Consider the following 55,618-nt stretch of genomic DNA (forward strand, 5'->3'; position numbering starts at 1 on the left):
AGCTTCATGAAGAGCTGCCGTATGACACTGCGGTTCGGCCCGAGCAGTACAAGACGAGGCCCGATGGCTCCTTGGAAATTCATCAGCAGATCGTGATTGCACGCGAAAGCCAGCGCCCGATTGTGCTCGGCAAAGGAGGTCAGCGGATCAAGGCCATCGGTGAGGCTGCGCGGAAGGAACTTGCAGATATCCTAGGCGTGAAGGTTCACCTGTTTCTGCATGTGAAAGTGCTGGAAAACTGGTCTGAAGATAAGGAAGTTTTCGAGGAAATGGGCCTCGATTGGGTGAAATAGGTCAGGCTCAACCCCTACCGAGTTTCTCCAACTTCGCTTTCAGCGTGCTCTCGTCGAAAGGTTTGACGATGTAATCGTCAGCGCCCGCGCCGATGCCTTCGTGAATGTCCTTTGCCTCGCCGTTCGACGTGCAGAAGATGACGATAGGCTCTTTCGGCGTGGGAATGGCGCGGAGTTTCGAGACAAACTCGATCCCGTCCATCTCCGGCATGTTCCAATCGGTTAGAACCACCGCAGGCATCGCTTTCTTGCAGCGGGCCAATGCTTCTTCGCCGTTCTCCGCCTCTACTGGGACATAACCAAGACTCTTGGCGATCTTCGACGAAACCTTGCGGATGACGCGGCTGTCATCGACGATAAGGCAAACTTCGGCCGCGCTCTGATCGGGCACGTCATCACCGAAACGGTCACGCATCGCTTTGGCCGCTTCGACAATAGCCTGCGTGTCGCCAGCGTCGGGTGCGGGAGCCGGCGCGCTACCGATGGCATCTTTGACGTCGTCGGGTGCATCGACGGGCTGCGCATCGCCGCGCGCTTCGGTCAGCCGCTCGGCGAGGCTTTTACCGTCGGTCTCGCGGCGATTGCGGCCAGCCCCGGTGGTGCGTTTGATCAGATTTTGAATGGCTCGTGCTCCCCTCCGAGCGTGGCGAATTCCGCTTCGCCGCTCAGATCATGCGCTTCGTCCTCGTCGACAAGGTCGTTCGTTTCACCCTCTCCGGGCGTGATACGGACATGCAAGTAAGGCATCCAGACGTCGCCGAACTCGGCTTTCTGGTACCAGACGTCAATCACGTCATAGCTCGCCCACATCCCATCGGGCGCGCGCAAGCGAATGCCTTCACCGATGCGCGGAACGGCAGCGAAACGGATTCGCTCCTGGCTCTGATGGGTCTCGTTTTGGACTTCGATTTCGATCACGTGGCGGTGTCCCTGGTCTGAGACACCCGTGATACTCCGCAAAGCTTGACGAAATCCCAACGCCGCAAGGTCAAAATTCACCCTATGATGTTGGTTACTAGGAGGTTTCGCTCTTCTTCGCCGGAGCCTTCTTCTTTGCCGTGGCCGCTTTCTTCTTCGCAGGCGCTTTCTTCTTGGCTGGTGCCTTCTTGCGTTTCTTTTTGGCCGGTCCCTTGGCGGCGCGAGCGTCGATCAACTCGATCGCCTGCGCAGCTTCGATATCTTCCGGCTTCACGTCCTTGGGGATCGTCGCGTTGACGTTGCCATCGGTCACATAGGGGCCGTAGCGGCCCGGCATCACTTTGATCTCGCCGCCGCTGGTCGGATGTTCGCCCAGAGTTTTGATCGGCTCTGCCTTGCCTCTTGATCCGCCTTTGCGGTTTGCAGCCTCGGCCAGCATTGTCACGGCGGCGTTCATTCCCGTGTCGAAAACGTCTCGCGTGCTTTGCAGTTTGGCGTATTTGCCGTCGTGCCGCAGATAGGGACCGTAACGCCCGATGGCTGCTTCGATCTCCTTGCCCGTTTCGGGGTGAGCGCCGACGATGCGCGGCAGATCTAGCAGCTTGATCGCCCATTCGAGGTCGAACTCGTCGAGGTCCTTGGGGATGGAGGCGCGTTGCTTCTTTTCCTCGACTTCCATCTCGACATAGGGGCCGAAGCGGCCCGATTTGCGATGGATTTCCGCACCGGTTTCCGGATGGTTACCCATCAACCCGTCGTCAGCCGGATCTTCGCCGTCTGCGCCCGGCTGGGCAAAGCGGCGCGTGTATTTGCATTCGGGATAGTTCTGGCAGGCGATGAACGCGCCAAAACGGCCGCCGCGAAGATTGAGCTTGCCACCTTCGCGCCCCTCCTGCTCGCACAGCGGGCAGAAACGTGCATCCTTGCCATCTTCGCGCGGTGGAAAGAGGTAGTCGGAGAGATATTCGTCAAGCACCTCGGTGACTTCGCTCGGAAGCTTCTCCATGACCTCTTCGGTCTTTGGCTTGAAATCCTTCCAGAACTTGGCGAGCAGGGTCTTGTACTCCTCGCGCCCGTCGGAGACGACATCGAGCTCCTCTTCCATGCCGGCAGTGAAATCGTAGGCGACATAGGTCGGGAAAAACCGTTCGAGAAAGGCCGTCAACAATCGGCCGCTTTCCTCTGCGTGGAAGCGGCTTTTCTCCATCCGTACGTACTCGCGGTCGCGCAGGGTCTGGATGGTCGATGCATAGGTAGAAGGACGACCGATGCCGAGCTCTTCGAGCCGCTTCACAAGGCTCGCTTCCGAAAAGCGCGGCGGTGGCTGCGTGAAGTGCTGGTTCGCCTCAACCGCCGTTTTCGCAGGCGTATCGCCCTTGTTCATTGCGGGCAGCAGGCCGTCTTCATCTTCGTCCGATTTGTCGTCGAACCCTTCCTGATAGACTGCAAAGAAGCCGGGGAATTTTACAACCTGACCATTGGCGCGCAATTCGTGCTGGCCGGTCGCATCGCGCAGAGTGACTGTCGTTCGTTCAAGCTGCGCGGCGGACATCTGACTGGCCATGGCGCGTTTAAAGATCAGCGAATACAGCTTCGCCTCATCCCCTGACCCAACCTTATCTCTGCTGAAATTAGTCGGACGGATCGCTTCGTGCGCTTCCTGCGCGTTCTTGGCCTTGGTCGAATAGAAGCGCGGCTTTTCAGGTCGGTAATCGTCGCTGAACCGCTCTGCAATGGCGTCGCGCGCAGCCATGATCGCGCTCATGTCCATCTGCACGCCGTCGGTCCGAATGTAGGTGATGGCGCCCGCTTCGTAGAGCGACTGTGCAAGCCGCATTGTATGGCTCGCGGAAAAACCGAGCTTGCGCGCAGCTTCCTGCTGCATCGTCGAAGTCGTGAATGGAGGCGCAGGATTGCGTTTAAGCGGCTTGGTCTCGACTTCCTCGACGGTGAAACGCCCACCTTCGACGGCGGCTTTGGCCTCCATGGCCGCGCCCTCGTTGCCGAGGGACAGCTTTTCCAGCTTCTCCCCTTTGTATCGCACCAGCCGCGCGTCGAACGCCGTCCCGTCATGCTGAAGCTTGGCCAGCACCGACCAGTACTCGTCCGCCCGGAAAGCCTCGATTTCTCGTTCGCGATCGACGATCAGCCGCAGCGCCACCGACTGCACGCGGCCAGCCGATTTGGCACCCGGCAATTTGCGCCAAAGAACCGGGGACAGAGTAAAGCCGAAAAGATAATCGAGCGCACGCCGCGCGAGATACGCATCGATCAACGGCTGATCCAGTTCACGCGGCGATTTCATCGCCTCGGTCACAGCGGCTTTCGTGATGGCGTTAAATGTGACGCGATCGACCTTTGCGGGGAGGTTTTTGCGCTTCTTCAACAGCTCCTGAACGTGCCAGCTGATCGCCTCGCCTTCGCGGTCGGGGTCGGTTGCAAGAACCAAGCGGTCCGCGTTCTTCGCGGCGTCGCTGATCTCCTTAAAGCGCTTTTGTTTGTCACGGTAGAGTTCCCAGTCCATCGCAAAGTCTTCATCCGGGCGCACGCTGCCATCTTTCGGCGGCAGATCGCGCACGTGGCCGTAGCTTGCGAGAACCTTGAAGTCCTTGCCCAGATATTTCTCGATAGTCTTCGCCTTGGCGGGCGATTCAACAATGACAAGCTGCATGATGGTCTGGTCTGTGTCCCTACACGTGTACGTACGCGCGAGAGTGCGGTCGGCGCTCGCGGTGCGTCAAGTGATCATTCCTAAGCGCCGAAGAAATCTCCGAGGCCGCAATCAGGCGTCGCCGTATAAGGCCTTGCCGCACAATGTCAGCTAAGTTCTTTCATTCGAAGACTTCGGCAAGCTCATCAGTATTGCTGTTCAACAGCCTGTAGATCGCCACGGAGAGTGCGACGAAGATGGCAGTGTAGATCCCCTCCGATGCGGCCATAATGATCAGCTCGGGGATCGAAGATGAGCCGCCGATCAGCTCAGTCAGGCCGTCGAGAATCAGCCCAACGATCAACAAGCCAATGAACAGGACGACGAACGCGCCGAAGATCGGCCAGCCATGCCCGCGGGTTTTCTCCCAGCTTTCGCCGAAAGAAGCCATCGCCGGGCCTTTAGCACCGATGACGAGCGGCAGGACCATAGCCCAGCGGACACAAAGAATAATGCCCGGGACGATCAGCATCGCAAAACCGAACAAAATGCCGAGAGATGAAAGGATATATACCCCGAGCCACGGCCAGAACCGTTCGAATCCCGGTGCAGCCGTCCGCCCGACCATGCCAGCGTATAACCAATAAGTGACCACCACTCCTGCGATCGCCGTACCAAAAACCATTGCCACGGCCAGAAATCCTTGCGCCAACAGCGACTGCGTGAGCTGAAATCCGAAACCGAAACCAAGTCCGTAATCCGATGCACCACCTTGGAAGAACGCGGAGACTGCGCTTATGGGAATTAGGATCGACAGGAAGATCGCAACCGTTCTGCGATTTTCGCTGAGCTCCAGAAAAGTTCGGTCTAGGATGGCAGAGACGGTTGTTTGGGAGTTCATATATCGTTGACGCTCTTTACTGGTCGAGGCCTAGTCATGCGCACTGCTCAAGCTGATCAGTCCGCCGGGATGCCGTTCCAATTGTCCGGCAATCTCCATTTCGAGCAGCGCCATGTGCACCGCTGACGCATTCGCCCCAGATTGGCGAATGAGTTCATCGACCGCGATGGGGGCAGTGGACAGCAGGCCGTCGATCGCATCGGCCCCCTCCAGCGGATCGGCGACGGCGATTTCGCTGTGATCGAACTCGGCGTCCTGCGGATCCACTCTGAAAGTCGAACGCGGTGCACCGGTAAAGCTCTGCAGCAATTCGATAACCTCGTCCGGCGTCTGGACCAGCACCGCGCCATCGCGGATGAGCTGATTACACCCCAGCGAACGCGTGTCGAGCGGCGAACCGGGGATGGCCATGACTTCCCGACCGGACTCCCCCGCCAGCCGGGCAGTGATCAGAGTGCCGGACTTTGGCGCTGCCTCAACCACCAGCGTCCCGCTCGCGAGACCGGCGATTATCCTGTTGCGGCTTGGAAAGTGCCGGCCGCGCGGCTCGGTTCCGGGTGGCTGCTCTGCGATCAGCAGGCCTTCGTTCGCGATGCGCTCCTGCAGAGCGATGTGCTGCGGCGGGTAGGTGATGTCGATCCCGCTTGCGATGACTCCGATGGTTTGCGGAAAGGCGCCTTCATGGCTGGCCCCATCGATCCCGCGGGCAAGACCGGAAACAACGGTGAACCCGGCCTTCGAAAGCTCGGACGCGAACTCCCGCGCCAGTTTCATCGCCGCGGCGCTCGCGTTGCGCGCACCGACCATCGCCACGCACGGCTGGGAAGCGAGCGGCAAGTTGCCTCGGCAGGTAACGATCGGCGGCGCGCTTTCCAGCTGGGCGAGAAGCGCAGGATAGTCCGGTTGGTCGTGGAACAGGTAACGCGCGCCGGCTTTGCGAACCGCATTTACCTCAGCCTCGATCCGGTCAGTCGGCACTGGCCGGTAGCGCGATTTTCCACGAGCCGCCAGATCGGGCAATGCTTCAATAGCCGCCGCTGCAGTACCGAACCGAGCGAGCAGTTTCGCGTAACTGATCGGCCCGATATTGGGCGAGCGCAGCAACCGTATCCGCGCAAATGCCTCGTCCTGCGAAAGGGTCACTTCGTGCCGCCGACCTTGGGTTCCTCACCCTTGGCCAGGCGCGCGATGTTCTCGCGGTGGAGATAGATGATCAGGCCTGCAATTGCAGCGAGTACGGGGAAGAATTGTGGAAAGCCGAAAAGCGGCGCTGCTGCGGCGGCAGCCACCACAGCGCTCATTCCGGCGAGCGAAGAAATGCGGAAAATCGCGAGCATCGAAATCCAGATTAGCGCATAAGCAAGCCCGATCGGCCAAGCCAATCCGAAGGCGACGCCAGCGTTGGTGGCAACGCCCTTCCCACCTTTGAATTTCAGCCAGATCGGGAAACAATGGCCCAGCACGGCTCCTCCCGCGGCAAACGCTTTTGCCACGTCTCCGCTGTCCCCGGCCCAGATCATTCCGGCGGCGAACACCGGCGCAAATCCTTTGAGCAGGTCCAACAGCAGCGTGCCTGCCGCAAGCCCCTTGTTCCCGGTGCGCAGCACATTCGTCGCGCCGATGTTCCCGCTTCCGATGCTTCGCACATCTCCAAGGCCCGCCGCCTTCGTCAGCAGGAGGCCGAACGGTATCGATCCGGCGAGATAGCCCATTATTGCGGCGAATATCGGTTCCATCGTGACCCCTGCACAAACGCGGACCATCGAAGCGCGCGCTTTTCTTTTGTCGCTGCCTAAGTAATAGACCGCCCCGCGACAAGTTCACAGCGGACAATTACGACCATTACCGATCCATCCTCCCCGATTTTGCTGTTCGATTCCGGAATGGGCGGGCTCACCGTGCTAGGCGAATTACGTAAGGTGTTGCCGGAATCTCCCGTCATCTACGCGGCCGATCTCGCCGGTCTGCCTTATGGGACCAAAACCGAAGCGGAGGTTGCAGCCCGCGTGTGCGGGTTGCTGGGGCGAATGGCTGAAAGATACCGCCCGCGCCTCATTTGCATTGCTTGCAACACCGCCAGCACGATCGCGCTCGGCATGGTCCGCGATGTCCTCGAAATCCCGATCGTCGGCACCGTTCCGGCCATCAAGCCTGCGGCCGCGCTGACGCGCACGGGCGTCATCGGGCTGTTGGGAACTGCTGCAACCGTGCGGCAGCCTTACGTCGACCGTCTCGAAGCACAATTCGCTGCTAACAAGCACCTGATACGCGCCGCTGCGCCGGGACTTGTCGATCTGGCCGAGGCGAAATCAGCGGGCGAGATTATCGATATCGCCGCGGTTGAGCACGAAATCGCGGGATTGCTGGCAGATGCACGGGGCAAAGACATCGACACTATAGTTCTGGCGTGCACACACTTCCCGCTGCTCGAACCGGAATTGGCGCGCGTCTTCGGCGCCAACGTCCGCTTTGTCCACGGGGCAGAAGGCATCGCCAAGAGGATCGCCGCTCTTACCAAAGGTCAGCCATTCGAGCGCGAGGGCCATGACTTTGCCGTTGTTACGGCAACCACCAAAACGGGGCGGCTCGGCAAGCTGTCAGATATCTTCGCAGGTTATGGCTTGCACGAAGTCCGCCGGTTCTAGCTGCGATCCATTCGCAAAGATCGCGGTGGCAAACCGGGAACCGATTGCCTATTTCCCTCGCTGTTGAGCGCGGCAGGATTGGCCGCAAGCATGATGAAACCGCTCCGAGACCACACGTGAATTACGAACACATCTTCGACCAGGCCATCGATCGTCTCCACGAGGAAGGCCGCTACCGCGTCTTCATCGACATCATGCGGAACAAGGGTGCCTATCCCAACGCGCGGTGTTTTCACGGACACAACGGGCCGAAACCAATCACGGTTTGGTGTTCGAACGATTACCTCTGCATGGGCCAGCATGAAAAAGTCATCGGCGCGATGGAAGATGCGCTGCACGATGTCGGCGCAGGTTCGGGCGGCACCCGCAACATCGGCGGCAACACGCACCTTCATGTCGAGCTGGAAAAAGAGCTGGCAGAACTGCACGGCAAGGAAGGCGCGCTGACTTTCACCAGCGGTTATGTTTCCAACGACGCCACGCTTTCGACGCTTGGCAAGCTCTTGCCCGGATGTGTCATTTTCTCCGATCAGCTCAACCACGCCAGCATGATTGCAGGCATCCGCAATTCGGGCTGCGAAAAACGCGTATTCCGGCACAACGATATGGCTCATCTCGAAGAGCTTCTGGCAGCCGCTGACGCCGAAACGCCCAAAGTCATCGCTTTCGAAAGCGTCTATTCGATGGACGGCGATGTCGCCCCGATCCACGCAATTTGCGATCTCGCCGAAAAATACAACGCCCTCACCTATATCGACGAGGTTCACGCAGTCGGCATGTACGGCGAGCGCGGTGGCGGTATCTCCGAGCGCGACAGTGCTGCGCACCGGATCGACATTATCGAAGGCACGCTGGGCAAGGCGTTCGGCGTGATGGGGGGCTATATCGCTGCCGATACCCGCGTGATCGATTGCATCCGTTCTTACGCGCCCGGGTTCATCTTCACGACATCGCTGAGCCCGGTATTGGTCGCGGGTGTGCTCGCTTCGGTAAAGCACCTGAAATCGTCGACCGTGGAACGCAACGCTCAGCAGCAGGCCGCCGCGATGCTCAAGCTCAAATTCGCCGAAGCGGGCCTGCCGGTGATGGACAGCACCACACACATCGTCCCCCTGATGGTCGGCGATCCGGTGCGCGCCAAGAAAATCAGCGACATCCTTCTCGCCGAATACGGCGTCTACGTTCAGCCGATCAATTTCCCGACAGTACCGCGCGGAACCGAACGCCTGCGCTTCACACCCGGCCCGATGCACTCTGAAGAGATGATGGACGAGCTGACCGATGCCTTGGTGGAAATCTGGGACCGGCTCGAAATGGAATTGGCTGAGGCTGCATGAGCGATATGAACTACGACGAAGTTGTCCTCGGACGGCGTTCGATCAGGGGCTATCTGGAAAAGCCGGTTCCGCGTGAGCTTATCGAGGAAGTGCTCTCGCTTGCGGTGCGTTCCCCAACGAGCATGAACACGCAGCCATGGCATTTTCATGTAATAACCGGCGAACCGCTCGACCGCATCCGCAAGGGCAATACCGAGCGCATTCTGGCAGGCGAACCTGACAGTCGGGAATTCCGGCGCGGCGAACCCTTCGCCGGCGTGCACCGGGACCGGCAGATCGGCGTTGCCAAGCAGCTGTTCAGCGCAATGGGGATCGAGCGCGATGACAAGGATGCGCGCCAGGATTGGGTGCTGCGCGGGTTTCGCCAATTCGACGCGCCGGTCTGCGTCATCGTCGCCTACGACCGTGAACTATCGACCAGCGACGATACCGCCTTCGATTGCGGCGCTGTCACCACGGCTCTCGTCAACGCCGCATGGTCACGCGGACTGGGATGCGTCATCAATTCGCAGGGCATCATGCAAAGCCCGGTCGTTCGCGAACATGCGGGCATTCCAGACGACCAAGTCATCATGAAGGCGGTCGCCATGGGCTGGCCCGATCCCGATTTTCCCGCGAACGCAGTGGTCAGCGAGCGCAAGAGCGTGGATGAAGCCGCGCGCTTCGTAGGCTTTGACTAATCGCCCTGCCGGTCTGAGCCTTCGGTTGCCTGAGTCCCAAAATGCACCCCTGCCCGCGCGGTCTCATCGACGTTGAGCTGAAATACATCCGGCCGCGAATAGTGGCCGACCACGTCGAAATCATAGCGCGCCTTGGCAAGTTCGGCTGTGTCGATTTCGCTCGTCACCAATCCCTCACCCGGATCCATCGGCCCTGCAATGACATCGCCGAGCGGTCCCGCGATCATGCTGCCTCCAGCGATAAGGTCCCGATCATCGTCCCATCCGTCAGCCTTCGTGCCGAGCGCAGCGGGGCTCGGCTGATACTGGCATGCGCTGACGAGAAAACAGCGCCCCTCATGCGCTATATGCCGCATGGAGCTGCGCCAGACATCGCGGTGATCGACTGTGGGCGCGCACCAGATATCGACGCCCTTTGCGTACATTGCGGTTCGAAACAGCGGCATGTGGTTTTCCCAACAAATCGCTGCACCCACGCGCCCGAACGGAGTTTCGAGAACGGGCATTGTCGAACCATCTCCAAGACCCCAGACGAGCCGTTCAGTGCCTGTCGGCATCAGTTTGCGGTGCTTTGCAACCAAACCGTCGTCAGGGGTGAGAAAGACAGCCGTGCAGTAGAGCGAATTGCCACCACGCTCGATCACTCCTGCGACGATCATGCTGCCGCATCGGCGGGCGAGACCCGCCAGTGCCGCGATTTCCGGACCATCGAGATCGACCGCGTTGTCGTAATATCGGGAAAAATGCTCGCGGCCTTCGGGTAGGCGATATCCAAGCCGCGTGCCGAAATCGCTCCCTTTAGGATACCCGCCCAGCAGCGCTTCGGGCAAGACCAGCAGGTCCAATTCGGCACCCGCAATATCGCTCTCGTGCGACAGTAGCTTTTCAAGACTTGCCGATTTCCCTGCCGGGTCAGAACCGATCTGTAGTGCTGCGATTGTGGCTTTTGTCATGTCTCGGAAGGTAGCGCGCAGCATAACCGATCGGCAAAGCAAAAATGCATTACTGCTCTGTTAGGCTTTTACGAAATTGTTGGCCCGACTTGCGGTTCGCAGAGACTACCGGCCGATCCGACAACATTCCGATGGCGACAAACGCCTCGTGCGGTCTCTGAGCGCACCATTTGTTTGACCCTTGCCGTGCGCAATTACCGGATTTGCGGTCAGACCTCGGCGTCTCGCGTATTGACGACGAGCGTGTCCGCGTCGATCGCGCGCAGCAGGTCGCTCGTCACGCTGCCGATGGCCGCCTGCCTGAATCCGCTGGACCCGTGGCTGCCTACGACGACCAGCGCAGACGGATCGAGCTGCAATCCCTTACGGATCGCCTCGCTCGCATTGTTCCTGATCAAATCGCTGGTGGCATCCGCCAGACGCCCCTCCCGTTCTGCAATCTGCGCCATGAACCGGTCCATATCGGCCCGCGCACCGCCTTCGACCTCGTCCGCGACATAGCTGTCCTGCTGCCAAGCCTGAAAGGGAACATGCCACGCGTGGACAATGTGGATCGCCGCGTCCGGGAACATTCGCGCAGCCGTTATGATTGCGTGCGCCGATCCAATCGAAAAATCGGTCCCGGCGATGATCTGACGATACGGCGCATTGGCCCGCATTTTCGCAACGAGAACCGGTTTCGTCATGTTGCGCAGCACGTAGTCGACTGCGGTACCAAGGAAGAAATCGCCCAAGGTGTTGTAGCGCGCCGGTCCTATGACCAACATGGAGACGTCATCACGTGCGCACGCGTTTGCGATTGCGGCAGGCGGTGACCCGGCGGGGAAAACAAATTCAACGCCGTCTTCCTTGTTATCCAGGCCGGTGACCAGACGCATTTTTGTGGTCAATGCCCCTTCGTCGGCTGGATCATCCTCGGGAAGGGAGGTTGCGTGGATGAAACGGAGCTTGGCACCGGCGCTCTGCCGCAATTGCTTGCCCCGGTCGATTGCACGGTCAGCACGGGAGCTGAAATCGGTCGCAACGGCAACGGTGTCTATCGTCATGAGGTCCTCCTGGCTTTCGCCAGAAGTACACGACCTCTCGATTTAAAGCAAATGGTTCGCAATAGCGATATTGCGTCTACTTTATCGCAGACTCACCACGTTGTCGCTCGGCTCGCGCACTCGTGTACCGTTGAACATGCTCAGCATGGGCTCATCGGTCACAACGACGCATTCGGCGTCCCCGAACCCATTGAAGCCGGTTTTCATCGCCGCGCCGTAGGCGCCGAGCATCCCGATCTCGATATAGTCACCCGCCTGGATATCTCCGGGCAAGGCAAACGGACCAGCCATGTAATCGGCATCATCGCAGGTCGGTCCGTAGAACGAGAAATCTTCGAGACCATCGCGCAGATCGTCTTCTAGGGCGTTCACTGGGAAGCGCCAACCAACATGGGCTGCATCGTAAAGCGCACCGTAGGCACCGTCATTGATATAGAGCTCATTGCCGCGCCGCCGTTCGACCTTCACAATCATGCTCGAATATTCCGCGCACAATGCCCTGCCCGGCTCGCACCACAGCTCCGCGTTATAAGCGATCGGAAGCGCGTAAAAGTGCTGGTGGATAATCGAGAAATAATCTTCGAGCGGTGGTGGCTCCATATCCGGGTAAATGCTTGGAAAACCTCCACCCACGTCGATCATATCGATAACGACCGACGCTTCTGCGATCGCTGCGCGGGTGCGGTCGAGTGCCTGCACGAAAGCAAACGGCGTCATCGCCTGGCTGCCGACATGAAAACACACGCCCAGCCAATCGCAGTGCTGGCGAGCTTGCTGAAGAAGCTCCGGCGCTTCGAGCAAGTCGCAGCCGAATTTGCTGGCGAGCGACAATTCGGAATATTCCGACGAAACACGAAGCCGTAGACACAGGCGCAAATCGCTTGCGGCTTGGCCCGTTTGGGGATCGCGGCAGGCCTCTACGATTTTTTCAAGCTCTTCCACCGTGTCGAGGCTGAAGGTTTTCACGCCGTGCTCGAAATAGGCCTCGCGAATAGCTCCGCGCGTCTTGATCGGGTGCATGAAGCACAATGTCGCATCGGGCAGGACGCCGCGCACCAATCGTACCTCGGCAATCGACGCAACATCGTAATGCGTAACACCGGCATCCCAAAGGATTTCGATCAGATCGGGCGCAGGGTTGGCCTTGACCGCGTACAGCACCTTACCCGGAAAATTGCCGACAAAGAACTCGGCGGCGCGCTTGGCTGCGTGCGGACGGTTCAGGATGACCGGCTCGTCAGGCTGAAGAGCCTCGGCTACAGTCTTGGCATCAGGAAAGAAGTGCAATTCAAGGGACCCCCAGAAGGTTCAGCTGGATAACCAAACGGTTTTGAGGCTGCCTTGCGGTGAAGTATGTCCCTTGGGGCAGCGGAAGCGCGCATATAATCCTTGTACGCGCTCTCGCAAGCTCAAATCACGCGGCGGAGAAAAGTTCCACCCTTCGCGTTCCATGGGGATCATGCTCCCGGCAACGCCGCGCGTCTGCAGCGCCCATGCTTGCTAGAGCTCCGCTGTCGCTGGCGTCTCAGCTCAAGCGGTTTCGGAAATCTTCGTAGTCAAAGCGCCTGACGCATTCGAGCGCGTCGGTTTCGCTGTCCCACAGCCAGATGCTCGGAAGCTGCACACCATTGAAAGTGTTCGTCTTCACCATCGAATAATGCGCTTGGTCGAGGAAGGCGAAACGCGCGCCCGCCTCTGCTGGAACCGGCAGGCGATAATCACCGATCACATCGCCCGCAAGGCATGATGGCCCGCCCAGTCGGATAGGAATGCTGTCATCCGTCAACTCGCCGAGCATTGCGGGACGATAAGGCGCCTCCAGCACGTCGGGCATATGGCAGGTCGCAGAGATGTCGGTAATGCCGATCGGCACTTCGTTGAAACCAGTGTCGAGCAGCGTCCCAACCAGAATACCTGCGTCGAGCGCGATTGCCTCACCTGGCTCAATAATAATCTCTGCACCGGTGTCGGCGGCGGCATCTTTGAGCAGCTCAATCAGCTCATCGCGTTCATAATCAGCGCGGGTTATATGGTGACCCCCTCCCATATTGATCCATTTGAGCTGTCCGAACCACGGCTCGATCGCGTCGAAGACACGGTCCCAGGTCCGCTGAAGCGGTTCGAAGGTCTGCTCGCACAGATTATGGAAGTGGATGCCCTCGACCCCTTCCATGTGCTCTTCGGCAAGCTGGTCGAGCGGAAAGCCGAGGCGGGAGCCGGGTGCTGAAGGATCGTACTTGGCGACCTCGCCGGTCGCGACCATCGGATTGATTCTGAGACCTACCGAAACATCGCCGCCCGTCACTGCCGCCTGATCGAGGATCAGCGCCGCGCGCTTCATCTGACTTGGCGAATTGAAGATCACATGGTCGGACAGGCGGCATATTTCGTCCAGATCTTCCGGCTTGAATGCAGCCGAATAGGTGGCAATTTCGCCGTCGTAGCATTCGGACGCGAGCCGCGCTTCCCAAAGACCGCTGGTGGAGACCCCGTCGAGGTATTCGCCGATGATGTGCGCGGTGGACCACATACTGAACGCCTTGAGCGCGGCGAACACCTTGATGCTCGCGCCGTCGCTCGCCGCCGCATCGCGGATATCGGCGAGCACCTGGCAATTGGCGCGCAGCTTCGCCGCATCAACGACGAATGCGGGGCTATCCACGCGTGAGAGGTCAAATTGGGCAAATGCGCCCGGATCGCCGGCTTTGGTTTCCATGCCGGTGCACTTAGTATCACCACAGGCAAAGCGAAAGGCCCGGCCCGCGCAGCAAGCGCACAAGCCGGACCCTCCGCAACGGGAAGCATGCCGCAGGGGCCAGGATCAAGCTTCCCTAATTGCTGCGCGCTTAGCCGATGCTTCGCCCGATCAGCAAATCGCCAATCCTATCTGAGCCGCCGTCGACGATGCCCGCCCTTTCCGGAGCTTTTCGCGGATTGCGATAGGTGCCAAACAGCATATCGAACCACGGCAGATCGGCATAATTGTAGCGGTGAACCCCGCGCTCGTGATGGACAGCGTGCATTTCCGGACGGGCAACAAACAGGCCCAGCCAATGCGGGGTGCTGATGTTCGAGTGTGTGAACATCGCCATGAAACTGCCCATCAGGTTGATGATGACTGCCGCTTCTGGAGAGATGCCGAATACGCCCACGAAAACCAGACTGCCCAATAGCGCCCATCCGGCCATATCGAGCGGATGGAACCAGTACGCGCTCCAGATGTCCACGCGCTCGGCAGAATGGTGCATCTGGTGGAGGTGGCGCCACAGGAAATCGTTTCCGTGCATCGTGCGGTGCCAAGTGTACATGAAGAGATTGAACAGAATGTGCCCGCCACCGACCTGCGCCCATAAGGGCAGCGCGGAACCATCGAGCAGCGTGTAGCGCGCAAGCAATCCGTCCCACAGGAACGGGGCGGTGAACGCGATGAGGTAGTAGAGCACAAACCCGATGACGCCGCGCGTGCGCCACAACTTTTTGTCAGGTTGCTTTCTGGCCGGTGTCACGGTGTCGAACACCGCAAAGAGGATGAACATGGCTGCTAGGGCCGCCAAAAATTCCAACATCGAACTTTTCCTTAATTGATTGCAGAATGGCGGCGCTTGTTGCCTGCAATGGGATGCGCAGATAGGCTGCGGGCCCGATGATTTGCCGATGAGAAACCGATGACGGTCGACCTCGCCAAAAGCCGCAGTTTCGAGTTGGGCGACCTGAGGGTCGAACCTACGCTTCGCTCTGTCACCGCAGGAGAGCGAACCGTGTCGATCGAGCCGCGGGTTATGCAGGTGCTCGTGCTGCTCGCCAGCCGCGCCGGGACGCCCGTGGACCGTGACACGATGGTCGAGGAGTGCTGGGACGGTGTAATCGTAGGTGATGACGCGATCCAGCGTTGCATCGGCCGCCTCCGCCGTCTTGCAGCCGAGATGGGCGGCTTCACGATCCAGACGATCCCCAAGATCGGTTACAGATTGCTCCATGACGGCGAGCAGGATCGCGTTCCCAAGGCAGCATCGGACAGTGCCCCGCCCTCCCCTCCGAAGCTGCGATTTGATCAATCGGTTTTCCGCGGAAACGCGGTGCGAGGAAACGAATTTGCAGAGCTGCTGTCGTCAGACACTGCGGCAGCGCTGAGTATCAATCGAGACATCGTTGTGATCGCATCGGACCGAGATTCCGATGCTAACGAAACCGCCGATTACCGGGCAAAATTAGAGGTGCGAGATAGCGGTAAGGAGGCCCGCGTTCATTGCTCCTTGATAGAGCAGCCATCGGGCCGCCTTGTGTGGTCGTCAATGGTGGATGTAGGCGATGCGGCGGCGCTCGAAAATGGTGTCCCGCCCGACGAATTGGTGCTCGACCTCGCGGGCCGGATCGGCGCAATTATTGTGAGAGAAGTCACGCAATCATCGCTCGCCGCGCCCGAGGCACAATCCGCGTGGCAGGCAGTCGTACGCGCCAACGCAGCCTACCAACGCATCGATCTCGATAATCTTGCCGTCGCCATTGGAGAGGGTCGCCGTGCTGTATCGCTGGATCCAGGCTATGGCGCGGCGCATGCCGCCCTTGCGAACGCGCTTGCAGCGCATTTCGAGCTTGGCGGTGGCTTGAACCAGAAGGAAGCTGAGGAAGCGCGCTCGGCTTGCGATATGGCGCTTGCGCACGCTCCCGAGGACCCGACTGTGCTGGCATGGACAGCGCATGCGCTGATGATGATCACGCGCCCCGCCGAAGGGCTGACGCTGGCGGAAAAGGCTGTCGCCCTCGCGCCCTCGCACTGGATCGCAAATCTCTACCTTGCGCGCCACTACTTGCACCACGGCCGCCCCGCGGACGCAGAGCGCGCGCTTGACGATCACGCGCGCGTCGCTCCGCTGTTTCCTTGGAAATACTTCCCCATCTTAACCCGCGGCCTGGCGCGGTTTATGCAGGGCGATGTCGAGGATGCAGAGACACTGATGCGCGAAGCGGCGCTGCTCAATCCGATTTATCCTTACACGTGGATGTCGCTGATGGTGCTTAGCGCACTCAAGTCGAACACCGACGCGATGCAGCACGCCGCATCGCGGCTGAAACAGATCGATGGAGAGGACTCGCTCGGCTTACAACTCGCGCGGATCGGTCGGAGCTATCCCGATCCGGCGCAAGCGGAAATGGTGAAAAATGCATTCGTCACCGCGTGGGAAGCTTAGCCGAATTCGACCCTTCTGTGCGAAGGTCAAGACCAACCCAGTTATCTCATCGGAGTCCTTCAGCTAGCTGGCTCCGTCGAAACCCATACCTTCGAATGGCCGGACGCGTCGCGTACCGAATAGCTAAACCCTGCGTCATCCCAGCCTGTCTGCGCACCGCCATGTTGGCCGTCGACACCGATTGCCGCGATGCCGCCGCCGAATCTGTATCCACGGTCGGTGATCCGTTTGAGCGCCGCCTGGCAGGCGAGATCGGGCGGCATGCCCTGGCGCATCAGCTCTACGACATGATAGCAGGGCAGGAAGCGCATCATGACATCGCCATTGCCGGTTGCGACTGCGCCGCCAATCTCCTGGTCACCATACGCTCCCGCACCGGGGATCGGGCTATCGCCGACGCGGCCCGGAATCTTGAATTCGCGGCCATTGGTGGAACACCCAACCGACAGATTGCCGTCCGCATCGACCGCAATCGAACCGACGGTGTCGTGCCCTCTCAGGTTGTCCTCTTGAAACGGCTCGGCAGCGAACGCGTCTGAAGGTTCGCCCTTCGCGGCCCATTCCTCCCAACGGGTCTGCGAGCGAACGTTCGTGAGCGAGGTCTCGGAAAAGCCCATGCGCGCAGCAAAGCGCGTAGCATCATCGCCGACTATAAGCGTGTGCTGGGTTTCCTCCATGACCTTGCGTGCAACCGAGATCGCGCGCTTCACACGCTTGAGGCAGCCTACCCCACCCCAATCATGTGTCGGGCCCCAAAGGATCGTAGCATCGAGTGTGGTCTCACCCACTTCATTGGGCACACCGCCATAGCCGACCCAATATTCGTCCGGGAGAAGTTCGACATGGTTGATGGCTTTCTCCACCGCATCAAGCGCTGAGCCACCGGTCGCAAGGATCGGCCAGCCTTTATCATTCGCGCCCGGGCCGAAGTTCCAAGTGGTCAGGATGAAGGGACCGGTCACCTTGCCACGCGTAGCGGTAACGGCTTGCGCAGCGAGCTGGCTCGTGGCCACGAGTCCGGCACCTGCACCAGCTGCGCCTATGAAGCCTCGGCGACTCAGGTTTGTCGTGCCGGACATCAGAAGCCGACAGGCCCATCCAACTCTTTCACCTGCCACGGCAGACCATGCTCATTGAGCATTTCCATGAACGGGTCGGGATCCATCTCCTCCATATTGAAAACGCCTTCGCCCGCCCATTTGCCTGTTACCATCATCGCGCTGCCGACCATGGCAGGGACGCCGGTTGTGTAGCTGACCGCCTGATTGCCGGTTTCGGCGTATGCGGCTTCGTGACTGCAAATATTGTTGATGTAGAAAGTCTTCTCCCCCGACCCGTCGAGAGCTTCGCCAGTTGCGATCACACCGATATTGGTTTTGCCCGTGGTGGTCTCGCCCAGCGTTTCAGGCTTCGGCAGGACGGAAGCGAGGAATTGCAGTGGGATGATTTCCTGCCCCTTGTACCGGACAGGCTCGATGCTCGTCATCCCGACATTCTGCAGCACGGTCAGATGCTTGATGTATTCGTCCCCAAACGTCATCCAGAAACGCGCGCGCTCAATCTCGGGATTGAACTTCGTCAGGCTCTCCAGCTCTTCATGATACATTAGGTATGCCTGACGTGTGCCGACCGCTTCGAAATCGAATGGGGTGGAAATCTGCATCGCGGGCGTCTCGACCCACTTGCCATTCTCCCAATGCCGCGCGGGCGCAGTGACTTCACGGATATTAATTTCCGGGTTGAAGTTCGTCGCGAAAGCCTGGCCGTGATCACCCCCATTGCAATCGAGAATGTCGAGCTCCCGGATCGACTTCAACTGGTGTTTCTTGAGCCACATCGTGAACACGCTCGTCACGCCTGGATCGAACCCACTGCCCAGCAATGCCATCAGGCCTGCAGCCTTAAACTTGTCGTGGTACGCCCACTGCCATCTATATTCGAACTTCGCCTCGTCCTTCGGCTCGTAATTGGCGGTATCGAGGTAATGCGCGCCCGCCTCGAGACAGGCGTCCATGATCGGCAGGTCCTGATACGGGAGCGCCAGATTGACGACCAGTTCGGCACCGATCTTCTTGATAAGATTGACCATTGCTGGGACTTCTTCGGCATCAATTTCGTAGGTCTCGATCGACATGCCGGTGCGCGCTTTTACGCTTTCGGCGATGGCATCGCATTTGGATTTGGTTCGGCTGGCGAGATGGATTTCAGGGAAAATCTCGGCATTCATCGCCATTTTGTGGACGCACACAGAGCTCACCCCACCTGCACCGATCACCAGAACCTTCGACATGTCTACACCTTTCAGGATTCGAATCTTGCGCGCTCCCTAATGGAATGCGCTAAAGCGGACAAATGATCCTGAACACTGATCGAAAGCCCACCGCGGAGGGTGTGCGAAACGCGCTTCGCAGTCTGGAAGACATACCGCTCCCTCAGACCCCGCTCCTCCCGGTCCAAATCAATCGGGTTAGCGCGTATGTGAAGTGCGAGAACCTGCAGCCCATCGGAGCATTCAAGATCAGGGGAGCATGGTGGCGACTGAACAATCTCGACGATGATCACGCCGTCGCCGTCTCCAGCGGAAATCACGCACAAGGCGTTGCCTGGGCTGCGAGGCGTCTTGGCATCAAAGCGACAATCGTCATGCCCCGCGATGCGCCAGAGGTGAAGCTCGCAAATACGCGTGCCCTCGGTGCAGAGGTCGTGCTGTACGATCGTCCAGGTGAAGACCGCGATGCGGTGGCTGCAAAACTGATCGAAGAACGCGGCGGAACACTTGTCCATGCCTTTGGTGATCCATGGGTAATGGAAGGACAAGGCACGGCCGGATTGGAAGCGACGCAGCAGCTCGGGCGTGAGCCAAGCCGAATAATCACCTGCTGCGGGGGCGGAGGTCTGGCCGTTGGTCTCAGTCTCGCCTGCCCGAGCAGCGCGGTCCATGTGGTCGAACCGTATGGCTGGGACATGGTCGGTCAGGCGCTGGAAGCGGGAGAAATCGTGCGGGTATCGAGCACCCCGCCCAAGACGATCTGCGATGCGTTGCAGCCAGATGCGACCAAGCCGCTCAATCTGGAAATGCTCATGGGCCGAGCTGAGCCCGGCACGACTGTGACCGATCAAGAAGTACGCGATGCGCAGCGCTGGGCCTTTGCCAACCTGCGTATGGTGCTTGAACCCGGCGGCGCAGCGGCGCTTGCGGCAGCGCTGGCGGGCAAGGTTCCGGTCGACGACGGCACGGTCATCATGCTGACCGGCGGCAATGCCGATCCGGGCGCTTTTGCAAAAACCATTGCATCAGGTTGAATTGACAATGACCGCGCGGTTTCGCAGGAAGCTGCACAAGGGAAGAGTTAGGGGATCGCTTTCTTATGCTTGCGCAGATGCTCGCACCCGCAGCCGTGCTGGTGCTCTGGACGTTGATCATGCTGTTCTGGACCGCTGGTACACGGTTCCCGGCGTTGGCAAAGCTTCAGGACAAGTCCGGCATCGGCAAGCCGGGTGGACGCGGACAAGACCTGGAGGGGGTGCTTCCCGACCGGGTCAATTGGAAATCGCACAATTATTCGCATCTCGTCGAGCAACCGACGGTCTTCTATCCTGCAGTCCTGATCCTTGTCCTGATGGGTCCGACCGAAATCGACGTACTGCTCGCTTGGATCTATGTCGGCCTGAGGATCATTCATTCGCTCTGGCAAGCTCTGGTGAACCGCATTCCAGTGCGTATCCTGATATTCACAGCTTACACCATTGTCCTTACCGTGCTGGCCATACGTGCGGTCCTGGCCACCGTGTTCGCCGACCCGAGTGCCGTCTCCTGAAAAGCATTGGAATTCGAAAATGATAGGAATGGATATTCTTCAACCCGCGGTCGCTCTGATGGTCTGGACCATGATCATGTGGGCATGGATGTATGCCAGCCGCATTCCCGCGATGAACAAGGCGAATGTCCAACCGGATGACGCGCAGGTCGTTGGCCTTCTCGATCAGAAGTTACCAAGCAAGGTGCAGTGGAAAGCGCACAATTACAATCACCTGCACGAACAACCTACCGTCTTCTATGCGGTCGCGATCGTGCTCGCGCTCTTAGGCGCTGGCGATGGAATGAATGCGTTTCTCGCATGGATTTACGTCGGACTGCGGATCGTACACAGCGTGGTACAGGCTACCGCTAACAGAGTGATGGTTCGCTTCGTACTGTTCGCCTTATCGAGCGTGATCCTGATCGCGCTGATCGTGAGCGCAGCCATGATCGTGTTCGGAGCAGGAGGTCAGCAAAGCCCGTTCGTGACCGCTTAGACGGCGAGCAGGAAACTCACTCTGCCGCTTCGGTTTCAGGCTCTGCCGTTGCCTGTTCCATAGTCGCTAGGAAACGCTCTCCATCGAGCGCCGCCATGCAGCCCATACCTGCGGCGGTGACGGCCTGACGGTAGACGTGATCGGTCACATCGCCAGCTGCGAACACACCAGGCAAGGCGGTCTTTGGCGTGCCGGGTTCGACGTCGAGATAGCCGCTGTCGTCCATCGCCAGCTTGCCCTTGAACAGCTCAGTCGCGGGTGCGTGGCCGATCGCCACAAATGCGCCATCGACTTCCAGCGTGGAGCTTTCGCCGGTGACGGTATCCTCGAGCACGAGATGATGCAGCGCACCGTCCTCACCTGCTTCAAAACGCTTCACGGTCTTGTTCCAGAGCGTCGAAATTTTCGGGTGCTTGAGTAGTCGGTCCTGCAAGATTTTTTCCGCCCGCAATTCGTCGCGGCGATGGATCAGGGTCACGTTGTCGGAATGGTTTGTGAGGTAGAGCGCCTCCTCGACCGCGGTATTGCCACCGCCGATCACCGCGACCTTTTTGCCGCGGTAGAAGAACCCGTCGCACGTCGCGCAAGCCGATACGCCCTTACCGCCCAGCTCCTGCTCGCCTGGAACTCCAAGCCATTTGGCCTGAGCACCGGTGCAAATGACCAGCGTGTCGCCGATATATTCGTCGCCGCTGTCACCGATGGCCTTGTAAGGGGGGCCGTTTTCCAGATCGACAGAAACGATCGTGTCCCACATCATGCGGGTGCCGACATGCTCTGCCTGCGCCTTCATTTCCTCCATGAGCCACGGCCCCTGGACCACGTCACGAAAACCCGGGTAGTTTTCGACATCGGTGGTGATAGTAAGCTGGCCGCCCGGCTGAAGTCCCTGAACCACGATAGGCTCCAGCATTGCGCGCGCGGCATAAATGGCGGCGGAGTAGCCCGCAGGGCCGGAGCCGATGATCAGCATCTTGGTGCGATGGGTAGCCATGTTTCGTATTCCTATTGACTTCAAATTCACGACTTAGGCGTTTGGCAGCGCCGCTTCAATTCGCACCAGCGAGGATTGTATTACGCATCCACAAGCTGTTCTTTTATCGCCGCACGCTTCGCCGCATCGACACCCAGGATCTGCTCCAGATACGCGTCGGCGGAACCGAAACCGTCGGTCATCGACTTGCGCGCCGCTTCGAGGAACTCGGCATCCACCGCCATCAGCACGCGCATGGTTGCTTCGTCCCTAGCGCCATACTTACCGCCCATGAGCGCCATCCCGTGGGCAATGCGCTCTTCATTGCGCGGTGAATGGTTGGTCAGCAGGTAATCGTGCATTGCATCGTCTGGATGCACGCCAAGAAGGTGGTGAAGCAAGTCCACCGCAATGCCGGTTCGATCCTTCCCAGCCGCGCAATGGACGAGACTTGCCCCTCGTCCCGAGGCCAATGCGGTGAAATAGTCCCGCAGGATCGAATTCAGGCCGGTCCGATCGGGGAGTGCGCCATAGAGCTCGACCATGGCGTTATGGGCAGTCTTCGCATCTATGTTCCCCTCTGCGGCCTCAAGATGCGGAGCGAGCCCCGCGGTCTCTCCCTCAAAGAAAAGCACTTCGGCGGCGAACCCTGCCGGCCGGCGACAGGTATGGCGTTCACGTTCACTGTCTCCACGCAGATCGACCACGTGCTGCAGATCAAGCTTGGATATGAGTGCAAGATCGCTCTCTGAGGCCTCTGCATGGTGGCCCGAACGAAAAAGCAGATCGGTTTTGACTCGCCCGCCGCCCGTGACAGGATAGCCCCCATAATCGCGCAGATTGTGGATTGCTTCAGTGGGAAGGAACGCGCTGGTATCTGTTTCTCGAATCATCGCCGACGAGAGTGGCAGCGCGCTTGGCCACGTACAACCGCGCGAACGCTCGAACGCGAAATAAGCAACAGGATCGCTACGTATCGATGCGTATCCTACCGAAAACACGGAAGTGGTAACCGTGCGGGTAACCACCACGCCATCGCTTCGAGTCCAACTTCAAACGGGCGAGTCCAACTTCAAACGGGAAGGCATCGCAATGGCATATGTACTCATCGCCGACGATGATGAATTGATCGCCGAGATGGCGTGCGATTTGCTCATCGATGCAGGACATGCGTGCGGCTGGGTCACCAGCGGTGAGGAAGCGTGGGAGCTGATGGCGAAAAGGCGGCCGGACGTCCTTCTATTGGATCAGGACATGCCCGGTATCTCGGGCGTCAGTTTGCTGCGAAAACTGCGAGGGTCTGCGATATTCTATGATCTGCCCGTAATCATGTTCACCGCGATGAGCGGAGAAGCTGATGAAAATCGAGCGATTTATGCCGGGGCGCAGGACTATCTTCGCAAACCTTTCAGCCCATCAGATCTGGTCGACCGCATTAATAAGGTTTTGGCCAAGCGAGGCGAATTCAGGCACCTCGACCTCAAGACCAGAGTCGCGCGAGAGGCCGGCTTTCTCGATGAAACGAGTCCGTTGGAGCGGCGCTGGGTCTAGTTCGCCGGTAACAGGTCGCCGGCTAAATCACCGCAGAACGTCTTCATCCAAGCCTGCACATTTTCATCCCGCACAGTTCCGATCATAGCTTCGTAACGGCTTTTGCGCTCGTGCAGCGGCATGTCTAGCGCCGCCTCGATCGCGCGGGCGAACGCATCCGGGCTATGCGGATTGACGATCAACGCACCCTTCCCATCACAATCAAGTTGATGCGCAGCTCCGGCGAAATCCGACAAGATCAGTACACCGGGATCGTCAGGATCCTGCGCGGCGACGTACTCCTTGGCCACTAGGTTCATGCCGTCGCGCAGCGGGGTGACCAGCCCAATTTTTGCGGCGCGAAAGAAACCATAAAGTTCGGCATGGCTATACCCCTGGTTCACATAGCGAATGGGGACCATGTCGACTTCGCTTCTTGCGCCGTTGATCTGTCCTGTTTTCTGTTCGAGCTCGGCGCGAATTTTCTGATAGCTTTCGACGTCTTCCCGGCTCGGCGGGGCGATCTGTATGAAGACGAGGTCCCGCACGCGCTCCGGGTTCTGGTCAAAGAAGCGCCCAATCCCGTCGATCCGTTCGGGAAGGCCTTTGGAATAATCCAGCCGATCGACACCAATCATCCCAGTGCGATGGCGAGTGGAGGCAAGCAGTCTTTGCGTCGCCTGGCGAGCCTCACCGGTATCACCCTGGGCTTGGAAATGATCCCAATCGATCCCAATAGGATAGGAACGCGCTGTCGTGGTGCGTCCCTCGTGGGTAATGCGACCGCTCGCCTTGTCGACATCCGCACCCAGTTCGGTTTCGCAATAATGCACGAAGCTGGAGAGCCATTCTTCTGTCTGGAAGCCGATGAGATCGTAGCTGAGCATGGTCAGAACCAATCGCTCGTGAAAAGGGAGCGATGTGAGCAACCGCGTCGGCGGCCATGGTGTGTGGAGGAAGAAACCGATCCGGTTTTTGGCCCCATGTTCGCGCAAACGGTGCCCAATCGGGATCAGGTGGTAGTCGTGCACCCAAACGATGTCGTCTTCTTCAATCAACGGCATTACGCTTTCCGCAAAGCGCTCATTCACCCTCTCATAACCGCGGCCGGTTTCGTTTTCGAATTCGGCCAGGTCGATCCGGTAATGGAACAGCGGCCACAGCGTCGAATTGGCGTATCCGTTGTAATACTCATCCACGTCACGCGTGCTCAGATCGATGGTCGCTGTCGTCACGCCTCCGTCCCGCTGGACGTTCATGTTCCCGGTGCGATCTTCGCTTTCCTGCCCGGACCAGCCGAACCACAGACCGCCGCGGTCTTTCAACGCCGCATTCAACGCCCCTGCAAGTCCGCCCTGCGCGCCGGCCGCCCCGCGCGCTTTGGGTACGGCGACGCGGTTCGAGATGACGACAAGGCGGCTCATGGATAGGTTATCGCACTTCACTCCAGGATTTGGACAGCAATCCGGCGCAGTTGATTACTCCTACCAGCGAGTAGGTCTGCGGGAAGTTCCCCCAAAGCTCGCCCGTTTCATAATCGAGATCTTCCGATAGCAGCCCCGACTGCGTGGTATGGCTCAGCATGGTTCGGAACAGCTTGCATGCCTCGGCATCGCGTCCGGCGAGATGGAGCGCTTCGATCAACCAGAACGTGCAGACATTAAATGCCGTCTCGGGCGCGCCGAAATCATCCTCGGCAGCATAGCGCAGCATATGGTCGCCGCGCCTCAGATGCTCTTCAACGGCGGCGAAGGTCTGCTTGAATCGCTCATTGTCAGGCGAAAGGAAGCGCAATTCGACCATTTGCAGCAAACTAGCGTCGAGGTAATCGCTTTCGAAACTGGCGCCGTAATGCCCGCCTTCGCCGTTCTCTTTCCACGCTTCGGCTTCGATTTTCTCGCGGATGGCGTCCGCGCGTTCACGCCATAGCTCGGCACGGTCGATCTTGCCGATATGCTCGGCGACATTCGCCAGCCGGTCGCAGGCGGCCCAGCTCATCACCGCCGAATAGGTGTGCACTTCCTGCCGAGTACGGAATTCCCACAGACCAGCGTCGGGCTGGTCGTGCATGGCCCAAGCCATCTTGCCAACCTGTTCCAGGTTCTCGAAATCGTGGCTGTCTGCCATTCGCAGCAAGCGTGTATCGAAGAACCCTTGCACACTTGGCAGCACGATCTGGCCATAGCAGTCGTGCTGAATCTGTTTGTAGGCCGCATTGCCGCGCCGAACCGGCCCCATCCCGCGATAGCCAGCCAGATAGCTTGCGGTGGTCTCGTCCAGCTCGCTCTCACCCATGACCGAATAGAGCGGCTGGATCTGTCCTCCACGAGCACCGTCAACAATGTTGCGCAGATAGGAGAGGTATTTCTCCATCACGTCGAGCGCGCCTAGACGGTTTAGCGCCTGAATGGTGTAATAGGAATCGCGGATCCAACAGTAACGGTAATCCCAGTTACGCTCCGAATCGGCAGCCTCGGGGATTGAGGTCGTAAGCGCTGCAACGATTGCGCCGGTTTCTTCGTGCTGACACAATTTGAGAGTGATCGCGCAGCGAATGACCTCTTCCTGCCATTCCAGCGGAATTGCCAACATTCGCACCCAGCGCTGCCAGTACTTGCGCGTCGCCTGCTCCATAGAGCGGACTTGCTCGCGAACATTGCCGACAAACGGTTCGTCCGGGCCAAGAAAGAAATGGGTGTCTTCCTCTATGCGGAAAGTGCGGCCCTCCATGATGTAGCCGACAGGTGCATCGGTCGAAAGGCGCAGTGCCTGCGGGCCGACGAGGTAGCGGATGTGATTGGTCCCGTGCGTGGTTTCCGCGACCTGTGCACCGTAATTCTTCACCGGCTTCAGCACCACACGCACACGCGGGTTCCCGGCGATGGGGCGGACGATACGAGAATAAGCGACCGGACGGTACATCCGGCCAGAGCGTTCATATCGCGGGCAGAAATCGAGGATTTCCACTACGCTGCCGTCTTTCCCCTCGAGCGTGGTTACGAGGTTGGGAGTGTTGCGAATATACTTCTGTTTTGCACTTACCTGCCCCTCCAACTCGAACCGCCAGATGCCGGCATCGCGTTGGTCACCATTGAGCAGGGCCGAAAACACCGGATCGCCATCGACGCGTGGCACGCAGCCCCACACCAGCGCGCCCGTCTGATCGATCAAGCCGGATACCTGGCAATTACCGATAGGCCAGAGTTCGAGATTAGGGAGACGCTGCTCGGTCATAATTCCAGCCATTCGTGTACGGATTGAACATCAGGGAGGAGGTATCGCGCGCTCGTGCTGCGCGGTGAGCCGACGAGAATGCCCGCCCCGCCCAATTCATAGCAAGCACCAAAGCCCGCCTCATCGGTGAGATCATCACCAATGAAGACCGGGTGCGATCCTGCGAAAGGGCTTTCCGCCATAAACGCGGTGACCGCTGCGCCCTTGTTCGCGGACTTTGCAACGATCTCAACGACAGCCTTGCCATGCTGTGCAGCCCAGCCATGCTGTGTGGCCAGTTCCTCGGCAAAGGAGCGTGCTGCTTTGCCTGCGCCGGGACGGGAGCGATAGTGGAGCGCTGCGCCGTGCGGCTTTTTTTCGTAATCGATCTGATTTTGGGCGGCAAAGTCGCGCATTTCGCGGTCGATCAGAGCAGGTACATCCAGAGCGCCCGGCCCCAACGCGGTTCCATCGCGCCGCCGCATATCCGATCCATGCGATCCCGCAGCCGCAACAGTCAGCGGGCCCAGATGTTTCTCGATATCCGTAATGCCGCGGCCGCTCACCAAAGCGCAGCGCCCCTCCAACCTGTCGGCAAGCGCCGAAAGGTATTGGGCCAGCCCCGCGCGCGGATTGATCGCATCTGGGCCAGGCGCCAGTTCTACCAGCGTCCCGTCGAAGTCGAGGAAAAGCGCAACTGGCTGGTCCGCGATCAGCGAAGTGAGCGATGGCGGCGGACCAAGAACGACGCTGGAATGCATGGAGCTTGGCATAAAGCGTCAGGGCCATGCGTCAATGAACACGCTGCACTGCAGCAGGTGCTAATCTCGCTATGCCGAAAGCAATCCCCGACCGATAACCTGCGCCTGTATCTCCGCAGCGCCCTCGAAGATGTTGAGAATACGCGCATCGCACAGCACCCGACTGATGGGGTATTCCAGCGCGTAGCCGTTCCCGCCATGAATCTGCACAGCGTTGTCGGCTGCGCTCCATGCGGTACGTGCGGCGAGCAGTTTCGCCATCCCGGCTTCGATATCACAGCGGTTGCCGCGATCCTTTTGCCGCGCCGCGAAATAGGTCAGCTCGCGGCTCATGACGATCTCGACGGCCATTAATGCCAGCTTGTCCGAGACCCGCGGGAACCGGGTCAGCGGCTCGCCAAATTGTTTGCGTCCCTCGGCATAATCGAGCGCAAGATCAAACGCGTTCCAAGCCACGCCAATCGCTCTCGCAGCGGTTTGAATCCGCGCACCCTCGAATGTCCGCATCAGTTGTTTGAAGCCCTGCCCCTCGGCATCGCCCAGCAGGGCATCGTCCGCCACGGCAAAGCCATCGAAACCGAGAGCATATTCCTTCATCCCGCGATAGCCGAGCACTTCGATCTCGCTGCCGTTGATGCCGTCATCGGGAAACGGGTCGGAATCGCTGCCGCGAATCTTTTCAGCGAGGAACATCGATAGTCCCCGGTAGCCCGGTTGATCCGGGTCGGTGCGCACCAGCAGCGTCATCAGATCGGCCCGGGCCGCGTGGGTAATCCACGTCTTCGCGCCATCGATGCGCCAATCACCGCCTTTCGTTCGCCGCCCCCGGGTGCGCACGCTGGCGAGATCGGAACCGGTGTCCGGTTCGGTAAAAACTGCTGTCGGCAGGATTGATCCGTCCGCAATACCCGGCAGAAACTTTGCCTTCTGCGCGACGGTGCCGTTTTCGCCGATCAACTCGCCCGCGATCTCGGAGCGTGTGCCCAGCGATCCAGCACAAATCCATCCGCGCGAAAGCTCTTCGGAAACGATCGACATGGCAAGCTTGCCAAGGCCCAGACCGCCATAGCTTTCATCGATACACACTCCGAAAACGCCAAGCTCGGCCATTTCGGCGATGACGCCTTCCGGGATGAGGTCATCTTCCATGTGCCATTGATGTGCACGCGGCGTTATCCTGTCAGCAGTGAAGGAACGAAATTGCTCACGAACCAAGTCCAGTGTTTCATCGCCAAGGCTTTCGTCGGGCCTCGCGCCGCTGCTCAGCAATCGTGCAAATTCGGCGCGCGTTGCCGCAGTGCTTCCTTCGACGAGGAAACGCCGTACCGCCGGATCGCCGCCAAATACGCTCGCAGCCCCTTCTGCGCCCAATGCCTCGGGACGCACTACTTCGCTGGCACTCATTTGCACACCGTGCACTAGCTGAGCGCAATACTCCCCAAATCCGATACGGAGGGTCAATTCCTCGATCTTCCCAATCCGTCCGGAAACTTCACCGCGTGCGCACCAGTCGGCCGTCGCCTCCATTGCAGCGACGCTTGCCGCAACCCAGGCAAAGCCGTGCACCGCATGCTGCTCTGCCGTCAAAAGCGCGGGGTCTGCCGCAACCCGCGCCTGCACAGCCTCTCGCACCTCATTGGAGTAAGTCTGAGCCGCCTGCGTTGCATCGCGCGCTAATGATATCCATTCGTTCATAGGGCGGCGTGCTAGCAGAGCTTTCGCATCAGCGGGACCGATTGAATTTGTGAGGCGCGGAAAACATTTTCAGAGAGCATGCGCCTTCAGCGCTTCGTAGTCGGCGCGGCAGGCCTCCGCCACCTTTGCATAATCTCCGTCCAAGTCGGGCAGATTCCCCGGCGCTGCGCCAAAACCGGTCGACGCGTTCACCTTGTCATACCAATGTGCGCCCCAGACACCGTCCTCCGCATGCGGTCCCTTCTCCCAAGACAGCATGGCCGGATCCCACGCAATTCCGAGCGCACCGCATAGACTGGACAAGGTACCCTGAGGATCGCGAAGGATGTCGTCTGAATCGAGCACCGGTGGGGACATTCCGGTTCGATCGCATTCGAACTGAAAATATTCTCGCAATTTCGCAAATCCCAGCATTTCGGCGCTGCGAAGCTCATTCTTGTTGCGATAGCTCGCGACCACACGCTCGGGCGCACGGATCAGGAAAGCGTGGCGATGGTTTGAGAAATCAGCAATCGAAACCGGACCGATCATGTGATGCGGCATATGCTTCTGATACCAAATTGTCTTCCCGCGCGGAGCGATCCCGGATTGAGCCTGGACGATGGAGTGCCAGTCGCAATCCATATCCGCGATAGTTTCCGCAGCCAACGGATGCGGCTCGCCGCTGTCTTTCAGGAAACCGCCATAAAACGGCTCATCGGATACCGCGCAATCGCTGCGCGCGCTAAAGCTTCGCATCATGGCGGTCGATATATTTCGTGGACCGCTCCACATCGCGATGCGAACGGTCATGCGACATCTCGCTCCATCAGCGCCTTGTACAGACCCTGTAATCGTTCGACCATCGGCCCTCGCCGGTCGGTCAGTTGCCGGCCGTCAACCTCTGTCACTGGAACGACGCCGGCAAAGGTCCCTGTGACAAAAGCCTCATCCGCGCCGTAGACATCCGTGAGCGAGAAGTTTTTCTCAAGCACAGAAATGCCCTCTTCGCAGCAAACCTGGATGACATTGCTGCGAGTAATCCCGCCGAGGCAATAATCCCCGCTCGAAGTCCAAACCTCGCCTTTTCGGACGATGAAGAAATGCGTCGAGTTGCACGTCGCCACGAAGCCATGCGGATCGAGCATCAGCGCTTCGTCAGCGCCCGCCTGCGTCGCCTGGATGCACGCCGTGATGCAGTTGAGCTTACTGTGCGAATTCAGCTTCTGATCCTGCACCGCGGGGTCGCCGCGCCGGACGTGAACGGTGAACAGTCTGATCCCCGATTCGATCGTCGATGGAAGCGGCGCCTTATATTCCGGGATGATCACGATGGTCGCTGGAGAAATTACAACGCGAGGGTCCTGATACGGTGTCGAGCGGACGCCTCGCGTCACCATCAGGCGCATATGCACACCCTCGGCGCCGCGCATTCCGTTGCTGTCTATGGTCGCGTAGAGGCGGTCTGAAAGGTCGCTGCGGCATAAGCCAATATCCATCGCGATCGCCTTCGCGCCCTCGTAGAGCCGATCCAGATGAGCATCCAGAAACGCAATTCTGCCGCGATGCAATCGCAGACCTTCCCATACCCCGTCGCCGAGCATGAAACCGCTGTCGAAAACCGAAACAGTCGCTTCCGCCCGGGGCACCAACGTGCCGTTCACATTGATGAGTACCGTCTCGTTGCGCGGATCGGGCGCGAAATCGTGTGTCCCCTGTGCCATCGAGCCTGTTTAGGCGGCTGAGAGCTTCTGACAATAGCCTGCCGTTTCAATATTTCATGCTCACCATGGCTTCATTCGAGCTCATTAAGGCCCGACGATATTCTTGAGTTCGTGGCACGGAAAACCGTAATTCGTCGAAGAATTCAAAGCCCACAGGTTCGTCGGGAGTCTGCAGATCGATAGCAACCTGCCCGAAGCTCTGTTCGATCTTCATGCCGCGTGAGCTAGCGCGCAAATCGTCCGCGACACTTAGTTTTAACAACAGCTTGTCGCTCCGCTTAGCGATCATCTCAATCGGCTGGACCACGAACAAGAACTGCTGCCCGATGGCGCCTCGATTGGCGGACCCGCAATGCTGTCACAGGCCCAACGCTGCTTCCTGCGGACCAAGACAATTCGATCGCGCCATCGGCACGGAATGGCAAGGACGCAGAACCGAACAGAAATTGGTGAGTTTCCGTTGGTAGCGGAGGAGGGAAATATAGAGAGCATATAACGTGCTGATTTACCTAATAAACTTTTTGAGTCGTCTTGCAAATACCCCCATCAATACCCCCAAAATCGGACAGATGAGATAAAGCGCCTTTGGCAAACGACGACTTGTTATTCGTAGTGACTGGTAAAACGAGCGTCGGCCGTTTTTGGGCCGATCAGAAGGCGAAACGCCAGGTCACGATCCATGCGCCTGATCGGACATCGAGGGCATGTCATGGTCGGGCATGGATGGCATATAGTGGCCCGCATGAGGATCGGGTGTGTTGCTAGGCTGGGCATTCACCGGCGGGGGAGTGGCCGCAGGGGACGACGCTACTACCGGAGTGCTCGCCGGTCGGTCTGGTTGCCTACCGGCAGTCGCAGCTTCACCCGACCGGTTCGTGTTGGCCTCTCCAGCGGGAAAGGCAGCGTTGTCTCTTTCGCCTTCGCCAGCACCTGTGCTCTCGGTCGGCGGGGCCGTATACAGTGGCAAGGCTTCAGCTTCTGATGAAGTGTCCTGCGTCTGATCACAGGCAGCGAGCCCTAGCCCCAATGCCGCCGCAGCAAGGGGGGCAACAAACGCGTTCCGATTTGATCTGCGCATCATTCTATCCTTCAAAGCCAGGAGATACCAAGATGATTGGCACCGTGCGCAAGCTCGCCGCCCAGAAATCCCTGCACCAGCACTAGAGCGGCCATGGCAAAGATTGCGGCGCGAAACGCGGTCCGGCTCGCGGAAGCACGGCTCGCCAGATAGGCCATCGCCAGACCGAGAACCGCGATCAGCATTCCGTTCCAGCGATGAACCTGCATCGCAGTATCTCCGCCGAACCAGAGACCGGTATGGATCCAACCGAATATGGCCGCCACGACCGCCCCGGCGGCACCGCCATAAACAAGTACGCGCACTGCCGACTCTAGGCCTGTGCCCTTCCGTGCGATGACGAATAGCTCGGTGAGAGCGGCCATAAAGAACAAGGCGATCGGAAAGTGTACGGTGGCGGGATGCAGCGACTTGAGCACACCGACCACGCCCTTGTCGCCTTCGTCTGCATCTTGTCCCTTCGCCCCGTCATGATCAGCAGCCGTGTCGCCGTGCCCCTGCGCAGCCTGGATATCTTTTGACGCCGCATCGGAGACGACAGCACTGGCCGCTTCGCCATGTTCCTCGTCGCCATGGGCCTGGGCCGGACTTATCCAGAGCAGACTGGCGGCCACAATAGCCATGAATTGTATTCGTTTCATTCTCTACGGGCTCCGGTCTTGGCGATGGTCGTGCAACCTATTGTGTCTGTAATGCTCTGCGAACCTTCATCTCTTGCGGTGATAGAGCGCGGCGATCGTCGACGCGTGAGGGTTCAAATTTTACTCACGAGATGGTCGGACCTCCTGCCTTGCACCGCGCCCTGGTAAGAGTGTGGCCAGGCTCAGGCACAAAGCGAGAGCCCGGCCACCGCCTCCTAATCGTCTTGCGCCATGTTCTCGTGAGCCGCCATCTGCTCCATCATGTCATGCATCATCATCATGTGCTGGTGACAGGCCGCCATCATATCGGCGTTGTCCCCCTGCATCATGCCCGCCATGTGTTCCTGCATTTTTGCACGATGTTCGGCCATAAGCCTTTGGCGTTCGGCAGGATCGCTCGCCGCGTGGGCCTGCTGCATCAGCGCGCGCATTTCAGCCATCTTCTCGCGGTGGGCCGTCATGGCCGCCGAATCCTGCATCATATGGCCAGCGTGTGACTGCTGCTGCGCCGCCGCTTGATCCCCGTGGTCATGCTGTTGCCGGGCCATTGCCGGGGTGGTTGCCAGGCCGGTGGCGAGCGCGAAAGCTAGAACTGTCAGTTTCATGGTCGATTTCCTTTCGTCGGTCTTGCGGTGGATGCTGTGTGCAGTCATCCTCTTTACGCAGCCGCCATCTCTTCCCCTCAAACAATCCGCAGCAGCGGTGGGGCTGGTGGGCCGAAGCACGGCCGGTTGCAGCGGTGCTGTTTTTCGGCCACCTTTTTGAGAGAAGCCGATAACGACGAATGGGGAGTATCATGGTGCCAGCAGAGCCGTCGGAGAAGCAGTCGTGAGCACGGTCAATGAGAACGGCAGCTGGGATATCCCGGAGCCCGATCATGCCGAACTGGTGCAAATGCGCATTCGCCTCATAACTCTCGAGAACATAGTTCTCGGCCTTTTGTCCGGGGCGAGCGATGAACAGATCGAACAGATCAGGAAACGAGCGGACATGATCGAACCGCGCCCTGAGGCGAGCCGACATCCGCTTACCGAACTGGCAGCAGGTGACATGCGGAAATTTCTCGAACGCGCTGCTCGCATGGCCAAGACCGAGAGCCGCGAAGACCGTGACTGATTCACGCTTCGGGGCGCCAAGGACTCTGTCCGGGACCTGGAAATCCGGACGATCGCTATTTGCTTGCGCAGATTTTTCGGGCGTACCTGCAGCATGACCAGAACCCATTGGCTGATCTTTTTTTGTGGAAGCCTGATCGCGTTCGTCTGGGAGATTTTCCAGATGCCGTTTTTCAAGCCGGGAAATCTCGAGCCTTATGAGCAGACCATTCGCTGCGGCATTGCAAGCCTGGGCGATGGCGTGATCCTGCTGACAGCGTATAGCCTTGCAGCATTGCGCGGCGGGCGCGCGTGGCCCTGGCAAGCCGCCAAAATGCCCTATGCGGTCTATTTCGGTTTCGGGCTTGTCGTCGCCATCGCCGTTGAAATGATCGCTACTTCGCTTCCGGCAGAAAGCTTCCTGAGCTGGCGCTACAGCGATTTGATGCCGCAGGAGCCAATCACGGGTCTGGCGCTGATTCCGATCGCGATGTGGACGATCGTGCCGGCGCTCACGATCCTTCTGGTCCGCTTTGCCCGAGCCGAACCTGATTAAACTGGGAGCGGCTTCAGGGGGCATTCGGCACATGTTTCGCCCGCCGCCTGATCCAAGGGAACCGGTTGGCAAGCAAGACAAAGCCCGAAACCGCGATGATTGTCCCGCCGATCCCGAACAACAGCAGCCACCAGCTGTTGATCCGGTCGCGCTGCGTCCAGTCCATAATATGCAGCCCCCAGACAAAGTCGAACAAGCGCCAGGTGTCGCTGCGGGCAGCGAGCACCGAGCCGCTGGATGCATCGATGTAGACGCGGGTATTATCCTCATCGCCGTAAGTGATCTGCCACGCCGGGAACGGACCCCGGAATTCGGTCCCGACAGCGTCTTCGATGAGGCGTGTGGTCGCTACGGTGGTCGGTGGCCCGGTCCAGGCACGTCGGGCGATGGCCCGTGCGCTCGCGGCGGGAAGGGGCGAGATGAGCATGCCGCTATCCGGGTCGCGGAGCGTGACGCTTCCATCGTCCCGGCGGACCTCGGTTACGGCCCTGCCGGCGACCGCGCGCGTCGCAAGGGAAACCACCCCCTCTCTGCTATCGAGCCATTCTGGCATGACAGCATCGGCGGGCAGAACCTCCGGCGCGCGCGAAACGACATGTTCGGACCGAACCTCTTCGATGTCGAGGAACGACATCAGCGCCCCGGTGATCATCCACAGTAGCACCTGGACGCCGACAAAGACTGCCAGCCATTTGTGAAGCTTGCTGCCCAGCACATGAAGACGCAGCTTGAAAGAGCGTGTCGCCAATCGGTGTTCCCCCGATCAGATCAGTTATTACGCGGTGCGCGTGACGATGAATGGTACTGAACGATCTTCCAGCCATCTGCATCATGGGCGAGGACCGAGGTCGCAACCCCTTCGCGGTCGATTACGCGACCGTCGGCCAGTTCGATCCGATAGGTGTACGTTTCGCGGCCATACGCCATATGTCCCATCCGGGTGACTGCGAGCGTCGGTTCGCCGAAGGTGAAGCTGGTTATTGCATCGAGTTCCGGTCCCAGGTGATGCTCCATGTAATGCGTGAAGCTGCCTTCCGCCTTGCCGTTTTCGTAAATGAAGGATTCCTGGGCAAACAGCGCAGCCATGGCCTCTGCATCGCGCGACGTCAGGGCATCGCGATATGATGTCAGAATTGCTTCTGCCCCAGCAACGTCATCGTTCATCGCAGCCATATGCTCGGCATGGTTCATGCCCTGCTCCGTATGATCCATCGGCGTTGATACCGAATGTTCCGAATGCGCCGAATGGTCCATGGATTGTGCCAGGGCGGGAGTGCCGCCTGCAGCCAAGGCCAGGGCGACCGCGCTTAGAGATAGTCTTATCCTCATTGGATATTTCCTTCCTTTAAAACCAGAATCGCAAGCCCACGACGTAATTCGTCACGCTCGCGTCTTCCCCTGCGGCGCGTGCAAAATCGGCGCTTTGTCCAATCCGCCATTCCTGGGAAACGCCGACATAAGGCGCGAATTCGCGTGCGAACTCGTAGCGAAGACGCAGACCTGCCTCGATCCGGTCGAGACCTGAGCCGATACCCAGTTCAGGAATATCCTGCGCCGAAAGAGCGATTTCGGCACGCGGCTGAAGGATCAGCCGCTGCGTGATGCGCTGATCAAGCTCGCCCTCAAAGCGCGCCGTTACATCGCCCTTGCTCGATACGAACGCCGCGACGTCGATCTCGAACTGGTAAGGGGCAATGCCCTGGACACCGATGACCGCATGGGTGCGCTCGGGCCCCGTCAGATCCTGACGGACACCGGCTTGGAAATCGAAGAAGGGTGCGATGGCGCGGCTCCAGAGCGCCTGGACCTCGGCGCCCTCGACGGGCTCACCGAAGCTGCCTTCACCCTCGGATTTGAACCAGAACTTGTCGATATCACCGCCATAATATCCCTGGATATCCCAAAGATATCCATCAGCTCCTTCGCGTGCGCGATACTCAAGGCGGTCGCCCTGAAACCAGAAGCGCATCCCGCCGTCGGTCTCACGGACAAGTTCGCGCCGCGCTTCGTTCATGGCTTCCTCGCCCCAGATCGCAACCGCCGCGCGCGCGGGACCGCTCCCAGCTTCGGGAGGAGGCGGCAGCAGCGGGATATCGTCGTTCGAGCCCATCTGCATCGCCGAATGGTCCATGCCCTGCATGTCCTGCGATCCCATCTGCCCATGGTTCATCTGGCTGTGATCCATCTGCCCATGGTCCATCGACGAGCTGCTGGCTTCCGCCTGCCCCATGTCGCCGCGGTTCATTTGCGAATGATCCATCGCGCCTTCGTCAGGCCTGCCCTGCGGCATCGAACCATGATCCATCGTCGAATGGTCCATCGCAACTTCAGGCTGGGCAGCGGGGCCGCAAGCCCCCTCTGCTACCGGATGCCCCATCGCGCGATGGCGCTCGGCTGCCGCCTCGCACTTTGTTTTGGCGTCAGCCTGCGCCTCGGCGCTCTGCTGCGGTTCCACTGGCGAGTGACCCGCATGCTGCGCCGCGGCGGGGGAGGCGAGAACCGAACCCGCGGCGGCCGAGGCAAGCAGGCTGATGATAGATATCTTCATGCGCCCTCTCCGGCAGGATTGGCAACCGTGACGATCTGAAACATCCCGGCATGCATGTGATAGAGAAGGTGGCAGTGGAAGGCCCAGTCGCCCGGCTCGTCCGCCGTCAGGTCGAACTGCGCGCTGCCACCCGGTTGCAGGATAACCGTGTGCTTCAGTGGTTGACGGTTTGGAGGTGCACCGTTGACCAGCTCGAAGAAGTGTCCGTGCAGATGGATCGGGTGTGCCATCATCGTGTCATTGATCAGCTTTACCCGCACGCGTTCATTATAGGCAAAGCGGATCGGCTCCTCGGAGACGGCGGAGAATTTCTTGCCGTCGAACGACCACATGTAGCGTTCCATGTTCCCGGTAAGATGGATTTCCATCCGGCGCGAAGGGCTTCGCGAGTCCTTGTTTGGTGTCAGCGCGCGCAGCTTGCGATAGTCGAGGGTACGGTGCGGGACATCGGCAAGGCCAATCCCGGGATCGCCCATCCGGTCGACCGGGTTCATCGACACCATGTCGATGCCCGGTCCGACCTTCACATCGGGAGGCAATAGCGAGGTATCGCGCATCTGCATGCCTCCCGCCATGCCAGCCATTCCGGTCATCTCCGCCGAACCGCCATCCATACCGGACATCCCGTCCGCGCCAGCCGCTCCGCTCGATCCGTGATCCATTCCGGCCATCCCGCCAGCGCCATGGTCCATGCCGGCCATACCAGCATCGCCGCCGGAGCCATGGTCCATACCGCTCATGCCCATATCGGCCATAGTGAGCAGCGGGGGATCGCGCAGCGGCGGGATGGCCGCACGCGCGCCGGGCGTGCTCGCCAGCGTTGCGATGCCCATACCTGACCGATCCATCGACTCCGCCATCAGCGTGTAAGCCTGCTGCTCACCCGGCGTCACCACGACGTCGTAGGTTTCCGCGACGCCGATCTGGAACTCGTCCACTTCGACCGGCTCGACGTTCTGCCCGTCGGCTTGAACCACGGTCATCGGCAGGCCGGGGATGCGAATATTGAAAAATGTCATGGCGCCGGCATTGATGAACCGAAGCCGCACACGCTCGCCCGGACGGAAAAGATATTCCAGATTGTCGAGCGGTCCATGACCGTTCAGCAGATATGTATAAGTTGCGCTCGACACATCGAGGATGTCGGTTGGCATCATGCGCATTCTGGCCCACATCCGGCGATCCTCGCCCGAGAGCGGATAGTCGTCGGTCCAGGTATTCTGGTTGTAGTTGAAGTAGCCTTCGCCCTTCTTGAGCTTGTCGAATATCGTGTGGGGCGACATTTCGCTGAACTCGCTCAGCACCACGATATATTCGCGGTCGGCCTGCACCGGATCGGGACCTGCGGGATCGACCACGATCGGACCATAATGACCGGCCTGTTCCTGCAGCCCGCTATGCGAATGCCACCAATAGGTGCCTGCCTGCCGCACGGGAAATTCCGCTGTGAAGGTCTCGCCCGGCTTCACGCCGGGAAAACTTACGCCCGGCACGCCATCGAGCTGGAACGGCACGAGCAGGCCATGCCAGTGGATCGAGGTGTCTTCCTCAAGCTGGTTATGGACGTTGAGGCGGACGGTGGTCCCTTCGCGCAGGCGAAGGAGTGGCCCAGGGATGCTGCCATTGACGGCAATCGCGCCGCCACGCCTGTTGCCGGTGGAGAAAGCCGAGCGCGCAACCGTCAGATCGATATTCGGTCCGGTCGCCTCATCGATACCTCGCCGGGCGGCCCCGGAGAGCAGATCTCCGCCTCGCGCCCAAGCGGGAACGGCACCGCCCAGGCCAAGCAGGCCCAGCCCGCTGGCACTTGTTCCAAGAAATTTTCGGCGATTGACGGCAGGCATAGGGGGCTCCTGAGAAGGCATATACCGTCACTTACGCGGCCACCTGCGCTACCCCTCAAAGTTTTCGAACCGCTCCTTCAGCCGGTTGCGCGCACGATAGATGCGCGTCTCGACAGCTTTCTCCGTGGTGCCGAGCAGCTCGGCAGCCTCGGCCTGGCTGTATCCCTCGACAGTGACCAGCACGAGCGCCTCTTGCAGCCGCACCGGCAAGCGCCCGATTTCGGCCTGGACCAGCCGCAGCTGTTCGCGGGCTCCGGCAACATTTTCGGGATTGGGGGCATCGTCGGCAACGGCGTCGGCTTCCCGCCCGTCCGGCAAACTAAGGAAGCCCGCAACTTTCCTCCGGCGGAGCCTGTCGCGGCACCGGTTGAGAACGATTGTCGTCAAATAAGGACCGATGGGCTTGCTCGGATCGAGGCGATGCCGTGTCAGCCAGACCGAAGCGAGACTGTCCTGGACGACATCTTGGGCCCGCGAGGGTGAACCCAGCATACGCGTGGCGAGCGCAATCAACCTAGCGATCTCATGCTCGACCAGAGCTGTGAACGCCCGCTTGTCACCGGCTATCGCCCGCCCGATCAGAGCTTCGTTCGAAGTGTCATCCACCACTGCCAAGGCTGATCAGTCACGCGGATCGCGCGTGAGGGCCGCGGACACTTTCCGGTCGAACTGAAGCTGCTGATCGGGATCGAGAATTTCCCGCATGTCGAAGACGTGGCGCACGGTCGCTTTTTGCAAATCGCCCATGCGCGCATGCACCTCGTCGATCGCGGCACTGACTTCGGGCCCGTATTCGTGCTCGGTTTCCATTGCCTGGGCGAGCTGGGCGTTGGCTGCGCGCGCAGAGGCTTCGAGCCTTGCCTGTTCTACCGCGAAACGCGCTTCGAGCGCGTCGAGCCGCTGCTCCTGATCAGCCGTGAGCGAGAGTTCATCGTGCACGAACTGGTGCAGGCTACCCTCGGCATCGTTGTTGGACCAGCGATCGGCGGCAAGCGCTCCGAGGCATCCGGCGAGCGCCGCCAGCAGGACCGCGAGGACAAGGTGAAACTTCTTCAACGCCTATGACCCCACATGAAGCAAAGCAGCGGGCGACAGGGATTCTCCGCCAACGAGGCTCTCGCCAACAATTTCTGTAGGAGCGCCATATTCGGACGGCCATCCGCTGGTCCCTGCGCCTGCCGCCAGGCCGACGACAAACAGACCGGCGAACAAGGCCATTCTGCGTCGCTGATCGGCAATTTCGCCAAGCTGTCCTGCGCGCTGCCAGACGCCGTTCATGAAGTCGGGCGGCACGTCGCCAGCCTCCTGCGACGCCATCGTGCCGAGCATCGCATCGAGTGTCTGATTATCACGCATCCCTTGCTCCTGTCGGTTGCACGGTTCCTATACGCGACACTTCGCGCAAACCCTCAAGATAATTTGAGGGCAAGAAGCAATTGATGCGTAAAGGCATTGAGTCAAAAGCACGCGTCGTTTGCCGGCGCAGAATTTGCGCGGACACATTCTGGCAAAGTCATTCTGCTCGGCGCGGCCTCAGGAAAGGCAAATGTAAATGAGTTTCATCAATCCATCAAAACCGTTCAGTCGTTCGCTGGCGGCTTCGCTCCTCCTCGCCCTTGCAGCCTGCTCGAATGCGGCCCAGGCCGCGACATACACGATGTACCGCGACGCAGGGTGCGGGTGCTGTCTTAACTGGGCCGGTCACGTAGAACACGGGCTCGAAGCGGAGGTCGCCTCGGTCGACTCCGACGACATGGCTGCACTAAAGACAGCCAGGGGTGTACCGCAGGATCTGTGGTCGTGCCACACGATGGAAGTCGATGGCTATATCATCGAAGGCCACGTGCCGGCCGATGCCGTCGCGAAGCTATTACGCGAACGCCCCGAAGGAGTGGCAGGCCTGGCCGTGCCCGGAATGCCGCTTGGCTCGCCCGGGATGGAACTCGGGGACCAGGTGCAGCCCTATGATGTCATCGCCTTCGGCCCAGGCGGGCGGAGCGTGTTCGCATCCTACCCGTGAATATGGGCAGCCCTTTTTGCGCCAACTCTGACGGAGGACCATCATGTCGGACTATTCGGTCAAAACCTCAATTTTCATATGGGGCTGGACACTCAGCCTCTTCCTGCTTTTCAGCTACCTGATCTGCATCGGTTTCGGCCTGCTCGCGCCCGAACAGGCGCACATGCACGAAGCGTGGGCGCCGCTGCTTCCCGGTTTCGAGTGGCTGACCCTCTCGGGCTTTCTGGCAGGCGCTCTTGGAAGTTTTTTGTATGGTTGGTATATTGCTTTAATCGCGGTGCCGCTTTTCCGATATTTTCAGAAGCGTTTCAGTCGATAGACAGAGCTTGTCGCGGTAACTTGGTCCAAGAGGGGCAAGGCCTCGTCTGGCTCATTTCGATCGCATATTATTACTGGAGCTAGAGCCATTCCCAGAACTCCGTCCCAAGGAGAGAGGCGATCCCTGTTAGTTCACGTCGCCATCGGCGCTGTTCTGGGTGTAGTGATTCTTCACCCGCTCACGACGCTCGTCTTTTGGTACGAGTTTGGTGCCTTGGCCTTTGCCGACCAAGACAGCGCACTCAGCTTCATAATCGACCGGACTCTCTCCGCGTTTGCGTTCGAAATGTTTGCAATGAGCTTGATATATGCCGCGATCGGCGGCGCGATCGGACTGGGTTTTGGAGTGTATCATGTTCGGCTCGTGCACGAGCGGTCCAGAGTTCGCTTTCTGGAACGCGAACTCAATGAAGAACTTCCATTACTAATAGCTCGCGGCGAAAGCGAGCAGCTGGAATTCAAATCTTCCTTCCGTTGGGACAGGCGTCAGGAGAAAGTCAACCGCAGCTTGCAGCAAGTCATCGTCAAAACCCTGGCGGGGTTCCTCAACCAAGAGGGCGGCACTCTCCTTATCGGTGTCGAAGATGATGGCAGCATCGCGGGCATCGAGGCGGACATGCAAACGCTTAAGCCCGCCAACCAGGATGGCTTCGAACGTTTATTGATGGACACAGCAAAAGAGGGTCTTGGAGGACACGCGTGTGCTCTGATCCATTGTAGGTTCCACAAACTCGAGGAAAAGATCGTTTGCCGAGTTATTGTGGAGAAGAGCTTGGAGCCGATCTATTTTTCCGAAGGGAGCGTGGCCCGGTTCATGCTGCGAGCAGGCAATAGCACGCGTGAGCTCGATGTGCGCGAAGCTCAGGCTTATCTCCAGCATCGCGGGAAAGTGAGCATCTAACCGCTGGTCTGTGGGACAGCACGCGTGTTCGGAGCGCTTTGTCGATCGGCTCAGTTCCTGCAAATTTATGATGCGGTTGGGGCTTCGCCCCGCCACATACTCAAAAATATTGAGGGATGAGCCCCGACCGAACGTACTGTCCGGCATGATCTTTCTTGAACGGGAGACCATCGACAGGGGAAAGTCTTGCAAGACCATGAGCACGAGAATCAAAGCGAAACAGCTGGCTCGATAACCCTGCTGGGCGGCGTGGCGATGGGAACCGGCGTCATGATCGGTGCCGGCATATTCGCGCTGACCGGGCAGATCGCCGAGCTTGCCGGTCCGCTCTTCCCCTTATCCTTCATCGCTGGCGCGCTGGTAACCTCGCTGGCGGCGTACAGCTATATCAAGATGTCGAACAAATGGCCGTCTTCGGGCGGCATCGCGATGATCTTGCAGAAAGCATACGGACCCGGCGTGATCGCCGCCTCTGCCTCGCTCCTAATGGCGCTGTCGATGGTGATTAACGAGAGCCTCGTGGCCCGCACCTTTGCCACTTACGCGCTGCGCCCGTTCGGCCTCGAAAGCAGCGGGTGGCTCGTTTCTCTCGCAGCGCTTGCCGTCATCATTTTCGCCTATCTCGTCAATGCAGCGGGCAACAGGTCGGTAAGCGGCTTCTCGCTTATCATGTCCGCCATCAAGATCGGCGGCATCGCGCTGTTCGCAGTCGCCGCGATCTTGGCCAGCGGTTTTTCATCAGGCGCATTTTCGCAGCCCGTCTCGCTGACCAATGCAGAAGCCCTGCTCGCCTCGGTTGCTTTCTCGATCCTCGCCTTCAAGGGCTTCACCACGATTACCAATAGCGGCGGCGAAATCGTCGACCCGCACAAGAATGTCGGCCGGACGATCATGATCTCGATCGCGGTCTGTATCGTGATCTATCTGCTTGTCGCAGTGGCGGTGGGTTCGAGCCTGAGCATATCCGAGATCGTCGAGGCGCGCGATTATTCGCTCGCAGCAGCGGCGCGTCCGGCGCTGGGAGAACTGGGCTTCTATTTCACCGTCGCGATCGCGATCGCCGCAACGACTTCGGGCGTGATCGCGAGCGTATTTGCCGTGTCGCGCATGCTTGCGATGCTGACCGACATGAAGATGATCCCGCACAGCCATTTCGGCATGAGCGGCGGGATACGCAGCCACATGCTGGTCTATACGGTGGTCATTGCCGGGACGCTTGCCGTCCTGTTCGATCTGTCGCGGATCGCCTCGCTGGGCGCCTTCTTCTACCTCGTCATGGATATGCTGGTGCACTGGGGCGTCCTGCGTCACCTGCGCAAGGAAGTCGGCGCGCGAGCATCAATACTTCTTACAGCACTCGCGGCAGATGGCGTGGTCCTCGCAGCCTTTACCGCGGCCAAATTGCGCAGCGATCCTGCCGTTGTCGCCTATGCGGCGATCGGCATCGTCGCGGTGTTCGTGGGGGAATGGATCTACCTCTCGCGCAATTCCGAAGCGCCCGCTTCTCACAAAGATGATCGGTCAGGAGAGAAGAGTTGATGGCACCTTCTTCAACCAGCTTTGCCGCTTTTACGCCGGGCTTTTTCGAAACCGTTTCCCGAAAACCTGAGTTGACGAAGCGAAACGTCAAGAAAAACAGATGGAGCGATTCATGACGACCCGAACAGCGGCGGTCTACCGCATGGTGATGGAGGACCATGTCTGTCCCTATGGCATCAAGACGGTCGATCTTGTCAAGCGGCAAGGCTTCGAGGTCGACGATCATCACCTGACCAGCAGGGAGGAAACCGATGCGTTCAAGGACAAGTACGACGTCGAGACCACCCCGCAGACCTTTATCGAAGGCAAGCGCATTGGCGGCTATGACGATGTCCGCGAATTCTTCGGCAAGAGCCGCTCGCAGCCTGAGGAAGGCGAAACCAGCTATCAGCCGGTCATTGCGATTTTCGCGGTCGCGCTGCTGCTCGCGCTAGGGCTGAGCTGGGCGTTTTTTGACGACCTCTTCACTGTCCGGGCCGCAGAATGGTTCGTGAGCCTGTCGATGACCCTGCTCGCCGTTCAGAAGCTTCAGGACGTGCGCAGTTTCTCGACGATGTTCCTCAACTACGACCTGCTCGCACGGCGCTGGGTGCCCTATGGCTTCGTCTACCCGTTCGGCGAAGCCGCTGCCGGCATTCTCATGACCGCGGGCGCGCTGACCTGGCTCTCGGCCCCGCTGGCATTGTTCATCGGCACAGTCGGCGCTGTCAGCGTCTTCAAGGCTGTCTACATCGACAAGCGCGAGCTTAAATGCGCCTGCGTGGGCGGCAGCAGCAATGTGCCGCTCGGCTTTGTCTCGCTGACCGAAAATCTGTTCATGATCGGAATGGGTCTGTGGATGGGCGCGAAGCTTCTCGCATGATCACCGCGCTCCTTCTCTCCGTCTTTCTGTTCCTCTCGGCTGTCGCTTCGCACCTTGCCATTCTGGGTGTCGGTCACCGGCTTCTCGACCGGCGCCGCGATACGCAGGCAAAGCTTGCCGTTTCGCTGCTCGTGCTCGCGTCGCATTTCCTCGTGGCGATCCTTTTTGCCGCAGGTTTCTGGCTGGGCGCGCAATGGGGCCTGGGAGGTTTCGACAAGGCGCCTTCCATGGACTGGATGGACTACTTCTATTTCTCGCTCATCAACGTGACCACACTGGGCCTGGGCGACATTTATCCGACCGAGCACCTGAGAGTCCTGGCCGGCGTCGAGGCCCTCACCGGCTTCGCTCTCATCAGCTGCTCGGCGCAGCTATTCTGGACCATGATGCACAAAGGAGAAAAAGCATGACTGAAAAGACGACCCACTCGGACAAGGGAGGGGGCGGCAGCTACTGGCGATTCATGGCCATGGTGTCGACCTCGACCGTGATCATGTTCTTCCTGATGTATGCCAACACCTTTACCGTCGATGATCTTTTCTGGAGCGAAACGCGCTTCTGGATGATGTTTGTCATGGGCGCGATGATGATGGTTGTCATGCTGCTCTTCATGTGGGGCATGTACAAGGACCGGACCAAGAACTTCATTATTCTGGGCGTCGGCGCCTTCGTGTTCGCCCTCGCGCTGTGGCTGGTGCGCAGCCAGACCACCGTCGACGATACCGAATATATGGCAGCGATGATCCCGCACCACTCGATCGCGATCATGACCAGCGAACGCGCGAGCCTGAAGGATCCTCGCGTGCGCGAACTCGCTCAGGCCATCATCGTCGCCCAGCGCCGCGAAATCGCCGAGATGAAATATCTCATCGACGATATCGAGCAGAACGGTCCTCGGACCGAAGAACGCCTGCCCGAGGAGATGCAGCCATGAACAAGATAGCTTTCACGGCGCTCATCGCGCTACCGCTTGCCGCCTGCAATTCGAACACCGCTCCGGGCAACGACCGCGAAGCCCAGCTCGACCCGCCTGCCACTGCCGCGCCGATCGAGGATGCGGCCAGTGCACTGGCAAATGTTGACTCAGGCCTGATGCTTCCCGGGACCATGAATGACGCGGATCTTGCTGCTCTGGGCGCAGGACAGGCCTGCCAGTTCCGCCTGACCGAAGTGGCCTTTCCCTCATTTGTCTATGACGGCGACGGGGGCGGAGCAATCAAGATCAATGGCAAATTGATCCCCGTCACTGCCGATGGCCCCGGCAGCTATTCGAACGGTGAGCTTCGGATCAGAACCCGCATGCTGGATGATGAAGGCGATGCGAGCCTGCAGATGCAGGAGATGATCGTGGCAGCGCCAAGAGCCAAGGATGAGTTTGGCTTTTGGGGCTATACCACCTGTCCAGCCGAGGGAGCCTGATACTGGCAGGGCGCATGGGCGGGCCGTCGGTTACCCCATGCGCCCGCGCCTCCGCCCTTCGTCGCCCTCACCAGTTTTAACAGGAACAAGCAGATGACCGATACGAGGCCCATCGCTGTCTTCGGCGCAGGCGGGAAGACCGGCACCGAGCTACTGAGGCATGCCCTTGCCCGGGACATACCGATCCGCGCCTTCGAACACACGGTGCCCGGACCAGACGAGCGGGTGGGCGACTTCGAATATATCGAATGCGATGTGCTGTCGGACGATTTCGCTGGCGATCTCGATGGCTGCCGCGCGGTTATCTCGACCCTCGGTGTCGCTTTTGGTCCGGGCAATGCGATCGATCCACCGCCGCTTTATACCGATGGCACGCGCAACCTGCTCGGGGCGATGGCACAGACGAAGATCGACCGCATTGCCGTGATCTCCGCTGCCTTTGTCGAACATCAGTCGAGCGTCCCGGCCTGGTTTGAGCTCACCGCCAAGCCTGCATTGTTCAATATACTCGAGCAGATGCGCGCCATGGAAGCGATGCTCAGCGACGCCCAAGGTATCAAATGGACGGCCGCACGGCCGGGCTGGCTGCTGGATGAGCCTTACACCGGCGATGCCGTCATTACGGACGAACGCTTGGCAGAAGGCTGTTTCCGCTGCCGTCATGCTGATCTAGCGGCGAGCCTGCTTGAATTCGTGTGCGAAGATACCTGGATCAACGCAAAGCCTGCCATCGGCAGGCCCGAAGCCGAACGTTTCGAAAGTCCTGCCGCCATCAAGGCCGAACTCGGGATCGATTAAACGTCGTAACATTTTTCAATCTGTAACGAGCCCGAACGTTACAGACTTTGAGCAACAGACAAGGAAGTCGCATGTTTCTGGAGAAAATCAAAACCCCCGGTCTCTCACACCTTTCCTACATCATCGGCTCGGGCGGAAAGGCAGCGGTCATCGATCCGCGCCGGGACTGCGAGGTCTATGTCGAAAAGGCCCGGGCCGAAGGGCTGGAGATAACGCATATCTTCGAAACCCATCGCAATGAGGATCTGCTCAGCGGCTCGCCGATCTTGGCCAATTTGACAGGAGCCACGGTCTATCACGGGCCCAACGCGGCAGGCGAAGTCATCTTTGCCAGGACCGCGCGCGAAGGCGATTGTTTCGAGCTGGGTCAATTGAAGATCGAAGTGCTTGAAACACCTGGACACACCGACGATCATCTCGCTTTCGTCATCCATGACAGCGAATATTCCGAGGGGCCGGTCGGCGTCTTTACCGGCGATGCCCTGTTCGTCGGCGATGTCGGGCGCACCGATTTCTATCCCGAGCGCAAGGAAGAAGTCGCGGGCCTTCTATTCGACTCCCTGCAGAAACTTTGCGGCCTCGGCGATCAGGCGATTATCTACCCGGCGCATGGTGCGGGCTCGGTCTGCGGGTCGGGAATGGCGGACCGGGAATTCTCGACAATCGGCCACGAGCGGCGCAACAACCCGCGCCTGCGCATCTCCGACCGCGACGAGTTCATCGAGGCGAAGGTAGCAGAGCACCACTACCAGCCGCCCTATTTCCGGCTGATGGAGCGGCTCAACCTTGCAGGGTCCGATGCCGCGCCGCGCGTCATGCGGCCAAGGCGTCTGGGGCTGGAAGACCTTAGCGAGAGCGGCGCCGATCACCTGGTCGATGTGCGCGAGCCGCTCGCCTACGCTGCCGGCCATCTGCCGGGTGCCATGTGCCTTCCGGTTGGAATGATACCGGCCTTTGCCGGATGGTTCCTCGGTGAAGGCGACAGGATCGCCCTCATTGCTTCCGAGGAAGGCCAGCTAGCCCAGGCCATGGCCCATCTGGTGCGCATCGGTCTCGATAATGTTGTGGGCGGCTATGTCGGCGTGGTTCCAGCCGCCGCACAGGGCAAAGCGATGCGCAGCATTCCCATGATTGGCACCGAGGAAGTCGCGCGCAGGCTCGATCAAGACAGCGGCGAGTGGACCTTGCTCGACGTGCGCGACGCGGACGAACGGCAAGAAGCAAGCATCGACGGCTCAGGACATATCTATGTCGGTGAGCTCAACACGCGGTGGGAAGAGCTCGACCGCGACCGCCACTACACGCTGATGTGCGCGAGCGGCATGCGGGCGAGCGTTGCGGCGGGTTGGCTGGCCAGCAAGGGTTTCGAGCACCTCGATATCTATCTGGGCTCTATGGGGGCGTGGACAAACGCCTCCGGCTGAAGCGCCAAAATCTTGAAAAGCAAGCCAAAATCTTTTGCGAGATTTTGCTCGTATGTGGTAGGTGAGCTTGCTCTTCGCTCAACGAGCAGCGCGACCGGGCGCTTTATCCATCGAGTGACTTCCTGGTCCTCGAACGAAGACGAATGCCAGCGCCCCCAGGATAGCGATATTTTTGAGCAAAGGACCTGTGTGACCTGGGGCGATATGGATCGCAAGAGTTATCGGAACGAGGGTAAGAAATAACGCGGTGCATGAGAGCCGGGTCATCCACCCCAAGGCCAGTGATGTTCCTGCACCGATGAAAACCAAGCCAGACAGCCACAAAAGAATGGACGCATCTCCAATTAGAGCAACGTGATCTTTCCATGGCGACAATGCCATCCGGCCCAGCATATATTCATGCGCAAGAAAATGCCCCAATCCGCCTATGATGAATATGAGGCTCAAACAGAGGCGGAAGACCGGATCGATCAATCGCACTTTTGCGGCCCATGTCGCTAGGCTGTTTTCCATATTCCGGATCATAGAGTTCTTTCCCCCTCAGGTTGATACGTCGATGGCAGACTTATTGGGTGCGCGGACCAGTTTCTTCGGGAGGCGTCTGTGGTTCACCCAAAACGTTGACCGGCAGTTTCAGATAGATCGTACCGTTTCCTTCTGCGCGAGGCATATTCCCTCCGCGAATGTTGACCTGGATTGATGGCAGGATGAGGCGCGGCATACCCAGCTGGTTGTCGCGCTCCTCACGCATGGCTACAAATGCATTCTCGTCGACCCCGGCATGGATATGAATGTTGCTGTGCTTTTGTTCTTTCACCGTCGTTTCCCATTGGTGCTGCGAGCGGCCCTCCGGCAGGTAGTCGTGGCACATAAACAGCCGCGTCTCCTCCGGTAGCTCGAAAATCCGGCGAATAGAGCGATAGAGCGTGCGTGCATCGCCGCCGGGAAAATCGGCCCGCGCCGTGCCGTAATCGGGCATGAACAGCGTATCGCCGACAAAGGCGGCGTCTCCGATAACATAGGTCATGCACGCGGGCGTATGTCCCGGCGTATGGAGTGCCTGGGCCGATATGGCGCCTAGGTCAAAGCTGTCATTATCGGCAAACAAATGGTCGAACTGGCGTCCATCGCGTGGCAGGTCCACTCCGGCATTGAATATCGGCCCGAAGGTGTTCTGCGTGACGGTGATCTCGCTACCAATAGCAAGTTTGCCGCCTAGTGCGCGGCGGATGTAGGGTGCGGCGGAAAGGTGATCGGCATGGACATGGGTTTCCAGGATCCACTCGCACTTGAAATCCATTTGCCGGACGAATTCGATCACTTTATCGGCGGACTTAGTCGCCGTTCGCGCCGCTGCGGCATCGAAATCGAGCACCGGATCGATCACCGCGCACGCCTTGGTTGCAGGATCGGACACGACATAGGTCACGGTGTTCGTGTTCGTGTCGAAAAATGCCTCTATGTCGGGTTTCATCGAATAGTCTTTTCGTATGCTGGTTGAGAGCGGTTCTGCGTAGGTCAGTCCTGCGCCCGGTCGACGTAATTACGGACGAAGTTTTCCAGCGCCGGTTCGTCGCACACGAAGCCCATATCCGCCGCCTTCTGTAGGGTCGCATCGCCGCTCATTCCCTGCTGCGACGCCAGATGCATTATTGTGAAGGCTCCTGCGCGCTTGCCCGAGGCGCAATGGACCAGCACCGGCTTCGGAAGCGCTTCGACACTGGCCCTGAACTCATCGACGAGCTCGTCCGATATGGTGCCGCCCGCCACCGGCAAGTGACAATATTCAAGGCCGAGCGATGCCACCACTTCACCTTCGCGGTCCGGGGCGAGAGGCTGATCCGCCTCATCCTGGCAGCGCAGGTTGACGACCGCCTTGTAACCATCCTCCGCCAATGCGCGCAGGTCGCCCTCGGAAGGCGGAGCGGTCGAGACGGCGAATCTGCCATTGAGGATCTTGATTTGGGTCATAAGGCATCATCCTGGTTCAGGTTCAAAGGTCCGGGTCCGCGATTGCGCGGCAGCAGATTACGATTGACTTTATATTCATACCTTCGCATATATGCAAGTATGAAAGCCGAAGATATTCGCGATCAAGCCGAAAAGGCGGTGGCATTGCTCAAGGCGCTGGGCAGCCACAACCGCCTGATGATCGCCTGCCAATTGGTTGAAGGCGAGCGCAGCGTGGGCGAGCTGGCCGAACTGCTGGAACTTCGGGAAACCGTGGTTTCGCAGCATCTGGCGCTTATGCGGAAGGATGGCCTGGTCGCAGCGCGGCGCGATGGCCGCACGATCCATTATTCGCTTTGCGGCGATGCGCCGCGCCGGGTGCTGGAAACGCTCTACGCCATCTATTGCAGCTCCGCCGACGATACGACCGGTCCAGCAGACGGCCATTGAACAGGCTTTCAGTTATGTTGGACAATCCCGGATGATGGATATCGGCGTCATCGTGGCGCTCCTATCGCTTACCTCGGGCCTCCTCGTGGGCTTTTCGCTTGGACTACTCGGCGGTGGGGGATCGATCCTCGCAGTGCCGTTGCTTGTGTATGTCGTCGGTGTTCACGACACCCATGTCGCTATCGCCACGTCCGCTGCTGCGGTGGCGGCCAGCGCCTTGGCAAACTTATTGTTCCATGCGCGAGGCGGCAATGTGAAGTGGCGCTGCGCAGGCCTATTCGCAGCATTCGGCGTTGTCGGAGCTGCCGCCGGATCAAGCCTGGGAAAAATTACATCGGGCGATCTGCTTTTGGGCCTGTTCGGTCTGGTGATGATTGTCGTCGGCCTCTCGATGCTGCGCGAGAAATCGGGCGGATCCGACCCGGATGTCCAGCTCACCCGAGCCACGGCGCTGCGCCTCACCCCGCGCCTCGCGTTCGGAGGATTGCTGGTAGGCGGACTGTCCGGTTTCTTCGGTATCGGCGGGGGCTTTCTGGTGGTGCCGGGTCTGGTTGCCGCGACGGCCATGCCGATTCTCAACGCGATCGGCTCCTCGCTGGTCTCTGTAGCCGCTTTCGGTACGACCACAGCCGCCAATTACGCCCTCGACGGACTCGTCGATTGGGAGATTGCCGCGTTTTTCATCGGCGGCGGCGGTATAGGCGGCTGGCTGGGTACTCGCGCATCGAACCTGTTGGCTAAGCGCAAACGAGCGCTGAACTTTATATTCGCGGCGGTCATCATCCTCGTTGGCATCTTCATAAGCGGCCAATGGGCGATAACAGCCATAACGTGATCGCTGCCTTTTCGAACCGAATTGTCCGAAGGATCAACACTGCTGTTCACCGGGCGAAGCTCAAGCCGCGCAGACGCAGGGCGTTGCCGATCACAGACACCGAAGACAAGCTCATCGCCGCTGCCGCGATCATCGGGCTGAGTAGCACTCCGAAGAATGGAAACAGTACGCCTGCTGCGACCGGAATGCCGAGCGTATTGTAAGCGAAGGCGAAAAACAGGTTCTGCCGGATGTTGCGCATCGTTCCGCGCGACAGCACGGTGGCCTGCACCACTCCTGTCAAATCACCACGAACCAGTGTGACCCCGGCGCTTTCGATCGCCACATCGGTACCAGTGCCCATGGCAATACCAACATCGGCGGCAGCCAGCGCAGGAGCATCGTTGATCCCGTCCCCGGCCATGCCGACCCGGCGACCTTGCGCTTTCAGCTCTTCGATCTTGCGGTGCTTGTCTTCGGGCGAGACATTGGCGTGTACCTCGTCGATACCCATTTCGCGCGCGACCGCTTCGGCAGTGCCGCGGCTGTCGCCCGTGAGCATAACGACCCGGATATCGCGCTTGTGCAGAGCCGCAATGGCCGCTGCACTGGTAGGCTTGATCGGATCGGCCACCGCGATGAGCCCTGCCGGACGGCCATCGAACGCAACGAACATCACCGTCTGACCCTGCTTGCGGCCATTTTCGGCCGAGCCGAGCCAGGCCTCGTCATCGATCCCGACGCGCCGCATCATCTTTTCGTTGCCGATCGCAACCCGGCCCCCCTGGACATTGGCTTCAACACCTTCCCCGGTCGTCGAAGCGAGATCCGTGGCATTGGCGGGCGAGACGCCGCGCGCTTTTGCGCCTTCGACGATGGCATGGGCCAGCGGATGCTCGCTGCCCATTTCGACACCTGCAACCGCTGCCAGGAATTCAGTTTCGTCGATGCCGTCTGCAGGCTTCACCGCCACCAGATCGGGCTTGCCTATCGTCAACGTGCCGGTCTTGTCGACCACCAGCGTATCGATCTTCTCGAGTGTCTCCAGCGCTTCGGCATTGCGGATCAGGATGCCGTGCTGGGCACCCTTGCCTGTGCCTGTCATGATCGACATCGGCGTAGCGAGGCCAAGCGCGCAGGGACAAGCGATGATCAGGACCGCAATGGCATTGACCAATGCGTAGGCAAGCGCAGGGGCGGGACCCCAGATTGCCCAGACCACGAAGGTGGCGATGGCGATCACAACCACCGCAGGCACAAACCAGCCAGCCACCTGATCGGCGAGCCGCTGGATCGGTGCGCGGCTGCGCTGCGCGTCGGCCACCATCTGGACGATCTTGGACAGCATCGTGTCCTTGCCCACGCCGGTTGCGCGCATGACGAACCCTCCAGTCTGGTTGACCGTGCCGCCGATGACAATGTCGCCAGCCTGTTTGGCGACCGGAAGCGGTTCGCCGCTGATCATGGATTCATCGATCGCGCTCGATCCCTCCTCGATTTCGCCATCGACGGGAACCTTGTCGCCGGGTCGAACGCGCAGACGATCGCCTGTGGTTAGCTGATCGAGCGGCACCTCGCGCTCGTCGCCTGAGCCAAAGATCTTGACCGCGCTGGGCGGTGCCAGCTCGAGCAGTGCGCGCAAGGCGCTCGAGGTCGAACCCCTGGCCTTGAGCTCGAGGACCTGTCCGAGCAGAACGAGCGTCGTGATGACCGCTGCCGCCTCGAAATAGACCCCGACCCGTCCCGAATGGTCGCGGAACGCTGCAGGGAACAGATCGGGCGCGACCGTCGCCACGACGCTAAAAAGATAGGCGATGGCCACGCCGAACCCGATCAGGGTGAACATGTTGAGATTGCGCGTCTTGAGCGACTGGATGGCCCGAACGAAGAACGGCCAGGCGCCCCATAGAACCACCGGGGTTGCGAGCGCAAATTGCGCCCACTGCGCCCAGGCCGGTTCTATCAGACGGTCGAAACTGAGCCCCGGTGCCATGTCGCTCATCGCATAGACGAACAGAGGCAGCGTGAGCAGCGCGCTCCACCAGAACCTACGCAGCATGTCGACCAGTTCGGGGTCGGGGCCATCGCCCAGCGAAACGGTTTCCGGTTCGAGCGCCATGCCGCAAATCGGGCATGAACCCGGCCCGGGCTGGCGGATTTCAGGGTGCATCGGACAGGTGTAGATCGTGCCTTCGGGCACATCCTCGACCGCGTCGAGATGCGCGCCCGAGAGATAGAGCTCGGGATCGGTGACGAACTTGTCGTGACAGCGCGGCGAACAGAAATAGTGTGTCGCGCCCTCATGCGTCGCGATATGCTGAGCCCCGTCGATTGCAACGCTCATGCCGCATACCGGGTCGATCGCGGTACCCTCGATCACACTCTGGTCCTTGCTCATCGCCTGTCCTTCCTAGCTCTTCACGACTACGAACTGCCCCATCATGCCTGCATCCTCGTGTTCGAGAATGTGGCAGTGATACATGTAGGGCAGGTCTGGGTCGGTGTGTTCTTCAAAACGCAGGAGAAGGCGTACCTGCTCGCGCGGGTTGACGATCACGGTATCCTTCAAACTGGTTTCCAATGGTGGGGGCGCTCGGCCATCGCGGTCGATCACACGAAACTGGACGTTATGGATATGAAACGGGTGGGCCATCATCGAAGCGTTGGCGATCTCCCAGATTTCCCATTGGCCGACTGGCACACGTTCGTTGATCACATTCATGTCCATCGCAGCACCGTTAATGGACATTCCGCCGCCCATCATGCCCATGTCGAGAACGAAACGCCGGGTTCGGACGGCTGACGACGGGTCGGTTGGAGCAAGCGATGCCAGTTGTGTCGGCACCCTGATGCGCTGGGCCGAACTTGCCGGCCTGATATCGAGGATTTGAAACACGTCTGCGGAAGCATCGCCGCTATCGCCGCGCCCCATCATCCCGCCGCCCATCATTCCGCGTCCGCCCATCATGCCCATGGCGTTTTCGGGACTGCTGGCAAGAAGGCGAAGCGGGCGTCCTTCCGAGAGATCGATAATTACCTGCGCGCGCTCCCCCGGGGCGAGCCTGACCGAGCGGACGATGTGCGAACGATCGAGCAAGCCGCCATCGCTCGCGATCAGTTGCATCGAACGATCACCTTCGAGCGAAAAATCGTAAAGGCGGGCGTTCGATCCATTGAGGATGCGCAGCCGCAATTGGCCTGTCTGTGCGTCGAACACAGCGTTTTCAGTGCCGTTGACGAATATCCGGCTCCCGCGCACGCCCATCATCCGCGCGTGCATACTCAGCGGGTACACCAAGCGGCCGGATCCATCGATCACGCGGTCCTGCACGATCAGCGGAATGTCGTCGACGCCATAGTCGCTCGGCAAGTCGAGGCGCTCTTCCTCGTCGTCGCGAACATAGATCGGCGCGGCGAGCCCGGCATAGACCTGCGGCCCGGCTCCGCGCTCCAAGTGTGAATGATACCAGTAGAGCGAAGCCCGCTGGCGAACTTGGAAAGAAGGCCTCCAGCGTTCGCCGGGACGGATCAACTGATGCGGTCCGCCATCGGCTGCGGCAGGAAGTTCGAAACCATGCCAATGGACCGTAGCGCCTTCGGCCAGCTTGTTGTCGATATGGAACTGCACCCACTCGCCCCGGCGCATTTCCAGCGTCGGTCCCAGATAGGGTGCGTCGATGCCGATGGTGGGCGAAGCAACACCGGTGACGAATTCCTTCTGGCCTGGGGTCAAAGACAAGCGGAAAACCCGTGCGCCCTGCTCAATCTCGCCACGCTGCAAGGGCGGTATAGCGAGCAAATTGGATCCGTCAGTGCTGTCCAGCATCGATGCGTCTTGCGCTTTGCATCCCGCAAGCGGGAACGCGGCAAAGCCTGCAGCAGCAAAACCAGCGCTTTTGATCAGTGTGCGGCGGTCCACGGGGAATGCCTGGGTTATGCGGGGTGTCCGGATCATGCTCCTCCTGTTTCGCGATGGGCGGCACCAGATTTGCCTGGCACCGCCCAACCGATTTACTCCTTCGTGATCGACGTGATCACACTGCCTTCAGAACCAGTACGAAATTCAAAGGCAATGCCCTCACCGACGCTTACTTCGCTGCGCAGTTGCTCATCGGCTTCGAACGCCATGGTCATTGCCGGCCATTCGATTGCGGGAACCGGGCCGTGGTCGACGGTGATCGTACCCGCTTCGGCGTCGATGGCGGTGACGGTGCCTTGCGCACTCGCGGACTGCATTGCGTTGCCGGTATCCGCCATCGGCATATCCTGGCCGTCCATCATCATTGCATCTTCAGCCATCGGCATGTCCTCCATCTCGGCAGTGTCCTGGCCAGAATCGCAGGCTGCCAGCGCCAGCGGCGCGGCCAATAGGGTTATGAGGGTTGTGTGACGCATTCTTCTTCTCCTTGGGGTTGGGTTGGCCGTTCCGGCCGGGGACGACGCAGCAACAGATAGGCTGCGGGAAGCACGAACATGGACAGGAGCGGCGCGGTGATCATCCCGCCGATCATCGGCGCGGCGATGCGGCTCATCACTTCGGAGCCAGCCCCAGTGCCGATCAGGATCGGAAACAGGCCGG

At 59.6% G+C, this 55,618-nt stretch carries 63 protein-coding genes (2 of these 63 only partly in view); 23 read left to right on the forward strand and 40 right to left on the reverse strand.

What is annotated here, in order from left to right; all coding sequences use genetic code 11:
• Positions 1-293, forward strand: the final stretch of a protein-coding gene (gene era, locus KCG45_RS14165) for a GTPase Era (protein WP_218317944.1). 616 nt of this gene lie to the left of the window's left edge; the window shows 293 of its 909 coding nt (coding positions 617-909); its start codon lies off the left edge, out of view; it ends in the stop codon at positions 291-293.
• A 7-nt stretch (positions 294-300) separates the two neighbouring features.
• Here the strand turns inward: era and KCG45_RS14170 are convergent, their stop codons facing one another.
• The 6 genes from KCG45_RS14170 to plsY form a co-directional block, all read right to left on the reverse strand.
• Positions 301-708, reverse strand: a complete 408-nt coding sequence (locus tag KCG45_RS14170) for a response regulator (protein ID WP_218317945.1) — start codon at positions 706-708, stop codon at positions 301-303.
• A gap of 194 nt (positions 709-902) precedes the next feature.
• A complete protein-coding gene (locus KCG45_RS14175) occupies positions 903-1,211 on the reverse strand; it encodes a hypothetical protein (RefSeq protein WP_218317946.1) in 309 nt (102 codons plus the stop codon).
• A 97-nt stretch (positions 1,212-1,308) separates the two neighbouring features.
• Complete coding sequence (gene topA, locus KCG45_RS14180; RefSeq protein ID WP_218317947.1) at positions 1,309-3,882, reverse strand: type I DNA topoisomerase; 2,574 nt, start codon at positions 3,880-3,882, stop codon at positions 1,309-1,311.
• Between the two features lie 160 nt (positions 3,883-4,042).
• Entirely contained in the window at positions 4,043-4,552 is a 510-nt protein-coding gene (locus tag KCG45_RS14185) for a glycerophosphoryl diester phosphodiesterase membrane domain-containing protein (RefSeq protein WP_218317948.1), read from the reverse strand.
• A gap of 240 nt (positions 4,553-4,792) precedes the next feature.
• The gene (dprA, locus tag KCG45_RS14190) at positions 4,793-5,905 is read right to left on the reverse strand and encodes a DNA-processing protein DprA (protein WP_218317949.1); all 1,113 of its coding nucleotides are present in this window, start codon (positions 5,903-5,905) and stop codon (positions 4,793-4,795) included.
• Entirely contained in the window at positions 5,902-6,498 is a 597-nt protein-coding gene (gene plsY / locus KCG45_RS14195; protein WP_218317950.1) for a glycerol-3-phosphate 1-O-acyltransferase PlsY, read from the reverse strand. The genes dprA and plsY overlap by 4 nt, the downstream gene beginning before the upstream one ends.
• Positions 6,499-6,645: 147 nt before the next feature.
• Between plsY and murI the strand changes: the two genes are divergently transcribed.
• The 3 genes from murI (at position 6,646) to KCG45_RS14210 (ending at position 9,424) form a co-directional block, all read left to right on the forward strand.
• Positions 6,646-7,407, forward strand: coding sequence for a glutamate racemase (murI, locus tag KCG45_RS14200; protein ID WP_218317951.1), 762 nt, complete (start codon positions 6,646-6,648; stop codon positions 7,405-7,407).
• A gap of 116 nt (positions 7,408-7,523) precedes the next feature.
• Positions 7,524-8,744, forward strand: coding sequence for a 5-aminolevulinate synthase (hemA, locus tag KCG45_RS14205; RefSeq protein WP_218317952.1), 1,221 nt, complete (start codon positions 7,524-7,526; stop codon positions 8,742-8,744).
• A gap of 5 nt (positions 8,745-8,749) precedes the next feature.
• Positions 8,750-9,424: a nitroreductase gene (locus KCG45_RS14210; RefSeq protein WP_439648936.1), complete on the forward strand. Its 675-nt coding sequence runs from the start codon at positions 8,750-8,752 to the stop codon at positions 9,422-9,424.
• Here the strand turns inward: KCG45_RS14210 and KCG45_RS14215 are convergent.
• The 5 genes from KCG45_RS14215 to KCG45_RS14235 all read right to left on the reverse strand — a co-directional run bounded on the left by KCG45_RS14215 (position 9,421) and on the right by KCG45_RS14235 (position 14,989).
• A complete protein-coding gene (locus KCG45_RS14215) occupies positions 9,421-10,377 on the reverse strand; it encodes a carbon-nitrogen hydrolase family protein (RefSeq protein ID WP_218317954.1) in 957 nt (318 codons plus the stop codon). The genes KCG45_RS14210 and KCG45_RS14215 overlap by 4 nt on opposite strands.
• A gap of 209 nt (positions 10,378-10,586) precedes the next feature.
• Positions 10,587-11,423 (reverse strand): universal stress protein, encoded by an 837-nt coding sequence (locus KCG45_RS14220; protein WP_218317955.1) that lies wholly within the window; start codon positions 11,421-11,423, stop codon positions 10,587-10,589.
• 81 nt (positions 11,424-11,504) lie between these two features.
• On the reverse strand, positions 11,505-12,710 hold the full coding sequence (locus KCG45_RS14225) for a type III PLP-dependent enzyme (RefSeq protein ID WP_218317956.1): 1,206 nt from the start codon (positions 12,708-12,710) through the stop codon (positions 11,505-11,507).
• A 238-nt stretch (positions 12,711-12,948) separates the two neighbouring features.
• Entirely contained in the window at positions 12,949-14,139 is a 1,191-nt protein-coding gene (locus KCG45_RS14230) for a carboxynorspermidine decarboxylase (RefSeq protein WP_218317957.1), read from the reverse strand.
• A 130-nt stretch (positions 14,140-14,269) separates the two neighbouring features.
• On the reverse strand, positions 14,270-14,989 hold the full coding sequence (locus tag KCG45_RS14235; protein WP_218317958.1) for a sterol desaturase family protein: 720 nt from the start codon (positions 14,987-14,989) through the stop codon (positions 14,270-14,272).
• Positions 14,990-15,088: 99 nt separating this feature from the next.
• Here KCG45_RS14235 and KCG45_RS14240 point away from each other — a divergent pair, with 99 nt between their 5' ends.
• Positions 15,089-16,612, forward strand: a complete 1,524-nt coding sequence (locus tag KCG45_RS14240; RefSeq protein WP_218317959.1) for a winged helix-turn-helix domain-containing protein — start codon at positions 15,089-15,091, stop codon at positions 16,610-16,612.
• A 59-nt stretch (positions 16,613-16,671) separates the two neighbouring features.
• Here KCG45_RS14240 and KCG45_RS14245 read toward each other — a convergent pair whose 3' ends face one another.
• A complete protein-coding gene (locus KCG45_RS14245) occupies positions 16,672-17,625 on the reverse strand; it encodes a glycosylasparaginase (RefSeq protein WP_218317960.1) in 954 nt (317 codons plus the stop codon).
• A gap of 65 nt (positions 17,626-17,690) precedes the next feature.
• On the reverse strand, positions 17,691-18,902 hold the full coding sequence (locus KCG45_RS14250; protein WP_218317961.1) for a saccharopine dehydrogenase family protein: 1,212 nt from the start codon (positions 18,900-18,902) through the stop codon (positions 17,691-17,693).
• Positions 18,903-18,964: 62 nt separating this feature from the next.
• On the opposite strand from KCG45_RS14250, the gene KCG45_RS14255 reads away from it, so the two are divergent.
• The 3 genes from KCG45_RS14255 to KCG45_RS14265 all read left to right on the forward strand — a co-directional run bounded on the left by KCG45_RS14255 (position 18,965) and on the right by KCG45_RS14265 (position 20,908).
• Complete coding sequence (locus KCG45_RS14255; RefSeq protein ID WP_218317962.1) at positions 18,965-19,915, forward strand: threonine ammonia-lyase; 951 nt, start codon at positions 18,965-18,967, stop codon at positions 19,913-19,915.
• Positions 19,916-19,980: 65 nt separating this feature from the next.
• Complete coding sequence (locus KCG45_RS14260) at positions 19,981-20,430, forward strand: MAPEG family protein (protein ID WP_218317963.1); 450 nt, start codon at positions 19,981-19,983, stop codon at positions 20,428-20,430.
• A gap of 19 nt (positions 20,431-20,449) precedes the next feature.
• Positions 20,450-20,908, forward strand: a complete 459-nt coding sequence (locus KCG45_RS14265; RefSeq protein ID WP_218317964.1) for an MAPEG family protein — start codon at positions 20,450-20,452, stop codon at positions 20,906-20,908.
• 16 nt (positions 20,909-20,924) lie between these two features.
• Here the strand turns inward: KCG45_RS14265 and trxB are convergent, their stop codons facing one another.
• Both trxB and KCG45_RS14275 read right to left on the reverse strand, forming a co-directional pair.
• Complete coding sequence (gene trxB, locus KCG45_RS14270) at positions 20,925-21,902, reverse strand: thioredoxin-disulfide reductase (RefSeq protein WP_218317965.1); 978 nt, start codon at positions 21,900-21,902, stop codon at positions 20,925-20,927.
• 80 nt (positions 21,903-21,982) lie between these two features.
• On the reverse strand, positions 21,983-22,774 hold the full coding sequence (locus KCG45_RS14275) for a tyrosine-protein phosphatase (RefSeq protein WP_218317966.1): 792 nt from the start codon (positions 22,772-22,774) through the stop codon (positions 21,983-21,985).
• A gap of 199 nt (positions 22,775-22,973) precedes the next feature.
• Between KCG45_RS14275 and KCG45_RS14280 the strand changes: the two genes are divergently transcribed.
• Positions 22,974-23,432: a response regulator gene (locus tag KCG45_RS14280; protein WP_218317967.1), complete on the forward strand. Its 459-nt coding sequence runs from the start codon at positions 22,974-22,976 to the stop codon at positions 23,430-23,432.
• Here the strand turns inward: KCG45_RS14280 and KCG45_RS14285 are convergent.
• The 10 genes from KCG45_RS14285 to KCG45_RS14330 form a co-directional block, all read right to left on the reverse strand.
• Positions 23,429-24,835, reverse strand: a complete 1,407-nt coding sequence (locus KCG45_RS14285) for an alpha,alpha-trehalose-phosphate synthase (UDP-forming) (RefSeq protein ID WP_218317968.1) — start codon at positions 24,833-24,835, stop codon at positions 23,429-23,431. The two genes, KCG45_RS14280 and KCG45_RS14285, sit on opposite strands and share 4 nt — an antisense overlap.
• Before the next feature lie 7 nt (positions 24,836-24,842).
• A complete protein-coding gene (locus KCG45_RS14290; RefSeq protein ID WP_218317969.1) occupies positions 24,843-26,645 on the reverse strand; it encodes a glycoside hydrolase family 15 protein in 1,803 nt (600 codons plus the stop codon).
• Positions 26,642-27,385 (reverse strand): trehalose-phosphatase, encoded by a 744-nt coding sequence (otsB, locus tag KCG45_RS14295; RefSeq protein ID WP_218317970.1) that lies wholly within the window; start codon positions 27,383-27,385, stop codon positions 26,642-26,644. The genes KCG45_RS14290 and otsB overlap by 4 nt, the downstream gene beginning before the upstream one ends.
• Positions 27,386-27,454: 69 nt before the next feature.
• Positions 27,455-29,080 (reverse strand): acyl-CoA dehydrogenase family protein, encoded by a 1,626-nt coding sequence (locus KCG45_RS14300; RefSeq protein ID WP_218317971.1) that lies wholly within the window; start codon positions 29,078-29,080, stop codon positions 27,455-27,457.
• Positions 29,081-29,149: 69 nt separating this feature from the next.
• The gene (locus KCG45_RS14305) at positions 29,150-29,872 is read right to left on the reverse strand and encodes a sulfotransferase-like domain-containing protein (RefSeq protein ID WP_218317972.1); all 723 of its coding nucleotides are present in this window, start codon (positions 29,870-29,872) and stop codon (positions 29,150-29,152) included.
• Positions 29,869-30,783, reverse strand: a complete 915-nt coding sequence (locus KCG45_RS14310; protein ID WP_218317973.1) for an aminotransferase class IV — start codon at positions 30,781-30,783, stop codon at positions 29,869-29,871. The genes KCG45_RS14305 and KCG45_RS14310 overlap by 4 nt, the downstream gene beginning before the upstream one ends.
• A 46-nt stretch (positions 30,784-30,829) precedes the next feature.
• On the reverse strand, positions 30,830-31,090 hold the full coding sequence (locus KCG45_RS14315) for a hypothetical protein (protein WP_218317974.1): 261 nt from the start codon (positions 31,088-31,090) through the stop codon (positions 30,830-30,832).
• Between the two features lie 363 nt (positions 31,091-31,453).
• Entirely contained in the window at positions 31,454-31,864 is a 411-nt protein-coding gene (locus KCG45_RS14320; protein WP_218317975.1) for a hypothetical protein, read from the reverse strand.
• A gap of 8 nt (positions 31,865-31,872) precedes the next feature.
• Entirely contained in the window at positions 31,873-32,502 is a 630-nt protein-coding gene (locus KCG45_RS14325) for a DUF2231 domain-containing protein (RefSeq protein WP_040464221.1), read from the reverse strand.
• Between the two features lie 215 nt (positions 32,503-32,717).
• Positions 32,718-33,107, reverse strand: a complete 390-nt coding sequence (locus KCG45_RS14330; protein WP_232725746.1) for a hypothetical protein — start codon at positions 33,105-33,107, stop codon at positions 32,718-32,720.
• Between the two features lie 223 nt (positions 33,108-33,330).
• Here KCG45_RS14330 and KCG45_RS14335 point away from each other — a divergent pair, with 223 nt between their 5' ends.
• On the forward strand, positions 33,331-33,618 hold the full coding sequence (locus KCG45_RS14335) for a hypothetical protein (protein WP_011413855.1): 288 nt from the start codon (positions 33,331-33,333) through the stop codon (positions 33,616-33,618).
• A 93-nt stretch (positions 33,619-33,711) separates the two neighbouring features.
• Positions 33,712-34,152: a hypothetical protein gene (locus KCG45_RS14340; RefSeq protein ID WP_137678716.1), complete on the forward strand. Its 441-nt coding sequence runs from the start codon at positions 33,712-33,714 to the stop codon at positions 34,150-34,152.
• A 13-nt stretch (positions 34,153-34,165) separates the two neighbouring features.
• Here the strand turns inward: KCG45_RS14340 and KCG45_RS14345 are convergent, their stop codons facing one another.
• The 7 genes from KCG45_RS14345 to KCG45_RS14375 are packed head-to-tail and all read right to left on the reverse strand — an operon-like array spanning position 34,166 to position 39,900.
• Positions 34,166-34,900 carry a PepSY domain-containing protein gene (locus tag KCG45_RS14345; RefSeq protein ID WP_240049141.1) on the reverse strand — a complete coding sequence of 245 codons (735 nt, stop codon included), beginning with the start codon at positions 34,898-34,900 and terminating at the stop codon, positions 34,166-34,168.
• Positions 34,901-34,920: 20 nt separating this feature from the next.
• Positions 34,921-35,481 carry a YybH family protein gene (locus KCG45_RS14350; protein ID WP_240049143.1) on the reverse strand — a complete coding sequence of 187 codons (561 nt, stop codon included), beginning with the start codon at positions 35,479-35,481 and terminating at the stop codon, positions 34,921-34,923.
• Between the two features lie 16 nt (positions 35,482-35,497).
• Positions 35,498-36,700, reverse strand: coding sequence for a copper resistance protein B (locus KCG45_RS14355; RefSeq protein WP_137678717.1), 1,203 nt, complete (start codon positions 36,698-36,700; stop codon positions 35,498-35,500).
• Entirely contained in the window at positions 36,697-38,544 is a 1,848-nt protein-coding gene (locus KCG45_RS14360; RefSeq protein ID WP_010412790.1) for a copper resistance system multicopper oxidase, read from the reverse strand. The genes KCG45_RS14355 and KCG45_RS14360 overlap by 4 nt, the downstream gene beginning before the upstream one ends.
• Positions 38,545-38,592: 48 nt before the next feature.
• Entirely contained in the window at positions 38,593-39,153 is a 561-nt protein-coding gene (locus tag KCG45_RS14365) for an RNA polymerase sigma factor (protein WP_373288747.1), read from the reverse strand.
• A 12-nt stretch (positions 39,154-39,165) separates the two neighbouring features.
• Positions 39,166-39,600 (reverse strand): periplasmic heavy metal sensor, encoded by a 435-nt coding sequence (locus KCG45_RS14370; RefSeq protein WP_010412783.1) that lies wholly within the window; start codon positions 39,598-39,600, stop codon positions 39,166-39,168.
• Positions 39,601-39,603: 3 nt separating this feature from the next.
• Positions 39,604-39,900 (reverse strand): hypothetical protein, encoded by a 297-nt coding sequence (locus KCG45_RS14375; RefSeq protein WP_029140031.1) that lies wholly within the window; start codon positions 39,898-39,900, stop codon positions 39,604-39,606.
• Positions 39,901-40,096: 196 nt separating this feature from the next.
• Between KCG45_RS14375 and KCG45_RS14380 the strand changes: the two genes are divergently transcribed.
• Together KCG45_RS14380 and KCG45_RS14385 are read left to right on the forward strand one after the other, a co-directional pair.
• Positions 40,097-40,564: a DUF411 domain-containing protein gene (locus KCG45_RS14380; RefSeq protein WP_033193265.1), complete on the forward strand. Its 468-nt coding sequence runs from the start codon at positions 40,097-40,099 to the stop codon at positions 40,562-40,564.
• 43 nt (positions 40,565-40,607) lie between these two features.
• Positions 40,608-40,883, forward strand: a complete 276-nt coding sequence (locus KCG45_RS14385; RefSeq protein ID WP_010412775.1) for a hypothetical protein — start codon at positions 40,608-40,610, stop codon at positions 40,881-40,883.
• A gap of 126 nt (positions 40,884-41,009) precedes the next feature.
• Here KCG45_RS14385 and KCG45_RS14390 read toward each other — a convergent pair whose 3' ends face one another.
• Positions 41,010-41,237: a hypothetical protein gene (locus KCG45_RS14390; RefSeq protein ID WP_218318076.1), complete on the reverse strand. Its 228-nt coding sequence runs from the start codon at positions 41,235-41,237 to the stop codon at positions 41,010-41,012.
• A 9-nt stretch (positions 41,238-41,246) separates the two neighbouring features.
• Here KCG45_RS14390 and KCG45_RS14395 point away from each other — a divergent pair, with 9 nt between their 5' ends.
• The 8 genes from KCG45_RS14395 to KCG45_RS14430 all read left to right on the forward strand — a co-directional run bounded on the left by KCG45_RS14395 (position 41,247) and on the right by KCG45_RS14430 (position 47,825).
• Positions 41,247-41,783, forward strand: a complete 537-nt coding sequence (locus tag KCG45_RS14395) for an AlbA family DNA-binding domain-containing protein (protein ID WP_369410799.1) — start codon at positions 41,247-41,249, stop codon at positions 41,781-41,783.
• A 255-nt stretch (positions 41,784-42,038) separates the two neighbouring features.
• Positions 42,039-43,322: an APC family permease gene (locus tag KCG45_RS14400; protein ID WP_010412769.1), complete on the forward strand. Its 1,284-nt coding sequence runs from the start codon at positions 42,039-42,041 to the stop codon at positions 43,320-43,322.
• A 112-nt stretch (positions 43,323-43,434) separates the two neighbouring features.
• The gene (locus tag KCG45_RS14405; protein WP_165327860.1) at positions 43,435-44,184 is read left to right on the forward strand and encodes a glutaredoxin family protein; all 750 of its coding nucleotides are present in this window, start codon (positions 43,435-43,437) and stop codon (positions 44,182-44,184) included.
• Complete coding sequence (locus tag KCG45_RS14410) at positions 44,181-44,594, forward strand: potassium channel family protein (RefSeq protein WP_010412763.1); 414 nt, start codon at positions 44,181-44,183, stop codon at positions 44,592-44,594. The genes KCG45_RS14405 and KCG45_RS14410 overlap by 4 nt, the downstream gene beginning before the upstream one ends.
• Complete coding sequence (locus KCG45_RS14415; RefSeq protein WP_010412760.1) at positions 44,591-45,118, forward strand: DUF305 domain-containing protein; 528 nt, start codon at positions 44,591-44,593, stop codon at positions 45,116-45,118. The genes KCG45_RS14410 and KCG45_RS14415 overlap by 4 nt, the downstream gene beginning before the upstream one ends.
• Positions 45,115-45,603, forward strand: coding sequence for a DUF6692 family protein (locus KCG45_RS14420; RefSeq protein ID WP_010412757.1), 489 nt, complete (start codon positions 45,115-45,117; stop codon positions 45,601-45,603). Before KCG45_RS14415 ends, KCG45_RS14420 begins: the two co-directional genes overlap by 4 nt.
• Before the next feature lie 93 nt (positions 45,604-45,696).
• Entirely contained in the window at positions 45,697-46,401 is a 705-nt protein-coding gene (locus tag KCG45_RS14425) for an NAD(P)-dependent oxidoreductase (protein ID WP_010412754.1), read from the forward strand.
• 71 nt (positions 46,402-46,472) lie between these two features.
• Complete coding sequence (locus KCG45_RS14430) at positions 46,473-47,825, forward strand: MBL fold metallo-hydrolase (protein ID WP_010412751.1); 1,353 nt, start codon at positions 46,473-46,475, stop codon at positions 47,823-47,825.
• A 78-nt stretch (positions 47,826-47,903) separates the two neighbouring features.
• Here the strand turns inward: KCG45_RS14430 and KCG45_RS14435 are convergent, their stop codons facing one another.
• The 3 genes from KCG45_RS14435 to KCG45_RS14445 are packed head-to-tail and all read right to left on the reverse strand — an operon-like array spanning position 47,904 to position 49,796.
• A complete protein-coding gene (locus tag KCG45_RS14435) occupies positions 47,904-48,338 on the reverse strand; it encodes a DoxX family protein (protein ID WP_232508279.1) in 435 nt (144 codons plus the stop codon).
• A gap of 52 nt (positions 48,339-48,390) precedes the next feature.
• Positions 48,391-49,299 carry an MBL fold metallo-hydrolase gene (locus KCG45_RS14440; RefSeq protein WP_010412746.1) on the reverse strand — a complete coding sequence of 303 codons (909 nt, stop codon included), beginning with the start codon at positions 49,297-49,299 and terminating at the stop codon, positions 48,391-48,393.
• Positions 49,300-49,343: 44 nt separating this feature from the next.
• Positions 49,344-49,796, reverse strand: coding sequence for a protein tyrosine phosphatase family protein (locus tag KCG45_RS14445; RefSeq protein ID WP_010412743.1), 453 nt, complete (start codon positions 49,794-49,796; stop codon positions 49,344-49,346).
• Between the two features lie 99 nt (positions 49,797-49,895).
• On the opposite strand from KCG45_RS14445, the gene KCG45_RS14450 reads away from it, so the two are divergent.
• Together KCG45_RS14450 and KCG45_RS14455 are read left to right on the forward strand one after the other, a co-directional pair.
• Complete coding sequence (locus KCG45_RS14450; RefSeq protein WP_010412740.1) at positions 49,896-50,225, forward strand: ArsR/SmtB family transcription factor; 330 nt, start codon at positions 49,896-49,898, stop codon at positions 50,223-50,225.
• Positions 50,226-50,256: 31 nt separating this feature from the next.
• Positions 50,257-51,060, forward strand: coding sequence for a sulfite exporter TauE/SafE family protein (locus KCG45_RS14455; RefSeq protein WP_010412736.1), 804 nt, complete (start codon positions 50,257-50,259; stop codon positions 51,058-51,060).
• 46 nt (positions 51,061-51,106) lie between these two features.
• Here the strand turns inward: KCG45_RS14455 and KCG45_RS14460 are convergent, their stop codons facing one another.
• The 4 genes in view from KCG45_RS14460 to KCG45_RS14475 are tightly spaced (at most 56 nt apart) and all read right to left on the reverse strand, a layout consistent with a single transcriptional unit that may run on beyond the window.
• Positions 51,107-53,437: a heavy metal translocating P-type ATPase gene (locus KCG45_RS14460; protein ID WP_010412733.1), complete on the reverse strand. Its 2,331-nt coding sequence runs from the start codon at positions 53,435-53,437 to the stop codon at positions 51,107-51,109.
• A gap of 12 nt (positions 53,438-53,449) precedes the next feature.
• A complete protein-coding gene (locus tag KCG45_RS14465; RefSeq protein WP_049762430.1) occupies positions 53,450-54,994 on the reverse strand; it encodes a multicopper oxidase family protein in 1,545 nt (514 codons plus the stop codon).
• A gap of 56 nt (positions 54,995-55,050) precedes the next feature.
• Positions 55,051-55,434 carry a copper-binding protein gene (locus KCG45_RS14470; protein ID WP_225982093.1) on the reverse strand — a complete coding sequence of 128 codons (384 nt, stop codon included), beginning with the start codon at positions 55,432-55,434 and terminating at the stop codon, positions 55,051-55,053.
• Positions 55,413-55,618 carry the 3' portion of an efflux RND transporter permease subunit gene (locus KCG45_RS14475; RefSeq protein WP_010412724.1) on the reverse strand. Its footprint extends 2,962 nt past the window's final position, so the window shows 206 of its 3,168 coding nt (coding positions 2,963-3,168); its start codon lies off the right edge, out of view; its stop codon occupies positions 55,413-55,415. Before KCG45_RS14475 ends, KCG45_RS14470 begins: the two co-directional genes overlap by 22 nt.

Source organism: Erythrobacter ani (assembly GCF_019204025.1).
GTDB lineage: Bacteria > Pseudomonadota > Alphaproteobacteria > Sphingomonadales > Sphingomonadaceae > Erythrobacter > Erythrobacter ani.

Bases quoted from the DNA above. Each gene is read 5' to 3' on its own strand.
- KCG45_RS14325 (WP_040464221.1), bottom strand. From the start codon at position 32,502: ATGAAACGAATACAATTCATGGCTATTGTGGCCGCCAGTCTGCTCTGG.
- KCG45_RS14385 (WP_010412775.1), top strand. From the start codon at position 40,608: ATGTCGGACTATTCGGTCAAAACCTCAATTTTCATATGGGGCTGGACA.
- KCG45_RS14265 (WP_218317964.1), top strand. From the start codon at position 20,450: ATGATAGGAATGGATATTCTTCAACCCGCGGTCGCTCTGATGGTCTGG.
- KCG45_RS14455 (WP_010412736.1), top strand. From the start codon at position 50,257: ATGATGGATATCGGCGTCATCGTGGCGCTCCTATCGCTTACCTCGGGC.
- KCG45_RS14170 (WP_218317945.1), bottom strand. From the start codon at position 708: ATGCGTGACCGTTTCGGTGATGACGTGCCCGATCAGAGCGCGGCCGAA.
- KCG45_RS14285 (WP_218317968.1), bottom strand. From the start codon at position 24,835: ATGAGCCGCCTTGTCGTCATCTCGAACCGCGTCGCCGTACCCAAAGCG.
- KCG45_RS14460 (WP_010412733.1), bottom strand. From the start codon at position 53,437: ATGAGCAAGGACCAGAGTGTGATCGAGGGTACCGCGATCGACCCGGTA.
- KCG45_RS14435 (WP_232508279.1), bottom strand. From the start codon at position 48,338: ATGGAAAACAGCCTAGCGACATGGGCCGCAAAAGTGCGATTGATCGAT.
- KCG45_RS14340 (WP_137678716.1), top strand. From the start codon at position 33,712: ATGACCAGAACCCATTGGCTGATCTTTTTTTGTGGAAGCCTGATCGCG.
- trxB (WP_218317965.1), bottom strand. From the start codon at position 21,902: ATGGCTACCCATCGCACCAAGATGCTGATCATCGGCTCCGGCCCTGCG.
- KCG45_RS14235 (WP_218317958.1), bottom strand. From the start codon at position 14,989: ATGTTGGAATTTTTGGCGGCCCTAGCAGCCATGTTCATCCTCTTTGCG.
- KCG45_RS14320 (WP_218317975.1), bottom strand. From the start codon at position 31,864: ATGATGCGCAGATCAAATCGGAACGCGTTTGTTGCCCCCCTTGCTGCG.
- KCG45_RS14240 (WP_218317959.1), top strand. From the start codon at position 15,089: ATGACGGTCGACCTCGCCAAAAGCCGCAGTTTCGAGTTGGGCGACCTG.
- KCG45_RS14410 (WP_010412763.1), top strand. From the start codon at position 44,181: ATGATCACCGCGCTCCTTCTCTCCGTCTTTCTGTTCCTCTCGGCTGTC.
- KCG45_RS14280 (WP_218317967.1), top strand. From the start codon at position 22,974: ATGGCATATGTACTCATCGCCGACGATGATGAATTGATCGCCGAGATG.
- KCG45_RS14355 (WP_137678717.1), bottom strand. From the start codon at position 36,700: ATGAAGATATCTATCATCAGCCTGCTTGCCTCGGCCGCCGCGGGTTCG.
- KCG45_RS14400 (WP_010412769.1), top strand. From the start codon at position 42,039: ATGGGAACCGGCGTCATGATCGGTGCCGGCATATTCGCGCTGACCGGG.
- KCG45_RS14420 (WP_010412757.1), top strand. From the start codon at position 45,115: ATGAACAAGATAGCTTTCACGGCGCTCATCGCGCTACCGCTTGCCGCC.
- KCG45_RS14390 (WP_218318076.1), bottom strand. From the start codon at position 41,237: ATGATACACTCCAAAACCCAGTCCGATCGCGCCGCCGATCGCGGCATA.
- KCG45_RS14380 (WP_033193265.1), top strand. From the start codon at position 40,097: ATGAGTTTCATCAATCCATCAAAACCGTTCAGTCGTTCGCTGGCGGCT.
- KCG45_RS14415 (WP_010412760.1), top strand. From the start codon at position 44,591: ATGACTGAAAAGACGACCCACTCGGACAAGGGAGGGGGCGGCAGCTAC.
- KCG45_RS14445 (WP_010412743.1), bottom strand. From the start codon at position 49,796: ATGACCCAAATCAAGATCCTCAATGGCAGATTCGCCGTCTCGACCGCT.
- KCG45_RS14260 (WP_218317963.1), top strand. From the start codon at position 19,981: ATGCTTGCGCAGATGCTCGCACCCGCAGCCGTGCTGGTGCTCTGGACG.
- KCG45_RS14210 (WP_439648936.1), top strand. From the start codon at position 8,750: ATGAACTACGACGAAGTTGTCCTCGGACGGCGTTCGATCAGGGGCTAT.
- KCG45_RS14405 (WP_165327860.1), top strand. From the start codon at position 43,435: ATGACGACCCGAACAGCGGCGGTCTACCGCATGGTGATGGAGGACCAT.
- KCG45_RS14425 (WP_010412754.1), top strand. From the start codon at position 45,697: ATGACCGATACGAGGCCCATCGCTGTCTTCGGCGCAGGCGGGAAGACC.
- KCG45_RS14275 (WP_218317966.1), bottom strand. From the start codon at position 22,774: ATGATTCGAGAAACAGATACCAGCGCGTTCCTTCCCACTGAAGCAATC.
- KCG45_RS14255 (WP_218317962.1), top strand. From the start codon at position 18,965: ATGATCCTGAACACTGATCGAAAGCCCACCGCGGAGGGTGTGCGAAAC.
- plsY (WP_218317950.1), bottom strand. From the start codon at position 6,498: ATGGAACCGATATTCGCCGCAATAATGGGCTATCTCGCCGGATCGATA.
- KCG45_RS14215 (WP_218317954.1), bottom strand. From the start codon at position 10,377: ATGACAAAAGCCACAATCGCAGCACTACAGATCGGTTCTGACCCGGCA.
- KCG45_RS14330 (WP_232725746.1), bottom strand. From the start codon at position 33,107: ATGAAACTGACAGTTCTAGCTTTCGCGCTCGCCACCGGCCTGGCAACC.
- KCG45_RS14440 (WP_010412746.1), bottom strand. From the start codon at position 49,299: ATGAAACCCGACATAGAGGCATTTTTCGACACGAACACGAACACCGTG.
- KCG45_RS14375 (WP_029140031.1), bottom strand. From the start codon at position 39,900: ATGCGTGATAATCAGACACTCGATGCGATGCTCGGCACGATGGCGTCG.
- topA (WP_218317947.1), bottom strand. From the start codon at position 3,882: ATGCAGCTTGTCATTGTTGAATCGCCCGCCAAGGCGAAGACTATCGAG.
- KCG45_RS14250 (WP_218317961.1), bottom strand. From the start codon at position 18,902: ATGTCGAAGGTTCTGGTGATCGGTGCAGGTGGGGTGAGCTCTGTGTGC.
- KCG45_RS14300 (WP_218317971.1), bottom strand. From the start codon at position 29,080: ATGAACGAATGGATATCATTAGCGCGCGATGCAACGCAGGCGGCTCAG.
- KCG45_RS14470 (WP_225982093.1), bottom strand. From the start codon at position 55,434: ATGCGTCACACAACCCTCATAACCCTATTGGCCGCGCCGCTGGCGCTG.
- KCG45_RS14310 (WP_218317973.1), bottom strand. From the start codon at position 30,783: ATGGCACAGGGGACACACGATTTCGCGCCCGATCCGCGCAACGAGACG.
- KCG45_RS14450 (WP_010412740.1), top strand. From the start codon at position 49,896: ATGAAAGCCGAAGATATTCGCGATCAAGCCGAAAAGGCGGTGGCATTG.
- KCG45_RS14305 (WP_218317972.1), bottom strand. From the start codon at position 29,872: ATGACCGTTCGCATCGCGATGTGGAGCGGTCCACGAAATATATCGACC.
- KCG45_RS14430 (WP_010412751.1), top strand. From the start codon at position 46,473: ATGTTTCTGGAGAAAATCAAAACCCCCGGTCTCTCACACCTTTCCTAC.
- otsB (WP_218317970.1), bottom strand. From the start codon at position 27,385: ATGCATTCCAGCGTCGTTCTTGGTCCGCCGCCATCGCTCACTTCGCTG.
- KCG45_RS14360 (WP_010412790.1), bottom strand. From the start codon at position 38,544: ATGCCTGCCGTCAATCGCCGAAAATTTCTTGGAACAAGTGCCAGCGGG.
- KCG45_RS14350 (WP_240049143.1), bottom strand. From the start codon at position 35,481: ATGAGGATAAGACTATCTCTAAGCGCGGTCGCCCTGGCCTTGGCTGCA.
- murI (WP_218317951.1), top strand. From the start codon at position 6,646: ATGGGCGGGCTCACCGTGCTAGGCGAATTACGTAAGGTGTTGCCGGAA.
- KCG45_RS14465 (WP_049762430.1), bottom strand. From the start codon at position 54,994: ATGATCCGGACACCCCGCATAACCCAGGCATTCCCCGTGGACCGCCGC.
- KCG45_RS14230 (WP_218317957.1), bottom strand. From the start codon at position 14,139: ATGGAAACCAAAGCCGGCGATCCGGGCGCATTTGCCCAATTTGACCTC.
- KCG45_RS14290 (WP_218317969.1), bottom strand. From the start codon at position 26,645: ATGACCGAGCAGCGTCTCCCTAATCTCGAACTCTGGCCTATCGGTAAT.
- KCG45_RS14220 (WP_218317955.1), bottom strand. From the start codon at position 11,423: ATGACGATAGACACCGTTGCCGTTGCGACCGATTTCAGCTCCCGTGCT.